Annotated in this window: 47 protein-coding genes, 1 tRNA gene and 1 pseudogene (1 of these 49 running past the window's edge); 24 read left to right on the plus strand and 25 right to left on the minus strand. The window is 59.4% G+C overall.

What is annotated here, in order from left to right:
• Positions 1–60: 60 nt before the first annotated feature.
• The 5 genes from dut to WM40_RS16425 all read right to left on the minus strand — a co-directional run bounded on the left by dut (position 61) and on the right by WM40_RS16425 (position 6,728).
• Positions 61–507, minus strand: coding sequence for a dUTP diphosphatase (dut, locus tag WM40_RS16405; protein WP_024901718.1), 447 nt, complete (start codon positions 505–507; stop codon positions 61–63).
• A complete protein-coding gene (coaBC, locus tag WM40_RS16410) occupies positions 504–1,856 on the minus strand; it encodes a bifunctional phosphopantothenoylcysteine decarboxylase/phosphopantothenate--cysteine ligase CoaBC (protein WP_236693556.1) in 1,353 nt (450 codons plus the stop codon). Before coaBC ends, dut begins: the two co-directional genes overlap by 4 nt.
• On the minus strand, positions 1,857–2,375 hold the full coding sequence (gene lspA / locus WM40_RS16415; protein WP_046153429.1) for a signal peptidase II: 519 nt from the start codon (positions 2,373–2,375) through the stop codon (positions 1,857–1,859).
• Between the two features lie 60 nt (positions 2,376–2,435).
• Entirely contained in the window at positions 2,436–5,267 is a 2,832-nt protein-coding gene (gene ileS, locus WM40_RS16420) for an isoleucine--tRNA ligase (RefSeq protein ID WP_236693562.1), read from the minus strand.
• Between the two features lie 474 nt (positions 5,268–5,741).
• A complete protein-coding gene (locus WM40_RS16425) occupies positions 5,742–6,728 on the minus strand; it encodes a bifunctional riboflavin kinase/FAD synthetase (RefSeq protein WP_046153409.1) in 987 nt (328 codons plus the stop codon).
• Between the two features lie 158 nt (positions 6,729–6,886).
• Between WM40_RS16425 and purN the strand changes: the two genes are divergently transcribed.
• The 3 genes from purN to WM40_RS16440 all read left to right on the plus strand — a co-directional run bounded on the left by purN (position 6,887) and on the right by WM40_RS16440 (position 10,448).
• Positions 6,887–7,534 (plus strand): phosphoribosylglycinamide formyltransferase, encoded by a 648-nt coding sequence (purN, locus tag WM40_RS16430; protein WP_046153431.1) that lies wholly within the window; start codon positions 6,887–6,889, stop codon positions 7,532–7,534.
• Positions 7,531–8,838 carry an RsmB/NOP family class I SAM-dependent RNA methyltransferase gene (locus WM40_RS16435; RefSeq protein WP_046153410.1) on the plus strand — a complete coding sequence of 436 codons (1,308 nt, stop codon included), beginning with the start codon at positions 7,531–7,533 and terminating at the stop codon, positions 8,836–8,838. The genes purN and WM40_RS16435 overlap by 4 nt, the downstream gene beginning before the upstream one ends.
• Before the next feature lie 413 nt (positions 8,839–9,251).
• Positions 9,252–10,448 carry a DesA family fatty acid desaturase gene (locus WM40_RS16440; protein ID WP_024901711.1) on the plus strand — a complete coding sequence of 399 codons (1,197 nt, stop codon included), beginning with the start codon at positions 9,252–9,254 and terminating at the stop codon, positions 10,446–10,448.
• 358 nt (positions 10,449–10,806) lie between these two features.
• Here the strand turns inward: WM40_RS16440 and rpmG are convergent, their stop codons facing one another.
• From rpmG to radC, 3 genes are all read right to left on the minus strand, one after another.
• Positions 10,807–10,974, minus strand: a complete 168-nt coding sequence (gene rpmG, locus WM40_RS16445) for a 50S ribosomal protein L33 (RefSeq protein ID WP_024901710.1) — start codon at positions 10,972–10,974, stop codon at positions 10,807–10,809.
• An 11-nt stretch (positions 10,975–10,985) separates the two neighbouring features.
• Positions 10,986–11,219, minus strand: coding sequence for a 50S ribosomal protein L28 (gene rpmB / locus WM40_RS16450; RefSeq protein ID WP_024901709.1), 234 nt, complete (start codon positions 11,217–11,219; stop codon positions 10,986–10,988).
• A gap of 291 nt (positions 11,220–11,510) precedes the next feature.
• Complete coding sequence (gene radC / locus WM40_RS16455) at positions 11,511–12,359, minus strand: RadC family protein (protein WP_024901708.1); 849 nt, start codon at positions 12,357–12,359, stop codon at positions 11,511–11,513.
• A gap of 207 nt (positions 12,360–12,566) precedes the next feature.
• On the opposite strand from radC, the gene WM40_RS16460 reads away from it, so the two are divergent.
• The 6 genes from WM40_RS16460 to WM40_RS16485 all read left to right on the plus strand — a co-directional run bounded on the left by WM40_RS16460 (position 12,567) and on the right by WM40_RS16485 (position 18,771).
• Positions 12,567–13,022: an FKBP-type peptidyl-prolyl cis-trans isomerase gene (locus tag WM40_RS16460; RefSeq protein ID WP_024901707.1), complete on the plus strand. Its 456-nt coding sequence runs from the start codon at positions 12,567–12,569 to the stop codon at positions 13,020–13,022.
• A 37-nt stretch (positions 13,023–13,059) separates the two neighbouring features.
• The gene (gene ispH / locus WM40_RS16465; protein ID WP_407691527.1) at positions 13,060–14,040 is read left to right on the plus strand and encodes a 4-hydroxy-3-methylbut-2-enyl diphosphate reductase; all 981 of its coding nucleotides are present in this window, start codon (positions 13,060–13,062) and stop codon (positions 14,038–14,040) included.
• 1,057 nt (positions 14,041–15,097) lie between these two features.
• Positions 15,098–16,048 carry a branched-chain amino acid ABC transporter permease gene (locus tag WM40_RS16470; protein WP_024901706.1) on the plus strand — a complete coding sequence of 317 codons (951 nt, stop codon included), beginning with the start codon at positions 15,098–15,100 and terminating at the stop codon, positions 16,046–16,048.
• Between the two features lie 33 nt (positions 16,049–16,081).
• Positions 16,082–17,248, plus strand: coding sequence for an ABC transporter permease subunit (locus tag WM40_RS16475; RefSeq protein WP_024901705.1), 1,167 nt, complete (start codon positions 16,082–16,084; stop codon positions 17,246–17,248).
• A gap of 30 nt (positions 17,249–17,278) precedes the next feature.
• Entirely contained in the window at positions 17,279–18,055 is a 777-nt protein-coding gene (locus WM40_RS16480; RefSeq protein WP_024901704.1) for an ABC transporter ATP-binding protein, read from the plus strand.
• Positions 18,055–18,771 (plus strand): ABC transporter ATP-binding protein, encoded by a 717-nt coding sequence (locus WM40_RS16485; protein WP_024901703.1) that lies wholly within the window; start codon positions 18,055–18,057, stop codon positions 18,769–18,771. The genes WM40_RS16480 and WM40_RS16485 overlap by 1 nt, the downstream gene beginning before the upstream one ends.
• Positions 18,772–19,045: 274 nt before the next feature.
• On the opposite strand, the gene WM40_RS16490 is transcribed toward WM40_RS16485, so the two are convergent.
• Both WM40_RS16490 and WM40_RS16495 read right to left on the minus strand, forming a co-directional pair.
• Complete coding sequence (locus tag WM40_RS16490) at positions 19,046–20,239, minus strand: acetylornithine transaminase (RefSeq protein ID WP_046153411.1); 1,194 nt, start codon at positions 20,237–20,239, stop codon at positions 19,046–19,048.
• Between the two features lie 266 nt (positions 20,240–20,505).
• Positions 20,506–21,537: a CDP-6-deoxy-delta-3,4-glucoseen reductase gene (locus tag WM40_RS16495; protein ID WP_024901701.1), complete on the minus strand. Its 1,032-nt coding sequence runs from the start codon at positions 21,535–21,537 to the stop codon at positions 20,506–20,508.
• 99 nt (positions 21,538–21,636) lie between these two features.
• Here WM40_RS16495 and WM40_RS16500 point away from each other — a divergent pair, with 99 nt between their 5' ends.
• Positions 21,637–22,758: a Rossmann-fold NAD(P)-binding domain-containing protein gene (locus WM40_RS16500; RefSeq protein WP_046153412.1), complete on the plus strand. Its 1,122-nt coding sequence runs from the start codon at positions 21,637–21,639 to the stop codon at positions 22,756–22,758.
• Between the two features lie 24 nt (positions 22,759–22,782).
• Here the strand turns inward: WM40_RS16500 and WM40_RS16505 are convergent, their stop codons facing one another.
• From WM40_RS16505 to WM40_RS16520, 4 genes and pseudogenes are all read right to left on the minus strand, one after another.
• Complete coding sequence (locus tag WM40_RS16505) at positions 22,783–23,505, minus strand: 16S rRNA pseudouridine(516) synthase (RefSeq protein ID WP_046153433.1); 723 nt, start codon at positions 23,503–23,505, stop codon at positions 22,783–22,785.
• A gap of 106 nt (positions 23,506–23,611) precedes the next feature.
• Positions 23,612–23,926 (minus strand): annotated as a pseudogene (locus WM40_RS16510) (DUF2288 domain-containing protein); the annotation flags it as partial.
• Positions 23,927–23,981: 55 nt separating this feature from the next.
• The gene (gene copD / locus WM40_RS16515; protein WP_052738365.1) at positions 23,982–24,941 is read right to left on the minus strand and encodes a copper homeostasis membrane protein CopD; all 960 of its coding nucleotides are present in this window, start codon (positions 24,939–24,941) and stop codon (positions 23,982–23,984) included.
• 195 nt (positions 24,942–25,136) lie between these two features.
• The gene (locus WM40_RS16520; RefSeq protein ID WP_052738366.1) at positions 25,137–27,173 is read right to left on the minus strand and encodes a response regulator; all 2,037 of its coding nucleotides are present in this window, start codon (positions 27,171–27,173) and stop codon (positions 25,137–25,139) included.
• Positions 27,174–27,670: 497 nt separating this feature from the next.
• On the opposite strand from WM40_RS16520, the gene WM40_RS16525 reads away from it, so the two are divergent.
• Positions 27,671–29,110 (plus strand): GntT/GntP/DsdX family permease, encoded by a 1,440-nt coding sequence (locus WM40_RS16525; RefSeq protein WP_082102872.1) that lies wholly within the window; start codon positions 27,671–27,673, stop codon positions 29,108–29,110.
• Positions 29,111–29,245: 135 nt separating this feature from the next.
• Complete coding sequence (locus WM40_RS16530; protein WP_024901694.1) at positions 29,246–29,974, plus strand: LysE family transporter; 729 nt, start codon at positions 29,246–29,248, stop codon at positions 29,972–29,974.
• A gap of 42 nt (positions 29,975–30,016) precedes the next feature.
• On the opposite strand, the gene WM40_RS16535 is transcribed toward WM40_RS16530, so the two are convergent.
• The 5 genes from WM40_RS16535 to WM40_RS16555 all read right to left on the minus strand — a co-directional run bounded on the left by WM40_RS16535 (position 30,017) and on the right by WM40_RS16555 (position 35,903).
• A complete protein-coding gene (locus tag WM40_RS16535) occupies positions 30,017–30,556 on the minus strand; it encodes a GNAT family N-acetyltransferase (RefSeq protein ID WP_201779143.1) in 540 nt (179 codons plus the stop codon).
• 162 nt (positions 30,557–30,718) lie between these two features.
• Entirely contained in the window at positions 30,719–31,846 is a 1,128-nt protein-coding gene (locus WM40_RS16540; RefSeq protein ID WP_052738367.1) for an ATP-grasp domain-containing protein, read from the minus strand.
• Positions 31,847–31,923: 77 nt separating this feature from the next.
• The gene (locus WM40_RS16545) at positions 31,924–33,189 is read right to left on the minus strand and encodes an ATP-grasp domain-containing protein (protein ID WP_024901692.1); all 1,266 of its coding nucleotides are present in this window, start codon (positions 33,187–33,189) and stop codon (positions 31,924–31,926) included.
• A 103-nt stretch (positions 33,190–33,292) separates the two neighbouring features.
• Positions 33,293–34,663 carry an MFS transporter gene (locus tag WM40_RS16550; protein ID WP_046153413.1) on the minus strand — a complete coding sequence of 457 codons (1,371 nt, stop codon included), beginning with the start codon at positions 34,661–34,663 and terminating at the stop codon, positions 33,293–33,295.
• A gap of 166 nt (positions 34,664–34,829) precedes the next feature.
• Entirely contained in the window at positions 34,830–35,903 is a 1,074-nt protein-coding gene (locus WM40_RS16555) for a TauD/TfdA family dioxygenase (RefSeq protein ID WP_024901690.1), read from the minus strand.
• A 248-nt stretch (positions 35,904–36,151) separates the two neighbouring features.
• On the opposite strand from WM40_RS16555, the gene WM40_RS16560 reads away from it, so the two are divergent.
• Positions 36,152–36,331, plus strand: coding sequence for a Tox-REase-5 domain-containing protein (locus WM40_RS16560; protein ID WP_024901689.1), 180 nt, complete (start codon positions 36,152–36,154; stop codon positions 36,329–36,331).
• Between the two features lie 6 nt (positions 36,332–36,337).
• Positions 36,338–36,733, plus strand: a complete 396-nt coding sequence (locus tag WM40_RS16565; protein ID WP_052738368.1) for a hypothetical protein — start codon at positions 36,338–36,340, stop codon at positions 36,731–36,733.
• A 578-nt stretch (positions 36,734–37,311) separates the two neighbouring features.
• On the opposite strand, the gene WM40_RS16570 is transcribed toward WM40_RS16565, so the two are convergent.
• The 4 genes from WM40_RS16570 to WM40_RS16585 all read right to left on the minus strand — a co-directional run bounded on the left by WM40_RS16570 (position 37,312) and on the right by WM40_RS16585 (position 42,039).
• Positions 37,312–37,388: transfer RNA gene (locus WM40_RS16570), tRNA-Met, on the minus strand.
• 107 nt (positions 37,389–37,495) lie between these two features.
• The gene (locus WM40_RS16575) at positions 37,496–39,118 is read right to left on the minus strand and encodes an MFS transporter (protein WP_162199085.1); all 1,623 of its coding nucleotides are present in this window, start codon (positions 39,116–39,118) and stop codon (positions 37,496–37,498) included.
• A 345-nt stretch (positions 39,119–39,463) separates the two neighbouring features.
• Entirely contained in the window at positions 39,464–41,293 is a 1,830-nt protein-coding gene (locus tag WM40_RS16580) for a sensor histidine kinase (RefSeq protein ID WP_082102868.1), read from the minus strand.
• A complete protein-coding gene (locus tag WM40_RS16585; RefSeq protein ID WP_046153414.1) occupies positions 41,293–42,039 on the minus strand; it encodes a response regulator in 747 nt (248 codons plus the stop codon). Before WM40_RS16585 ends, WM40_RS16580 begins: the two co-directional genes overlap by 1 nt.
• Before the next feature lie 243 nt (positions 42,040–42,282).
• On the opposite strand from WM40_RS16585, the gene recA reads away from it, so the two are divergent.
• The 6 genes from recA to WM40_RS16630 all read left to right on the plus strand — a co-directional run bounded on the left by recA (position 42,283) and on the right by WM40_RS16630 (position 48,742).
• Positions 42,283–43,365, plus strand: coding sequence for a recombinase RecA (gene recA / locus WM40_RS16595; protein ID WP_024901684.1), 1,083 nt, complete (start codon positions 42,283–42,285; stop codon positions 43,363–43,365).
• Between the two features lie 72 nt (positions 43,366–43,437).
• Positions 43,438–43,998 carry a recombination regulator RecX gene (gene recX / locus WM40_RS16600; RefSeq protein WP_413783812.1) on the plus strand — a complete coding sequence of 187 codons (561 nt, stop codon included), beginning with the start codon at positions 43,438–43,440 and terminating at the stop codon, positions 43,996–43,998.
• A 741-nt stretch (positions 43,999–44,739) separates the two neighbouring features.
• On the plus strand, positions 44,740–45,903 hold the full coding sequence (gene sucC / locus WM40_RS16610) for an ADP-forming succinate--CoA ligase subunit beta (protein ID WP_024901682.1): 1,164 nt from the start codon (positions 44,740–44,742) through the stop codon (positions 45,901–45,903).
• Between the two features lie 217 nt (positions 45,904–46,120).
• Positions 46,121–47,002, plus strand: coding sequence for a succinate--CoA ligase subunit alpha (sucD, locus tag WM40_RS16620; RefSeq protein ID WP_024901680.1), 882 nt, complete (start codon positions 46,121–46,123; stop codon positions 47,000–47,002).
• Positions 47,003–47,226: 224 nt separating this feature from the next.
• The gene (locus WM40_RS16625; RefSeq protein WP_024901679.1) at positions 47,227–47,934 is read left to right on the plus strand and encodes a TerC family protein; all 708 of its coding nucleotides are present in this window, start codon (positions 47,227–47,229) and stop codon (positions 47,932–47,934) included.
• 214 nt (positions 47,935–48,148) lie between these two features.
• A complete protein-coding gene (locus WM40_RS16630) occupies positions 48,149–48,742 on the plus strand; it encodes a pilin (RefSeq protein WP_024901678.1) in 594 nt (197 codons plus the stop codon).
• 43 nt (positions 48,743–48,785) lie between these two features.
• Here the strand turns inward: WM40_RS16630 and WM40_RS16635 are convergent, their stop codons facing one another.
• On the minus strand, positions 48,786–52,199 hold the full coding sequence (locus WM40_RS16635) for a hypothetical protein (protein WP_046153417.1): 3,414 nt from the start codon (positions 52,197–52,199) through the stop codon (positions 48,786–48,788).
• Between the two features lie 121 nt (positions 52,200–52,320).
• On the minus strand, positions 52,321–53,253 hold the full coding sequence (locus WM40_RS16640; RefSeq protein ID WP_046153441.1) for a LysR family transcriptional regulator: 933 nt from the start codon (positions 53,251–53,253) through the stop codon (positions 52,321–52,323).
• A 386-nt stretch (positions 53,254–53,639) separates the two neighbouring features.
• Between WM40_RS16640 and WM40_RS16645 the strand changes: the two genes are divergently transcribed.
• The 4 genes from WM40_RS16645 to WM40_RS16660 form a co-directional block, all read left to right on the plus strand.
• Positions 53,640–54,413 carry a putative hydro-lyase gene (locus WM40_RS16645; protein WP_024901675.1) on the plus strand — a complete coding sequence of 258 codons (774 nt, stop codon included), beginning with the start codon at positions 53,640–53,642 and terminating at the stop codon, positions 54,411–54,413.
• Between the two features lie 67 nt (positions 54,414–54,480).
• The gene (locus tag WM40_RS16650) at positions 54,481–55,881 is read left to right on the plus strand and encodes an MFS transporter (RefSeq protein ID WP_024901674.1); all 1,401 of its coding nucleotides are present in this window, start codon (positions 54,481–54,483) and stop codon (positions 55,879–55,881) included.
• 322 nt (positions 55,882–56,203) lie between these two features.
• Positions 56,204–56,968 (plus strand): DUF969 domain-containing protein, encoded by a 765-nt coding sequence (locus WM40_RS16655; RefSeq protein WP_024901673.1) that lies wholly within the window; start codon positions 56,204–56,206, stop codon positions 56,966–56,968.
• Positions 56,965–57,671, plus strand: the 5' portion of a protein-coding gene (locus tag WM40_RS16660) for a DUF979 domain-containing protein (RefSeq protein WP_024901672.1). Its footprint extends 232 nt past the window's final position; the window shows 707 of its 939 coding nt (coding positions 1–707); its start codon is at positions 56,965–56,967; the stop codon falls past the right edge of the window. Before WM40_RS16655 ends, WM40_RS16660 begins: the two co-directional genes overlap by 4 nt.

The raw sequence follows: 57,671 nt of genomic DNA on the forward strand, positions 1-57,671 counted from the left end.
ATGGAAAGCTTATTCTTTGTTGTGAGCGCTGCTGCAGGATACGTAACGGCAGCCGGTCGTCTAGCGTGTACCGGTGCTGCCGAAGCCGCCCGTGCCGCGTTCACTGGCGGTGAATTCGTCGACGACATGAAATGTCGCTTGCACGACAGGGACGATCACCAATTGGGCGATCCGTTCCAGCGGTTCGATCGTAAAGGCAGTTTGACCACGGTTCCACGTCGACACCATCAATTGCCCTTGGTAGTCGGAATCGATCAGCCCGACCAGGTTACCGAGCACGATGCCGTGTTTATGGCCCAGTCCCGAGCGTGGCAGGATCATCGCTGCATAGCCCGGATCTTCGAGATGTATCGCAAGGCCGGTTGGAATCAGGGCCGTCTGTCCGGGTTCCAGCGTCACCGACGCATCCAGGCAGGCGCGCAGGTCAAGGCCGGCGCTTCCTGTGGTCGCGTAGGCAGGCAGGTGATCGCGCATGCGCGCATCGACTATCTTCAGTTGCAAGTTCATGGCTGAGGCACGGAAGGGGAGTGGGACCGGGTGACCCGCCGCGCGATCTCTTCGATCAAGCGTCGCGCGAGGGAGGCCTTGTCGCCGGGAGGAAGAGGGTGACGTCCTTCGTCGTCAAACAGCACGATCTCGTTGTCGTCTTTGCCGAAAGTCAGGTGACCCAGGTTGCCGACAAGTAGCGGCACACGCTTGCGTGCACGCTTCTCGGTCGCATGTGTGTCAAGGTCATTGGTTTCCGCGGCGAACCCGACGCAGTATGGCGGATTCGGGCCGTGCGCCACCTCGCGGAGAATGTCCGGATTTTCGACAAATGCCAGCGTCGGCGCCGGATCGTTGGAGCGTTTGATTTTTTCGGTCGCCGCGGCGGCGGGACGCCAGTCCGCCACCGCCGCCACCGCAATGAAAATGGGCCGACGGCCGACGTTCGACTGGTCCAGGCCACGGCGGTCGATATCGGACGGTCCTGCGTTCGTGTCCGGGGTATGCGTGAGCGCCGGGTGCTCCTCGTTGTCTTGCGACAGCAGTACAGCGTGCACCGCCGCGCGCATTTGCTGCGCAGTCTCCACATCGAGGCGACGCACGCCCCACGGCAGCGGCAACGCGGTCGGCCCGCTGATCAGCGTCACATCGGCCCCCGCATCAGCTGCGGCGCGTGCGATCGCGTAACCCATCTTGCCGCTCGATCGATTTGTGATGCCGCGTACGGGGTCAATTGGTTCGAACGTCGGACCCGCCGTGATCACCAAGCGGTGGCCCTGGAGGCGCTTTGGCGTAAACCACGCGACAATCGCATCGCGAATCGCGTCGGCCTCAAGCATCCGGCCATCCCCCACTTCTCCGCAGGCTTGGTCGCCGGCGTCGGGACCCCAGATCGCAATGCCGTCGTGGCGCAACTGATGGGCGTTTCGCTGGGTCGCCGGATTGCTCCACATTTGCCGGTTCATCGCCGGGACGATCGCGAGTGGGCAATCTCGAGCAAGACACAGCGTCGACAACAAGTCGTTGGCCATGCCGTGCGCGAGCCGCGCCATGAAGTCCGCCGATGCCGGCGCGACCACAATGCCGTCTGCTCGGCGCGACAGATCGATATGCGCCATCCCATTGCCATCCTGGGATGTCCATTCGTCGAGGAATACGGGGTGGCCGGTCAGGGCCTGCATCGTCAACGGTGTGATAAAACGCGTGGCGGCTTCGGTCATCGCGACCTGCACCGTGGCGCCGGCCTTGATCAACAGGCGCGCCAATTCGGCCACCTTGTAGCAGGCAATGCCGCCTGTCAGACCAAGCACCAGATGCCTGCCCGCCAGCGGCCCGTTGGGATGCGCCGTCGCCATGCCGGTGCCGCGCATTCAACGGCTCCCGCGCACACGGCGCAGTTCATCCCACACCAGCAAGATCGCGCCGATGCAGATGCCGCTATCGGCCACGTTGAACGCCGGCCAATGCCATGCATTCACGTGAACGTCCAGAAAATCGATCACGTGACCATGAATCAGTCGATCAATGACATTGCCCAGTGCGCCGCCCATGATCAGCGACAGGGCAGTACAGAAAAGCCGCTGCCCGCTGTGCCGGCGCAAGAGATAGCAAATCACGAGCGCTGCAACCACGCCCAGCGCCGTGAATCCCCAGCGTTGCCAGCCGCCGGCCCCTGCCAGGAAGCTGAAGGCGGCGCCGGGGTTATACACCAGCACCAGGTTAAAGAAGCGCGTTACCGCACGACCTTCGCCATAGGCGAAGGTCTGCAGAATGGCGACCTTCGACAACTGGTCGAGCAGGATCACGATGACGGCCAGTCCAAGCCAGGGCAGTAGCGAGCCCCCCGCGCGGCTGCCCACGGCCATCGTTCGTCCTACGGATTTGCTCATTGCGTTGCTCCTGCCGGCCATTGCCGCGTTGTGGCGTGAAACATCGTCGTTATGTGTTGATCAGGCCGCGTGACGATCTTCGCCGGCACCGAACAGGTTGCTGAAGCAGCGGCCGCACAAGGTGGGATGCGCGGCGTCGATCCCGACATCTCCACGATGATGCCAGCATCGCTCGCACTTCTGTGCCGCCGACGGCGTGACGGTGACCGATTGTTCCGCTTCGTCGGAGACACGGGTAACCACGGCTTCCGACGTGATCATTACGAATTTCAGATCCTCGCCCAGGCTCGTCAACGCATCGAAACGCGTGCCCGCCGCATGCAAGACGATGTCCGCTTGCAACGACGAACCGATCTGGCCCGCGGTGCGTGCTTCTTCCAGTGCCTTCGTGACCTCGCCGCGTACCGTGCGCAACACCTGCCATTTCGCGATCAGCGCCGCGGCGTCGTCGATCTCCGGGTACTGATGATACAGGCCCGTGAAAATCGTATCGCTGCCCGGATACAGGACTTGCCACGCTTCCTCCGCGGTGAAGGACGCAAACGGCGACATCAAGCGCAGCAAGCCGTTCGCCACGTGCCACAACGCAGTCTGCGCGGCACGGCGGGCACGCGAATCCGGCGCGGACGTGTAGAGGCGGTCCTTGAGCACGTCCAGATAGAAGCCGCCAAGGTCCTCGGAGCAGAATGTCTGGATCGCGGCCACCACCGGGTGAAATTCGTAGCGCTCGTAATGGTCGAGCAGCTGCGCCTGCCACGCTGCCGTATGCGCCACCGCGTAACGATCAATTTCCAGCCAGTCGGTGACCGGTACCGCATTCTTGGCGAAATCGAAGTCGGACAGGTTGGCCAACAAGAAACGCAAGGTATTGCGGATACGGCGATAGCCTTCCACCACGCGCTTCAGGATTTCATCGGAGATCGACAGTTCGCCGGAATAGTCCGTCGATGCCACCCACAATCGAATGATCTCGGCGCCCAGCTTGCTGGAGACCTGTTGCGGCACGATAACGTTGCCGACGGACTTCGACATCTTCCGGCCTTCACCGTCGACGGTGAAACCGTGCGTCAGCAGTGCCTTATAGGGGGCCCGGCCGTCCAGCATCGCGCCGCTCAACAGAGAGGAATGGAACCAGCCACGATGCTGGTCCGACCCTTCCAGATAGAGATCCGCCGGGAATGCCGATACTGCTTTGTGCGATCCACGCAGTACATGCCAGTGGGTCGTGCCCGAATCGAACCATACGTCCAGCGTGTCGCGGTTCTTTTCGTAGTGCACCGCTTCGTCGCCCAGCAGGTCTGCCGGTTCCAGCGATTGCCATGCTTCGATGCCCTGTTCCTCGACACGTTGTGCGATCAGTTCGAGTAGCGCGATCGTGCGCGGATGCAGCTCGCCGGTTTCCTTATGGACAAAGAACGCCATTGGCACACCCCATTGACGCTGGCGTGACAAAGTCCAGTCCGGACGGTTGGCAATCATGTTGAACAGGCGTTGCTTGCCCCATGCCGGGAAAAAGCGCGTCTGCTCGACGGCGGCCAGCGCGGACTCGCGCAACGTGGCGCCGCCGTCCGCGGGCGTCAAGTCCATGCCGGCAAACCACTGCGACGTGGCGCGATAGATGATCGGCGTCTTGTGGCGCCAGCAGTGCATGTAGCTGTGCTCGTGCATCTCGTCGTGCCACAACGTGCCGGCTTCGCGCAGTGTCTCGACGATCTTCGGGTTTGCTTCCCAGATTGTCAGGCCGCCGAATAGTGGCAGCGTGGATGCGAAGCGGCCGTCGCCCATTACCGGATTGATAAAATCCTCGTCCGTCATGCCGTGCGACTTGCACGAGTTGAAGTCCTCGATGCCGTAGGCCGGCGCCGAGTGCACCACGCCGGTGCCGGTATCCAGTGTTACATAGTCGCCGAGGAAAATCGGCGCGGTACGCGCGAAGCCGGCATCCATTTCGGCCAACGGATGATGAAAACGGATACCCGCGAGCTTTTCACCCGGTGTCGTTGCGACGATCCTGCTATGCGGCATGTCATCCATGCTGGTATCGCCATCGGTGGCAAGCGGCGCCAGGCCGTATTGCGCCAGCGCCGATGCCACACGGTCGGTTGCCAGTAGCAGGAGACCGGCCGCCGTGGCCACCAGGGCATATTCGATTTCCGGATGCAGGTTCAACGCCTGGTTGGACGGGATCGTCCACGGCGTCGTCGTCCAGATAACGATCTGGCCGGTCTGATCCGGGCGGCCGCCGGTGTTCGGCGGCAGCGCGTCGAGACCGAAGGCAGCGGCCAGTTTATCCGGCTCGGCGAACGGAAAGCCCACATCCACCGCAGGGTCCTTGCGATCCTTGTACTCGACTTCCGCCTCGGCCAAGGCCGAACCGCAGTCGAAACACCAGTTCACCGGCTTCAGTCCGCGATAGATGTAGCCTTTGTCCAGGATCTTGGCCAGCGCGCGCAGTTCGCCGGCCTCGTTCTGGAAATTCATTGTCTTGTACGGATCGTCCCAATCACCCAGCACGCCCAGGCGCTTGAAGTCGACCATCTGGCGGGTGATCTGCTCGCTGGCGTAGGCGCGCGCGCGGCGCTGCACCTCCGCCGCCGGCAGGTTTTTGCCGAATTGCTTTTCGATCTGGATCTCGATCGGCATGCCGTGGCAATCCCAGCCAGGCACGTAGGCTGCATCGAAGCCTGCCAACGTCCTGGCCTTGACGATCATGTCCTTCAGGATCTTGTTGACCGCATGCCCCAGGTGGATGTCGCCATTCGCATAGGGGGGACCGTCGTGCAACGTGAATTTCGGCCGGCCGGCACTGGCTTCGCGAATCTTTTGGTAGACACCGCGGTCTTCCCATTCCTGCACCCACATTGGTTCGCGCTTCGGCAGGTCGCCCCGCATCGGGAATGGCGTATCCAGCAGATTGACCGGATAACGCGACGGCGTGCTGTCCTTGCCACCCGGCTTTCCTGCCTTGCCCGCGTCGCGCTTGGCAGCTTTGTCGTTGCCGGCGTTCTGTTCGGGTGAAGTGTTATTGCTCATTGCAATCCTTGTGCTCTGACTTTGTACTTTTCTACGCGTCCGGAATTCGGCGCGTGGGCGACTCGGCGTCCAGACCGCGGCGGCCATCGACGCTATTGTCGTCGGTCTACCGGGTCGTTGCGCCGAACGCGTACTGAAAACGAATAGCGTCCATTGACGGGCTCGCCGGTCGTGGTGCGGGGTGATTACGGTGGCGTGTCAATGCTGCTGAAGTGCATTTGCCGATGCGGTACGGTAAAAAAACCGTGCACGAAGCAGGCATGCGCGTCGGCAGCTGTCATGCCGGGCATCGTTGGCGTCTTTCGGCGGGCCCGTGGTTCGGGAAAGCGCCGATCAGCTAATTCGGTCTGTCACGCCGGTCGCGGTCCCCCGTGACGCCGGTCCGGTGGGCGGCAGGCCGAAATAGGAACGCGCCTGGGCCACGTCGCGTGCGATGGCCGCGGTCAACGCAGGCAAGTCCACATACCGCGCTTCATTGCGCAGTTTCTTCATGAATTCGACGCGCACGATCTTTCCGTACGCGTCACCACGCCAATCGAAGAGATGCACTTCCAGCAAGATGCGGCCGGAATCATCTACCGTCGGTCGCAATCCCAGGCTTGCGACCCCCATCAACGGTTCATCGGCAAGACCATGCACCCGCACGACCATGATGCCCGCAAGCGCCAGGCGCTTGTGGGATATCCGGATATTCAACGTTGGAAATCCCAGGTCGCGTCCCAGCTTCTGGCCGTGTATGACGTGTCCGGAAATCATATACGGCCGTCCGAGCAACCGCGAGGCACCGTCGAGATCGCCCGCCATCAATGCCGCCCGAACAGCGGAGCTCGACACGCGCGCGCCTTCCGGGTCCGCCAGCGTCGTCATCTGCTCGACTTCGAAACCGAATTCGCAGCCCGCGGCCTGCAGCGCATCGAAATTGCCCGCGCGCTTCGCGCCGTATCGGAAGTCGTCACCGACCAATACCCAGCGCGCATGAAGGCCGTTCACAAGCGTGTCACGGACAAAGCACTCGGCCGGCTGGGACGAGAAGGTGTGATTGAAATGCTCGACGACGACCCGGTCGACACCGGCGGCGCGTAGCGCTTCCAGCTTATCGCGTAGTAACGCGATACGGGGCGGGGCACCGGCCGGATTGAAGAATTCACGAGGATGTGGTTCGAACGTCATGACACACAGCGGCAGGCCGCGCGCGTCGGCAGCCGCGCGCGCTAACGCAAGCAGCGCTTGATGGCCGCGATGGACGCCGTCGAAATTGCCAATCGTCAGCGCGCAGGGCGCTTTGCTCTCGGCATTGGGGAGACCCCTGAAAACTCTCACGATACCTGTCGGTCGATTTCCAGAAAAGCGTTTGATTATAGACGAAAATGACGGGCTTCGGCGGCATTGGGCATCGCATCGGGCGAGAGGGTCGATCCAATGCAAATGCGACTGCGCGGAGCGGCCCGCAGGCGAGGGGCAATGTTAGAATCCGCCGGATGAAAAATATTGTCATCCTGCTGTCCGGTCGTGGCAGCAATATGCAGGCGATTGCCGATGCGTGCGCGACGCAAGGCTGGCCGGCGCGCATCGCGGCCGTCGTATCGAATCGCGCGGATGCGTCCGCACTGGCGTTTGCACGCGCACGGGGCATTCCGGTCGTGGTGCAGACCGCTGCCGACTTTGCCTCGCGGGACGCGTATGACGCGGCATTGCGGCAGCAGATCGACGCCTTTGCGCCTGACTTGCTCGTTTTGGCGGGATTCATGCGCGTGCTGAGCGCTGCTTTCACCGGGCATTACGCGGGACGGTTGTTGAATGTCCATCCGTCGCTGCTGCCAAGTTTCCCGGGCTTGCATACGCACCAGCGCGTGCTTGACGCAGGGCTGCCGTTGCATGGCGCCACCGTGCACTTTGTCACGGCCGAGCTGGATGCCGGTCCGGTGGTGGCGCAAGCGGTGGTACCGGTGCGCGCCGATGACGATGCCGAGACACTTGCCGCTCGCGTGCTCCGCGCCGAGCATGTCATTTATCCGAACGCAGTACGTTGGTTTGTCGAGGGCCGGTTGACGGTCGACGGTGCCCGGGTGCGTGCACGGCTTGATTATCCTGATACACAGTGGCTTTTCGCCACGGAGTTCGCATGAAATTGCATGGTTTCCTTATCGGTCAGACCGAAACATTGCTGGCCGAAGTGCTGCAGTTCAGCGGGCCCGCCGACGCGGCTGTCAGTCGTTTCTTCCGTACGCATTCCAAATTGGGGCACGCGGAGCGCGGCGTGATTGCCGAAGCGATCTATGCCGTGCTGCGCCGCAAGATGGAATTCGCCCATCTGGCCGAGGGCGGCAGCGGCTCACCTACCCGGCGGCTCACCTTGCTGGGCCTGATGCAGACCGTGGGTCGCGCGGCGTTGAAGCATGTGGTGGCGCCGCAGGAACGTGAATGGCTCGAACATGTGGCAACCATCGATCCGACGAGCTTGCCGCTCCGTATTCGAACGAACCTGCCGGACTGGATCTATCAAGCGCTGGCCACGCGCTTCAGCAACGAAGAGCTGGCGGCGCTGGCAGCGGCGCTGAACTATCCCGCACCGCTGGACCTGCGCGTGAATACACTGAAGGTCAATCGCGATAAGGCGGGCGAGGCGATGGTCGAATTGGGCCAGGAACTCGAGGACACGCCGTACTCCCCGCTGGGGCTGCGTCTGGCTGGAAAGCCCGCGTTGACAAAGATGCAACCCTTTCAGGACGGATGGGTGGAAGTGCAGGACGAGGGCAGCCAATTGCTGTGTCAACTCGTCGCACCGAAGCGTGGCGAAATGGTGGTGGATTTTTGCGCGGGCGCAGGGGGGAAGACGCTGGCGCTAGGCGCGATGATGCGCTCGTCCGGACGCTTGTATGCCTTTGATATCGCGGAGCGCCGCCTGGCGAAGATGAAGCCACGGATGGCGCGCAGTGGCCTGTCGAACGTCCATCCGATCGTGATCGATAGCGAAAACGATGTAAAGATCCGCCGCCTGGCCGGGAAGATCGATCGTGTGCTGGTGGATGCGCCATGTAGTGGCCTGGGAACTTTACGGCGAAATCCGGATCTGAAGTGGCGTCAATCGCCTTCGACGATTACCGAGCTTCAGCCGAAGCAACTGTCGATTCTCACGGCGGCGGCGCGACTCCTGAAGCCGGGCGGCAGACTCGTGTATGCCACCTGCAGCCTGCTGCACGAGGAAAATGAGGCAATTGTCGAGCGCTTCCTCGCGACACATCCTGACTTTGTCCTGGTGCCGGCAAATACCGTGTTGGCTGAGCAAAAAGTACCGTTGGACACAGGGTCATACCTGTCATTGTTGCCGCATCGCCACGCTACTGATGGTTTTTTCGCAGCGGTACTGACGCGCGTAAAAACCGTGGCGGCGGTTGCCAATGTTCCCCTGGAAGATGCCTCTGAAGTCTGACGCATTTGCCCCGCCCTGCGCTTCGAAGAGCGATCAAATGCAGGTCTATGGCTCGGGAAGGCCGTGTAATGGCCCCCTGAGGCCAGCGTGAATTCTTGCGGTGATTCCACCGCTTGCAACGTAACGCCAGCAGGGCGGTTTTTACGCTTTCTGGAGCGCGGTGGAATGGTCTGATTTTTGGAAGAACCGCACAGATAATGCGGTCATTTTGATGCGGCGCAATGTGATTTCTGCGTTGGAGGTTACAATTTCCTCTCAAGTTGGCGGGAACCGATGGGGTAGAATTGGCTCTCACCAGTGTAGGTTTGCCGTCAAGCACTTTCGTTGCTGCGGCATGGCGCGGCGGCCCTTGAGGGGCTTGTCGCGACGTCAATTGTTGTTGTTGTTCTATCCTCGTCTTCGAGATATATACCTTGGTTGATTCCCTGCTTCAATTCCTCGCGCACGGCATGCTTGATTGGCAATGGTGGCAGATCGTGCTTTACACCCTGGGCGTCACGCACGTGACGATTCTGGCGGTTACGATTTATCTGCATCGTTGCCAGGCGCACCGTGCGCTGGATTTGCACCCGTCCGTGAGTCACTTCTTTCGGGCATGGCTCTGGTTCACTACTGGCATGGTGACCAAGGAGTGGGCGGCCATTCATCGCAAGCATCATGCGAAGTGTGAAACCGAAGAGGATCCACACAGCCCGCAGACGCGCGGTCTGAAGAAGGTCTTATGGGAAGGTGCCGAGTTATATCGCGCAGAATCGCGTAATGAAGAAACGATGAAGAAGTTCGGTCACGGTACGCCGGATGACTGGATTGAACGCAACGTCTATTCACGCTATTCGATCATGGGCGTGGCGCTGCTGATGGTGCTGAACGTAGCAATGTTCGGGCTGGTGGGTCTGTCCGTCTGGGCAGTACAGATGGTCTGGATTCCGTTCTGGGCCGCTGGCGTGGTGAATGGCGTTGGCCATTACTTCGGTTATCGCAATTTCAATTGCGAAGATGCGAGCACGAATCTTCTGCCGATCGGCATTCTGATCGGTGGCGAGGAAATGCATAACAATCACCACACCTTCGCGACATCCGCGCGCTTCTCGAACAAGTGGTACGAGTTCGATATCGGCTGGATGTGGATTTGCGTGCTGTCGACGTTCAAGCTCGCCAAGGTGAAGAAGCTCGCACCAACGCCCAAGCTTCAACGGGGCAAGACCACGATCGACTTCGAGACGCTGCAGGCGGTTTTGTCCAACCGTTATGAGGTAATGGAGCGTTATGCCACGACGTTGCGCCGTGCTTACCGCCAGGAACTGCTTCATATCAAGTCGCTTGGTGCCAGCGACAAGTACCAGGTCTTCAAGAGTGGCCGGAAGTGGTTCCACAAGGATGAAGCGGTACTCGGTGAACACCAGAAACGGCAAGTACCGCAGATTATCGAAAACAGTACCGCGTTGCGTACCTATTACGAGTTGCGCACGGAACTGACGAAGATCTGGGAGCGCTCGAATGTGTCTCGCGAGCAGTTGTTGACGCAGTTGCAGGAGTGGTGCCATCGTGCGGAGCAGAGCGGCATTCAATCATTGCAAGAATTTTCAACGCGCCTGCGTCGCTATGCCTGATGTGATGAAGCGCTGCGTGGCATAGGGAAAGGGCGTCGGCTTGGTAAGCGGCGCCCTTTTTTATGGGTTGGGTGTAGGCGGCAGCGACCGACGTCCGCAGGGGATGGCGGACGACGAGCGATAGCGCTAAAAAGGCAACCATGTCGAGGTTGACCGGACGTGACGGCGATAACCGCCTATCGTCTGCGGCTGTCACAATACCCGACACGACAGTACTGTGCTGTCATCCATCCCGGGTTCCCATTGGCGCAAAAATAAAAAGCCCGGCACGGAAGTGCCAGGCTTTTTGGTATCGCGCGAGAATCGCGACGACAACGAAGCAAGCGAGGAGGACTGGCATTAACGCCAGTGCGGCACCTTACTTGATCTTCGTTTCCTTGTATTCGACGTGCTTACGAGCAACCGGGTCGAACTTGGAGATTGCCATCTTTTCCGGCATCGTCCGCTTGTTCTTGGTCGTCGTGTAGAAGTGACCCGTACCTGCGGTCGATTCCAGTTTGATCTTGTCGCGTGCGCCCTTGGCCATGAGAAATCTCCTTAAGCTTCGCCACGTGCGCGCAGGTCTGCGAGCACGGAGTCGATGCCGTTCTTATCGATCAAGCGCAGTGCTGCCGTCGAAATGCGCAGGCGCACAAAGCGATTTTCGCTTTCGACCCACATACGGCGGCTCTGCAGATTCGGCAGGAAACGACGCTTGGTCTTGTTGTTTGCGTGGGAAACGTTATTGCCGACCTGCGGCCCTTTCCCCGTCACGATGCATTTGCGTGCCATGAAGCACTCCTAGTACGCTAATTTTGCTGAATAGCCGGTCGATCACTCTACCGGACCCTGTCCGCGGGGCGCGTGCCGATCAACGTTCGGGAACATTCCGCCGTTGCCTAACGTCTCGTTGCGCCGCCTACCGCCCTTCGCGGGCCGAATCCGTACAACGGTCGAGGTGATTCCTCCTCGCCGCCGAGCAACCGTTTTACCAGCCGTGAACTCGGGTATCCGGGCTAGGCCGGAACACAAAGACGGAGATTTTAGCAGGCTTTCGGCAACGGAATCAAATACATTTGCGATTCAGGGCAGCATGCCCTGGTCGACAAATGAAAAATAGCCTTGCTTGCTGACGATCAGGTGGTCCACCAATGCGATATCCAGCAAGCCGAGCGCCTGTTGTAGTTGCCGGGTCAGTGCGCGGTCCGCGGCGCTGGGCAGCAGTACGCCGGACGGGTGGTTGTGCGCCACGATCAGTGACGTGGCATTCAGATCCAACGCGCGCCGTGCGATTTCACGGGGATACACGGCGCTCCTATCCACCGTGCCGTGCGCCATTTCCTCCGCGCGCAGTAGGCGGCAGTGGACATCAAGGAACAGCACGATGAACACCTCTCGCGATCGATCGCCAATCGTCAGCCGAAGATAATCCGCTACCGCCGCGGCATTCCGCAGCGTGGTGCTTTTGCCGCTGAGGGTTTCGCTGAGCGTGCGCCGTACGGTTTCCTGAATGGCGCGCAACTGGGTACGTTTTGCCAGACCGATCCCGGAAATCGACTGCAATGTCTTGTCGTCCGCCTGCAACACGCCGGCCAGCGAGCCGCAGCATATCAGCAGGGCGCGAGCGATGTCGATGGCGCTCCGGCCTCGGACGCCCGTGCGAAGAAACAGCGCCAGCAGTTCGGCGTCGCCCAGCGCCTGCGCGCCCAGTTTTTCGAGCCGCTCGCGGGGGCGGTCCTGTGCCGGCCAGTCACAAATCGCAAGGTGCGAATGTGGTGTGTCGACGACGGTGAGGGTATTCGTGCGCCGCCGCGGACGCGCGCGCCGGTCCGCATCCGTCGCGCGTCGGCCCGGCGCGACGTCGGTGACGATGGGTGCGGGCGCGCCAAGTGCGGGAGGAGGGGAAAGAAGGCTTAGTGTGGGGCATGGCATGGAGCAGCTCCGGATAAGGGCGGTCTACGAGCGGGAAGCGTTGGTGTAAAACGGGGGTGAAACAGTGTGTATGAGCGGACATGCGAGCGTTCGCGCGACCGGCGTGCCACAGTGGCTTACAATGGCGGTCTGTCACCCGGTGCGATTTCGCCGCGCATCTCGCCGGCCCACCGGACCGACCACGGTCGGACTGTTTCGGACATTCTCATGACGTTGATCGACCTCGCCCGCATCGAAGCGGGTTCCCATGTCACATTGCACTATCGTCTGTCGCTCGCGGACGGGACGGATATCGTCAATACCTTCGCCGACAAGCCAGCGACGTTGCTGCTGGGGGCGGGGCAGATGGCGCCGCCGCTTGAAGCTATATTGCTGGGGATGAAGACGGGTGACCACTCGACCATTCAGCTAAAGCCGGATGAGGCGTTCGGGCCACGCAATCCGGAATTGCTACAGTGGGTTTCGATGGCCACGTTGCGCGCCAACAGCATGGTCGGCGAGGATTTTTCACCGGGCGACCTGATCGAATTCAACGCACCAAGCGGTGGGCGGTACGCGGGCATATTGAAGCAGATCGGGGAGACGGCGGCCTTGTTCGATTTCAACCACCCGCTTGCTGGCCAGGCAGTGACCTTTGAAGTTCAGGTCATCGGCATTCTTTGATTTTCATACCCATTCTCGATATGGGAGTACCTACACGATGAACGCGGACACGAATGTAATGGAAGGCGCTGCACCCCAAGTGGCGCCCGTCGTCGATGGTGAGATCCTTTTGGCGCAACCGCGTGGGTTCTGCGCGGGCGTGGATCGCGCCATTGATATCGTCGAACGCGCCATCGCGCTGTTCGGCGCACCGATCTATGTGCGGCATGAGATCGTTCACAATGCCTATGTGGTCCAGGACCTGCGCCAAAAAGGCGCGATCTTCATCGAATCGCTTGATGACGTGCCTACCGGCAGTACCCTGGTGTTCAGCGCCCATGGTGTTTCGAAGGCCGTGCGCGCGGAGGCGGAATCCCGTGGCCTGCGTATTTACGATGCGACATGCCCGTTGGTGACCAAGGTGCATGTGGAAGTGGCCAAGATGCGTGCCGAGGAATACGAGATCGTGATGATCGGCCATAAGGGCCATCCGGAGGTGGAGGGCACGATGGGCCAGACGCCGGAAGGCATGTACCTGATTGAAAGTACGGACGATGTCGCGACGTTGACCGTTCGCGATCCGGAGCGGCTGGCACTGGTGACCCAGACCACATTATCGATCGATGATGCCGCGGAGATCATCACGGCATTGAAGGGGCGTTTCCCGAATATCCGCGAGCCGAAGAAGCAAGACATTTGCTACGCGACCCAAAACCGTCAGGATGCCGTCAAGTTCATGGCGCCACGGTGCGATCTCGTGATCGTCGTGGGCAGCCCCAATAGTTCAAACTCGAACCGGCTGCGTGAACTGGCCGAAAAGCTGGGTGTGCCGTCCTATATGGTCGATTCGCCCGACCAATTGCAGGAAGCGTGGTTCGACGGCAAGAAGCGCGTCGGCGTGACGGCTGGCGCGTCCGCTCCCGAGGTGTTGGCACAGTCGGTGATTGCCCGCATCCACGAATTCGGCAAGCGGGATGTTCGTGCGCTGGAAGGCATCGAGGAAAACATCTCATTCCCGCTCCCACGCGGTTTGACCTGAATCAGGCCGCGCGTCCCGAGTCGAGGCAATGTGTCGGCCAGGGACGGCGGGAATGCGGTACCGGGCAGCATCCTGGCTTTTCATCCGCCATTTCGCGATGTACGCCAACTCCAGACGCATTGTGATAGCCGGAGGCCGCGGTCAGCGCGATCACCCGCAGCGAATGCGCACTTCCCCTTTTCCCTGATATGTCAGCCCAATTCCCGCACGATCGCGGAAATGGGCTAGACGGTTCCCTCTAAATGAGGCGGCGAAAATTACATCAACGTACGCCGTTCATTGGTTAATCGATGCACCTTGACGGGGCGTGGCAAGGCTGGCGCGCCATCCGAAGAGCGGAATGCTTACATGCCTCGTTGTTTTTTGATTTCACAACAACCACCGGCAAAGCCACTTCAGCACTTGCTGAAAGTATTTGTTCGCACCATGATTGTGCGTCGTCAGAAAGGCGGTGATGCACCGCGTTGGCGAAAACAGGTGCAACTATAGAACGCTATTGTCGCAACCTGGACCATTCGGGGTTGCAACGCATATTGCGCATCGAATAAATAACGGTACAATTCGCCCGACTTTGCAGCCCGACTGTTATGAAAGGCTGCCGTGGCGGGGATGTGGAGTAAGTCGATGACGTTGTGCAAGACCACACCGCGTAGTGATGTCACATGGGCATTCGCGTGGGTCGCGAATCAGCGATCGACTCCCCAACATGTGGGCAGTGGCCCGGGCCGGCAGGATAGCGCTCGCGCATGCCTTTGCAGGCCCGGTGCCCGCTGGCTGAACATACAGGTGGGCGTTGGACGTCGCTCCCGGAGACGCGCTGCGTGATTGCTGCGCGGTGCGGCGGGTGGACAAGCCTCGCGCCTCCTCACCGTTTCACAGTGTTTTAGATGCGACCCCGGTATGTGTGAGGGCAAGTTGCTCGCGCACCTACTGAATGTAGTGACATACCAAGCCAGGCGCACCGAGGGTGTGACTGGATCGTGCTGCAAGCAACCCCGCCGGGTCACCGGCACGACAGGCGCCGCCGTCCGCGGCGGTAACAAGGAAGGAGTAGCGAATGGATACCTTCATCCAGCAGATCATCAACGGGCTGGTGCTGGGAAGCATCTACGCGATCATCGCGCTGGGTTATACGATGGTGTACGGAATCCTGGGCATCATCAATTTCGCGCATGGCGACGTGCTGATGGTGGGGGCGATGGTGGCGCTGTCGGCCATCAATGTCCTGCAGGCGCACTTTCCGAACATGCCGGGCTGGCTGATGCTGGTCATCGCGCTCGTGATCGCGGCGGTCGTCTGTTCGATCGTCGGCTACCTGATCGAAAAGGGTGCCTATCGACCCCTGCGTCGTGCGCCACGGTTGGCGCCGCTTATCACCGCGATCGGCGTCTCCATCCTGCTGGAAACGGTGGCGATGATGATTTGGGGCCGCAACCCGTTGATGTTCCCGCAGTTGCTGCCGACGGACCCGCTGAACGTGATCGCGCCGACCGACACGACGCCTGGCGCGGTGATCTCGGGTACGGAAATCATTATCATCGCCACGGCATTCCTCGTGATGGGCGGCTTGTTGCTGCTGGTCAACAAGACGCGGCTGGGCCGTGCGATGCGGGCAACCTCGGAAAACCGGAATGTTGCCGGCTTGATGGGCGTGAACCCGAACTTCGTTATTTCCGCGACGTTCATGATCGGTTCGGCGCTGGCCGCGCTGGCAGGGGTGATGATTGCGTCCGAATACGGCAATGTCCATTTCTATATGGGTTTCTTGCCGGGGATGAAGGCTTTCACCGCCGCGGTGCTGGGTGGGATCGGCAATCTGGGTGGTGCGATGGTCGGCGGCATCGTCCTAGGACTGATCGAGCAACTGGGCGCCGGCTATATCGGTGGTCTCACGGGCGGGGTGTTCGGCAGTAACTACCAGGATGTCTTCGCGTTCATCGTGCTGATTGTCGTGCTGGTGTTCCGTCCATCCGGATTGCTGGGCGAACGAGTCGCGGATCGGGCCTGATCCAGGCATAAACGAGTTTAGGGAAGACACGAAATGGGCTCCATTCCTCCGATTCAAACAACCAACGAGCTGACGCCGTCGGCGCCAACGCCGACGCGTATCGGTACCTGGATCGTTGGCGCTGTTCTGGTGCTTGCATTGCCGATGCTGGTGGGTACCGCCGGTGGCGACTATTGGGTGCGCGTGCTGGACTTCGCGATGCTCTATGTCATGCTCGCGCTGGGGTTGAACGTGGTGGTCGGCTTTGCCGGGCTGCTGGACCTCGGGTATATCGCGTTCTACGCGGTAGGCGCGTACGTGGCGGCGTTCCTGTCATCGCCGCAGTTGTCGCAAAACTTCGCATGGATCGCGGCAATCTGGCCGCACGGCCCGCATTTCTCGATCTGGGTGATCGTGCCGGTTGCGATGGCGGTGGCTGCCATCTGCGGGTGCATCCTGGGCGCACCCACGTTGCGTCTGCGGGGCGACTACCTTGCGATCGTCACACTGGGCTTCGGTGAAATCGTGCGGATTTTCATGAACAACATGGACCGCCCGATCAACATCACCAATGGTCCGAAAGGCATTACCGATGTGGCGCCGGTTCACCTTTTCGGGATCGATTTCTCGAAAGGGCACGATATCTTCGGCTACCATTTTTCCGCGGTCTATCCTTACTACTACCTGTTCGTCCTCTTTTCGGTCTTCGTGATTTTCGTCTGCGTGCGGTTGCAGCATTCACGCATCGGCCGTGCATGGGCGGCAATTCGCGAAGATGAAATCGCCGCCAAGGCGATGGGCATCAACACCCGTAACGTGAAACTGCTGGCATTTGCAATGGGCGCGTCGTTTGGCGGCGTGTCCGGAGCGATGTTCGGTGCATTCCAGGGCTTCGTGTCGCCGGAATCGTTCACGTATTGGGAATCGGTCGTCGTTCTGGCTTGCGTGGTGTTGGGCGGCATGGGGCATATTCCGGGCGTGATCCTGGGTGCCGTGCTGCTGTCTCTGCTGCCCGAGGTCTTGCGATCGACGATGGGGCCACTGCAACATTTCCTGTTCGGTCACACCATCGTTGACGTGGAAGTGATTCGTCAGTTGATTTATGGCCTCGCCATGGTGCTGATCATGTTGTATCGCTCGGAAGGCCTGTGGCCGGCGCCGAAGCACGAGGACCGCGTGGCGAAGATCGCCAAGCGGGGCAATAAGACGATCCGCGCATGAGCTGGCGCAATCTGACGGAGCGGCTAGGAAATGACTGATAACAATGTGCGCCTGTTCATCAAGGGCGTGAATAAGCGGTTCGGGGGCCTGCAGGCATTGTCCGATGTCGGCATGACGATCATGGAGGGCCAGATCTATGGCCTGATCGGTCCGAACGGGGCGGGCAAGACCACGTTCTTCAACGTGGTCACCGGGCTCTACGAGCCGGATTCCGGCGAATTCGTACTGGACGGCAAGACGTACAAGCCGACCACGGTGCATGAAGTGGCCAAGGCGGGCATTGCGCGGACGTTCCAGAATATCCGCTTGTTCGGCGGCATGACAGCGCTCGAAAACGTCATGACGGGCCGTCATGTTCGGACCAAGCAAGGCTTGATTGGCGCGGTGTTCCGTACACCCGGCGAGCGGCGCGAGGAACGTGAAGTCAAGGAACGGGCGCTTGAACTGCTCGAATACGTCGGCGTGTTGAAGTACGCGGACTACACGGCACGCAACCTGTCTTACGGGCATCAGCGTCGTCTGGAAATCGCGCGTGCATTGGCGACCGATCCGAAGCTGCTGGCTCTGGATGAACCGGCGGCCGGGATGAACGCAACCGAAAAAGTCGAGCTGCGCGCGCTGCTGGACAAGATCCGTTCCGATGGCCGTACGATTCTGCTGATCGAACACGACGTGAAACTGATGATGGGCCTGTGCGACCGGATCACCGTGTTGGACTACGGCAAGGTGATTGCGGAAGGCGTGCCGCAAGACATTCAGAAGGATCCAAAAGTGATTGAAGCCTATCTGGGCTCCGGGGGCCATTGATGAGCGAAGCGATGTTGAGTATCAAGGGCCTGGAAGTGAAGTACGGCGGCATCCAGGCGGTGAAGGGAGTGGATCTTGACGTGCACCAGGGCGAACTGGTTACGCTGATCGGCGCGAACGGCGCCGGCAAGACCACAACGATGAAGGCCATCACCGGCCTGCAGGCAATCAGTGGCGGCGACATCCAGTACCTTGGCAAGTCGATCAAGGGCGTGCCGCCCTACGAACTGCTGAAGCGTGGCTTGGCGATGGTCCCGGAAGGTCGCGGTATCTTCGCGCGGATGTCCATTCTCGAGAACATGCAGATGGGCGCTTACCTGCGCCGTGACACTGCAGCGATCAAAAGCGACACCGAGCGGATGTTCAACTTCTTCCCGCGTCTGCGCGAGCGTCAGGCGCAATACGCAGGTACCTTGTCGGGCGGTGAGCAGCAGATGCTGGCAATGGCGCGCGCGTTGTTGAGCCGGCCGAAGCTGTTGTTGCTGGATGAGCCATCGATGGGGTTGTCACCGATCATGGTCGAGAAGATTTTCGAGGTGGTGCGCGAGATCTCGTCGGAAGGGTTGACCGTGTTGCTGGTCGAGCAAAACGCGCGTCTGGCGCTGCAGGCCGCCAATCGTGGCTATGTGATGGACTCGGGTATCGTTACGATAACGGGCGCCGCGAAGGACATGCTGAACGATCCAAAGGTACGGGCTGCGTATCTGGGCGAGTAGTAATTATTGCTTGTTTTGTGGGTCGTCCGGACGACCATGCCGGAGCCGCTACGGCCGCCAGCAGGGCGCGTAACAAAAACGCGGCGTGATGAAAAACACCTCAGAAGTCGGGCATCTGTCCGACCTCTGGGGTGTTTTTCTTGGCGGGGTATCGCCATGCCACTTTTTTGTTTTTCCGGCGGGCCAGCAGGTCACCGTACCGTCCGTGACGCGCGCCGTGCGCTTTGCGCCGCGGATGCGTCGTGGGACGGCGGGCCGGTACCGGTACCGCGAGTTACTTCTTGACGACTTTATCGATCGCCAGACGCAGCAGCGCGATCATCTGGTCGATCTCGTCGGTCGTGATGTTCAGCGCCGGCATGAAACGCAGCAGATTCGGTCGCGCGGCGTTGATCAACAGTCCGGTGGGCGTGAGCAGGCGCGCCTCTTCCACGATCTGCGGGCCGATATCGCTGCCCAGCAGCAACGCACGCAACAGGCCTTCGCCACGCTCACCCTGGAAACCGTATTCGTCGGACAGCTTCAGCAGTTGGTTCCGGAGGTAGTCTGCGCAGGCGCGGACGTTTTCGAGGAAACCTGGCGCGACCATCCGGCTGATGACTTCATAGCCTACCGCTGTCATCGGTGGGTTGCCGTTGTATGTTCCGCCCTGGTCGCCAGCAACGAATACCGAGACCGACTCCTTTGCGAGCAACGCTGCCAGCGGGAAGCCGCCACCGATGCCTTTGCCCAGCGTCATGATGTCCGGCTCGATACCCGACAATTGATAGGCGAACAGCTCCCCGGTACGGCCACAGCCGGTTTGCACTTCATCGACGATCAGCAGCAGGTTGTGCTTCGTCGTCAACGCGCGCAGTTGCTGCATGAATTCACGCGATGCCGGGATCACGCCCCCTTCGCCTTGCACCGGCTCCAGCATGACCGCCACGGTCTTGTCCGTGATCTGCTTTTCGACCGATGCGAGGTCGTTCAGATCCGCTTTTGGAAAGCCCGGGACCTGGGGTGCGAAGATCGTGTCCCAGCCGGGTTTGCCGCTAGCGGACATCGTTGCCAGCGTGCGGCCGTGGAAGCTATGGTCAAACGTAATGATCTCGTAGGCGCCATTCTTGTTCTTCTGCCCCCACTTGCGCGCCAGCTTGATCGCGCCTTCGTTCGCTTCGGCACCGCTATTGGCGAAGAATACCTTGTCGAATGCGCTGTGTTGCGTGAGCAGGCCCGCAAGGCGTGCCATGGGTGCGTTGTAATACGCAGGGCTCGGGTTGATCAGCTTGCGTGACTGTTCCGTCAGGGCGTTGACCATGCCCTCGTCGCTATGCCCAAGTGAGTTGACTGCCCAACCCTGGATGAAGTCCAGATATCGCTTGTCGTTGTTGTCATATATCCAATTGCCTCGGCCGTGCGTGAACACGATCTCGGGGCGGTTCGTGATGTACATCAGCGAGCTGGTTGGATATTCCTGGAAATTCATCTAAGGCTCCACGGGAAAAAACGGTGACTACTGAATGATGAGCCGTCATTGCGGCATTGCCATGACCGCGTGGAGGCGCAATGCCGTTTCGATCGAGACAATGGTGCAACAGGCCACTGCGATTTCCACCGCACTGGCCCGTTGCCGGACGCACCGCGCGAGGCGGTACGCGTTGAAGCAATGACGGGACAATCGGACAGATGCGCTGTCCGAAACCGCTGCATGCAGCCGTCGCTGCCGGCAAGCTGGCTGCAACTTTCGCCGCGTTACACCGCGTTGGCGAGGTCCGCTTCGCTGGTGAAGGCGTCCGCGTAGAATTCCTCGGCCGGCAATCCGTGGTGTGCGGTGAAGTCACGCACCGCGGACTCCACCATGACCGGCGCCCCGCAGGCATATACCTGATGGCCCGACAGGTCGGCAATATCGGCGATCACTGCATGATGCACGAAGCCGGTTCGTCCCGTCCAGCCATCCGTATCGAGCGGGTCCGACAATACCGGCACAAAGGAGAAGCCGGGTAGCGCGGTGACCCATTCCGCGGCCAATTTTTCGAGATACAGGTCAGCGCGTTTGCGTGCGCCCCAGTACAACGTAATCGGACGGGTGATCTGTTTGTGGATCGCGTGTTCGACAATCGCCTTGATCGGCGCAAATCCGGTCCCCGACGCCAGCAGCACGATCGGCTTGTCGCTGTCTTCGCGCAGGAAGAATGACCCGAGCGGTCCTTCGAAGCGCAAGATGTCGCGCGCTTTCATCGCGGAAAACACATGGTCCGTGAACTGGCCGCCGGGCAGATGCCGAATGTGCAGTTCGATCGGGCCCTCATGGTGCGGTGCGGTCGCGATTGAATATGCGCGCCGCTTGCCGTCCTTCAGGATAAATTCGAGGAACTGGCCAGCCATGTATTGCAGTCGTTCGTTGGCCGGCAGTTGCAACTTGACGATCATTACGTCGTCGGCCGCCTTTTCCAATTCCGCCACGCGGCAAGGGAGTTTCTTCGCCGGCATGTCGCCCGCGCCGGCAATCTCGCGGATCTGGATGTTCAGATCCGAGGTGGCTTGGGCGCAGCAAACCAGCACGTGACCGCGCGTCTTCTCGTCGTTACTCAGCGCCGACGACGAGTGCGGACCTTGCTCCACGGTCCCCTCCACCAGCAGACCCTTGCACGATCCGCATGCCCCGTTCTTGCAACCATAGGGTAGCCCGATACCCTGACGCAGCGCCGCGGCAAGGATGCTTTCGTCGGTATCGACTTGAAATTGGCGGCCGCTGGGCCGAAGCGTAACGTTAAAGCTCATGGATCAATAAAAATCGATATCGAAGGAAAAGGGGGGGCGCGCACGGGACCGGCTACGGGCGGATGCAAGCGTTCGCCACGCGCGCGCTACAATGACGGCATGATTGCCACGCGTCTACTCCGCCGCCCCCGCGTCGTCATCGTCGGCTTCGGCGATGTCGCCACGCGCACTACTCCGCTGCTCACTCCCCGTTACCGGATTGTGGCAATGCGGCGTCACGCGGCCCCTATCGCACCGGTCGCCAGGCGCGGCACGGGGCCGGGCGATGCCGCAACGCCATCTGAAGGCGCATCGCCTCGGCACATGCCGTTACCAGCACTTGCATCATCGACTGCGCACGATGCGTTGACGCGGGTCTCGTACGTGGCCGGCGATCTGGACGCCAGACGGTCGCTGCGGCGCGCCGCAGCGTTGGCCGCGTCCGCCTTCGGTGTCCTGTACTTCGCCCCTCCTGCACCAGACGGCGAGGCGGATGCGCGTACGGCACGCTGGATCACCGCCGTTGCGTCCGTGGTCGCGGCGAGGCGTGCGCAGGGCCCGCACCGACGTCGTTTCGGAGGTATTGTACCCGACACTCCTGCCCCGGCGGCTTACCGCCGCGGCGACCGGACATTACGCGCTGTCTACGCGAGTACCAGTGGCGTCTACGGGGATTGTGGTGGTGCGCTAGTGCCCGAAACGCGCGTTGTGTCGCCCAGCAACGCCCGCGCGGTGCGGCGCGTCGATGCCGAACGAAAATGGCGCGAAACGTCCGGTTTGCGGAGGATAAGCAACGGTGCCAGCTTGCGCCACCGGGTAGCGATCCTGCGTATCCCTGGGATCTATGCGGCGGATCGGCTGCCTGAAGGGCGGCTGCGGGACCGGATGCCGGCGTTGCGCGAAAGCGACGACGTCTACACCAATCATATTCACGCCGATGATCTGGCCACCATCGCGGTTCGGGCGTTGACCCACGGTCGTCCGCAGCGTCTTTACCACGCGAGCGACGATAGCCGTCTGCGCATGGGAGACTACTTCGACAAGGTGGCCGATGCGCTGCGTTTGCCGCGCGCGCCACGACTGCCACGTGACGAGGCCGTGAAGGCATTGTCGCCGACGATGTGGTCGTTCATGCGCGAGTCGCGGCAATTGGATAATCGGCGTCTCCATCGCGAACTGGGTGTCCGACTGCGTTACCCGGATGTCGACGCTTTATTGGTCACGCTGGCGGCCAGCACTTGAGTCGCCCACGTAAGAGTTACTTGTTCAGAGGGGCGAGGCAGGCAAGGGTGTCTGTAACGCCGCGAGATCGTCCGACGTGAGCCAGCGCCATTCCCCGGGCGGCAGGTCTTCGGGCAAGGATAGCGTGCCGATCGCCGCGCGGTGTAGCGCCTCGACGCGATTACCGACGGCGGCGACCATCCGTTTCACTTGGTGATACTTGCCTTCGGCGATGGTGAGCATCAACCTGTGGGAGGATAGCGCCGCCGTGTCGAGTGCCCGGCTCGGCGCGGTCTCTCCGTGCAGCAGGACACCATCGTGTAACGTGCGCAACTGAACGTCGTCGAGTGGGTGTTTCACGGTGGCGTGATAGCGTTTTGGCACATGCCGTCGCGGCGACGCCATCGCATGCACGAACGCGCCGTCGTCCGATAGCAGAAGCAGACCGGTGGTGTCCTGGTCCAGCCGGCCGACGCATTGCACCCCCCGTACCGTCAGTGGCGTTGGCAGCAGGGAAAACACGCTGGCATGATGCTGCGGATCGCGTGAACATTCCACGCCTGCCGGTTTGTGCAGCATCAGATAGGCTTTATCGCAAAAGGGCCAGACCTGGCCGTCGACCTCGAGGGTCAGACCAGCGGTCTCCCATTCTCCATCCGGGTCCGATTGCGCGATGCCGTCGATGACGATGGCGCCCCGTTCGACCAGGGCACGGCACGCTCGCCGCGCACCAAAGCCTTGCGAGAACAGGATCGATTCGAGATCCAGGATACCGGCTGCCCGCCGGCGCGTATTACGTTTTGTCATTCCCGCCCGTCGGCTTTGCCTGGTCACCGTCTTGCCGCGCCGTGAACGCCGCGTTGTCTCCTGCATGCCGTTTCTGTACCAGCACCCAGGGCGCGACAACCACGGCCCAAAGCGATGCATCGCTGGCTTCGTAGGTGGCGGCCATGGCCGCGGGCATCCGTTCGAGTAGGCCGCTCGACGCCCATGCCGCCACTTGACGCGCGTCGTCGCCCGCGACCGCTTCGGCCACGCTGACCAGGTCGAGGTCACCGGCAATGTGCAGCAGGGCGCCGCGCAGGTGCAACGGCGCGAGTTCGGACCACTTGACCTGCGCGGTTTCCCCCAGCAGTTTCAGGTAGCGCTCGGACGGTTCGGTGGAATGCGGCAATGTAGACGGCACGATGACGTTGAAAGAATAGAGGAAGCAGGGACGATGCTGGGGGAAATCGCGGAGCCGGTCAATGGGGATCGAGTGTCGCGAAGTGGCTGACCAACGCGATGACCACCAGGGCGATGCCGATCTCGATCCATGTCAGCAGGGCGAATGCACGCTGCAATCGTTGAAGTCTGTCCGGGCGCGTAGTCGACGCAACGCGGTCTACGTCGACATGCCGCATGGCCGGGACGATACCATAGCGATTCACCAGCGCAATCGCGATCATCGCCGCGACAAGCACGCACTTTTCCATCAATCCATCGCGATAAGGCGCATTGGACATGGTGCCGGTCCAGGGAAGCGTGCCTAGAATCCAGGCAATATTCGCGATGCCGGTTGCCACTGCCAACGCGACCGCGATGTGGCCCGCAATGGAAAAACGCTGTAATGTGCGCTGCGCCTCGGCACGGTTATAGGGTTGTAACCGGGGCAACGCAGATGATGGCGTATGCGAGAGTTGCGACAGAATCGGTAACAGGAGGGGGAGCATGCCGGCCCATGCCGCGGTGGCGAGCAGATGCAAGGCGTGGTTCGTGCGTTGCAAGGCACCACCCCAGCCGCTCAGCATGGCCGCATGGCCTTCGAGGCCCAGCGTCATCAGCAGCGCGGCAGTGCCGGCCAAGGTGATAAGCGTGAGAGCGCGGGATCGCGCGAGCGCAAGAGGGGTCGTCGCCAGTACAAGTACCAGATGCAATCGCCAGACCGCACCGAACGGCGTGTCCAGCACGGCAAGCCACATCGATGGCTGCCAGGCGTCGTCCCACCCACCAGTCATCTGCGCCGTTTCAATCGGAACCAGGGCGTAGGCACTGAGTAGTGTCAGCACAGCCATCCACCATGTGGTGCGGCGCGTGACGCATATGAGGTGGCGTGCGGCGCCGGGCATGGCGATGATCCCGACAAACAGCGTTCGCCCAAACCACGCGAACAGCGCGGCGAAATGGAGGAACCGGCAAACGACGAGCGCGCTTTCTACAGACATCGGCAGGAACGGGAACAATAGGCAGATAACCGCGTGATGTTACTGCACCTGCCTTTCAACCGGCATCCGATCGCACCGGCGCCGCCGTGTCGGTGCGCATGGGCGCTGTATTCCTGCGGGTGTTTTCGTTCGGATAAGTCTTGCGTGCGCCTTTAGTGGCAGGTCACCCATGAGGTGAGCGCTGGCGGCATTGCACTATCCGACGGCTTGCATGCCGGATGACGCTATAGGCGGCTCGGCAGGCCCGACGACGTTCGCATTGTCCGAACGTTGATAGCGGGTGAAGCGTTCCGCATTCGGCAGCGCTTGCAGCGCGGCATCGATGCGCGTAATCAGCGCGTCGATGACAATGGGCTTGCGCAGCAGGATGGCTTCGGCGGGAAGATCCGCCCGGACCAGATCCAGGTTGATGTGGCCGGTCATGAAGAGGATGGGCAATCGGGGATGCATCGCCCCAAGGACCCGCCCTAAAAGCGCGCCGTTGAACCCGTGCATCGCACAGTCGCTGATGACAATATCCGGTATCGAGAGATCGATTTGCTGAAGCGCCGCCAACCCGCTTTCCACTTGCTCCACGACGAACCCGGCTTCCTCCAGCAAGGCCGCAAGCGCCGTGCGCAGATCACGCTGGTCGTCAACCAGCAAGACCCGGGGCGGTTGCGGCGGCGGGTCCGCGGATGGCGGGATGCCCACCACTATCGCGGGCGGCACGCCGTCCAACATCGCCTGGCTGGTTTCCGTCGATGCGACGAGGGCGGACATTTCGTCCGCCGTACTGATGCGCAACCACAAAGTGACCGTCGTGCCGGTGTGTGGCGAGGCATCGATGCGGGCTGTGCCGCCTGCTTTCAGCGCCGCCGCCTGGACCTGAGCCAAACCCAGTCCGGTCCCCTTGTTTGCCGGTTTTGTCGTGAAGAAAGGCTCGAATGCCCGGGCCGCGACATCCTCCGGCATTCCCGGTCCGGAATCCGAAACTTGCAACATGACGTAATCACCCTCGGCAAGCGGCGGGGTCATGGCGTCGCCCTGGGAAGGTGTTACATCACCCACCGCGCCGCCAGACACTGCCGTGCCGGCAATCGATGCGGATGCACCGTCGTGCGGGACCGCATCGACCCGTGTACGCATGGTCGTGATGCGGATGCTGCCAACGTTGCGCATTGCGTCGCGGGCGTTGATGACCATATTCATCATAGCGGCTTCGATCTGCGTCGCGGCGCAGTCGATACACGCCGTGCCCGCGTTCAATGCAAATGTCAGGCGGATTTCCGGACCCAGGACGCGGGCGAGGAGGTCTTCGATGCGCTCGATGGTGGCATCGACACAGCACACCGGCTGCGCGGCCTCGTGGTCCTCGCCGTCAGTCCGGTTACGCGAAAATGCCAGAAGCTGGGATACCAGGCTGGCACCGTGCTCGACCGCGAGCATGCCACTGTTTGCCCAACGTCGCACGTGCTCCGCCTGTTCAGCCTTGCGTTGCACCAGCTGCAGGCTTGTACTGATGGTCTGCAACAAGTTGTTGAAATCATGCGCGATACCACTGGCCAATTGTCCGACGGCGTTGACGCGTTGCTCATGCCGCAGTCGTGCGTAGAGGCCTTCGTCGGCGTCCGAAGTGTCAGCCAACGCCATTGTGATTTTCTGTCGCAAGGCATGGTTTTGTCGCGCGCGCGCAAGGCCGAGTTCGCGCAACTGGATAAGCGCCGTCGCTTGTCGCGCCAATGCTAGTAATCCTTGTTGCTGGGCGGCAGTGAACGGCGCCAGGCCGCTCTTATCGTCCAGCGAGCGAGGCTTGGTGTCGATGACGCAAAGGGTGCCGAGCGCATGGCCGTCAGGGGAGCGTAGCGGCGCACCCGCGTAGAAACGGATCCCGGGTTCATCGGTCACCAGAGGATTGCCGCTGAATCGCGCGTCCGCGGTGGCATCCAAGACAATTGTCAGCGCTTCGGGCTGCAGAATCGCGTGAGCGCAAAATGCCAGGTCCCGATGCGTCTGCGTGGCATCCAGGCCAATCCGGGCCTTGAACCATTGGCGGTCCCGGTCAATGAGCGACACCAATGCAATAGGCGTATCGCACACCGTAGCGGCTAATTGGACAATGTCGTTGAACGCTATCTCGGGCTCGGTATCGAGTAGTGCAAGCCGCTCCAGTGCCGCGATGCGCGCAGCTTCGTTCGCGGGCAACGCGGCAGCTACGGCTTCTGGCGTGGTGACAGGGAAACGATCTCGCATGGGCGGTGCCGCGCAATGGTGCGTAAAAACGTGAAAAAGACCGATCTGTCGCGAATAGTTTGCAGTAGCGCCCGTGGGTATCGAATGATTGTGACACGTCCCTTCATAACGCTTGCCAGGCCTTGCAATCGAGCCAAGCGCACCGATAATGCGGGGAAAATTGTCTTGTCACTCACGCCACACGGGGTACATCACGGTACGTGCATCAAAGCTAAGCACGTCTCGTGCCTGGTGAGCATTTCAAAATTTTCATATGCTTGAGACGATGATGGAAAATCTTCATAGTCATTTGTAAGTTTAAATGTCTAGGTGTAAACCCGGAAATTGGGTCGAGATCGGCGTTGTCCGATGATCTGTTCGATAAATTGGTGCTTTAATACGCGCCGTTTGCCACTTTAAAGTTGTATTGGCAATTGTTATAACCACATATCACGGTCATACGGACCAGTCTTTCGTTATCCTTTCATTTGAGCGATGACGGGTTCTCGGGGAATGCTTTGGATACGACGCATGCGATTGCCGCCAGCGCTTGGCTGCAGCACGATTCACAACTGATACTTGCCTGCGTGTTGGCACTGGCGACTGTCGTCACGCTAATTGCGGTGTTACGGATCGCGCCGTTTTTCGCGATCCTGCTTGGCACCTTCGTTGCCGGTGCCGTGGCGGGCCTGCCTATGGAGAAAGTCGCAAAAGCTTTCAGTCAGGGGGCAGGCGGCTTGCTTGGCGATGTCGGCGTCATCATCGCTTTGGGTGCAATGCTGGGCGCGCTGATGGCGGAATCAGGCGCGGCGGATCGCCTTGTCGACGCGATGTTGCGTCGCTCGACGCCACGTACGCTGCCTTGGTTGATGGCAGGTGTCGCGGTGATCATCGGCTTGCCGTTGTTTTTCGAAGTTGGCCTGGTCGTCATGGTGCCGATCATTTTCGTGATGGCACGACGCGCGAACCAGCCGGTGCTGCGAATCGCGATCCCGGCATTGGCCGGCATGACGACATTGCACGCGTTGCTGCCGCCGCATCCGGGTCCGCTGATTGCCGTCAGTGCGCTGCACGCGGACCTGGGCATGACGATTCTGCTGGGTTTTATCGCCGCAATCCCGGCCATCATCATCGCAGGCCCGCTTTACGGGATGTGGCTGGGTCCGCGGATCGCCGCGCAACGCGCACGCGATGGAGAGTCCGACGCGGCGGCGGTGGCGATTGGGGCAACCTTTGATGGTGAGCATGCCGCGGTGCCGGTTGCTGACGCGGATGCATCGCGGTATCGTCGCCCGAGTTTCGGTATGTCGTTGATCACGATCCTGCTGCCGGTGATCTTGATGCTGGGGCGGACCATCGCCCGGTTGTTGCTGCCTGCCGCGTCACCACTCACGCAGGCACTTGAATTCCTCGGCGAACCGATCATCACCTTGAGCCTCACGGTTATCGTGGCGATCGTTGGTTTCGGTTGGGCCACGGGGCGTGGGAAGAACGAAGTGGGCAACATCCTGCGTCGCAGCCTTCCGCCGATTTGCATCTTGCTGCTGACTATCGGCGCGGGCGGCGGCTTGAAGCAGACATTGGTATTGGCCGGGATCAGCGACACGGTTAGCAAGGTTGCCACCGGTACGCATCTGCCACTAGTACTACTGGCCTATCTGATTGCAATCTGTCTGCGTCAGGCGACCGGCTCGGCAACGGTCGCCACCACGACCACGGCAGGCATTGTCGCGCCGTTGGCGATGGGAATGCCGGCAACGCATGGTGCTTTGTTGACACTGTCGATTGGTGCGGGTTCGGTCTTCTTCTGTCATGTGAACGATGCTGGTTTCTGGATGGTCCGGGAATTCTTCGGCCTGAAACTCAAGGAAACGATTTGGGTATGGTCGCTACTGCAGACCTTGGTTTCCGTAGTCGGCATTACGATGGTGCTTGTGATGTGGAAAATATTGACCTGAAAACAGGACCATGTCCTGTGTTGCGTCCGGCGCGCCATTCCTTCGTTTCTTCAATGACGCGATGATCAGGCCGAGCTAGTGTTTGAAGCTTCAGTTTGCTTCGATTAACCGCTTTACTTCGGTGGAAAGTCGGAAATGTCTATCCAAGTCGTCTTACTGGCCATGGGTCTGTTTGCGGTAACCTTCATGAGTCCAGGCCCTAATCTGCTGGTTGTCGTGCAGGCGAGTGTCACACAGGGGCGAACCGCCGGCTTTATCACGGGACTGGGCGTAGCCGCCGGTGATGCGCTTTACGCGGCGCTGGGCCTGTTGGGTATGGCGACGATGATCGCGAAAGGCGGGACGTTGTTTTCGGTTATCAAGCTTGCCGGCGGCATGTACTTGATGTGGTTCGGCTTGCGTATGTTCCTGGCCGGACAACGTGCGGCACGCAAGCGGGCAGGTGCCAATAGTGTTGCAGGGCGGGGCGCGGTAACGGCATCGGGATCTGCGCTGGCGCCGCGACATGTGCTCGACGCAGGAACGTCGGGCGATCCCGTGGATGGCGCACCTGCTGCCACACCAGTTTCGTTGTTCCGGCGCGGCTTGCTGACGGATCTCGGCAATCCGCAAACAGCATTGTTCTTCGCCAGCGTTTTTTCCGTCGTGCTGACGCCTGCGACGAATTGGGAAACGAAGGTGGGGACGTGGGTTGGTATCGTCATCACCTCGCTGGCTTGGCGTTGCGTGGTGAGTCAGGCATTTTCCCTGCCGGTTGTACGCCGGGCGTATCAACGCGCCAGGCTGTTGCTGGAGCGCATTACCGGGCTGGCGCTGGCGGGCTTTGGTGTACGGCTGTTCTATCAGGGTTGGCAGCGGACTTGAACCTGTACGCCGGGTTGTTTGCAGCTGTGTCGATCGTCGCTTTTATAACTGCTTTGCCATGAAGCAAGTGTTTTCCACCGGCGTTTCATAATAGGCCGGAATGTCGATGAAGCCCGCTTCACGATAAAGCCTTTGTGCCGCGACCATCGTTGTCAGCGTATCGAGCCGCATCTCCCGATAGCCAAGTTTGCGTGCGTGGTCGACAACCGTGGCTACCATCGCCCGTCCGACCCCCATCCCGCGCGCATGTTCGGATACAAAGAGGCGCTTTACTTCGCACAGCCCTTGCGTTGCGGTGTCCGGCAGTGGGCGTAAGCCGATGCAGGCTAGCGGCGTGCCGTGTACCGTATGGCGCGCGAGCCAGAGCTCGCCATTGGGTGGCGCATACTTCCCCGGCATCGTCGCCATTTCCTCCTCAAACGACTGGTACGACAGATCGATACCGAGCCAGGCAACGTACTCGCGGATCAATGCAATGGTGGCCTCCAGGTCGCGTTGCGTGCGTACCGGTACGATGGTGAACATGGGGGCAGAAGTGTCGGTTGGATCGCGGGGCAGGGACATGGAATCTTGCTTGGCCATCTCGAATATCGTACGGGCAAAGCGGTATTTTTACACGTTTTGTCTGCGGGCTGCTCAGGAGGGGCAGGTCACATCGATCAGATCGTCCGCTCGAAGTCTTCAGAATACCAGACCCAATTATTGCGACAGAACCGACGCGGTTCCGTATATCGGTCACGGTACCTATCGTGTGCCATGAACATATACGAAGGCGCGTCTTTCGCGGCTAGGAATCCGTAATGGTCCATACCGCATCGTCAACGGACCAGTGCACACATTTCCGCCCTCTGCAAGATCCCAAGACGGCGAATCCTCATCCAAGAAGAAATCTACACGAGCATATCGTTTTGGCTTAAACGCATTTGGGAGACGAATTTCCTGGCCCTGTAGCTTATCGAGCAACGCTTCGACGGGATCGAAGTGATAAGCATCTCGCACGATATCGCATATGAAGCTCCCCGCAATACGGGGATTCAGTTCTACAATGTGGGGCACGTCATGTGAGACGATGCAATCCAGGTGGACAGGTCCCCACGTTAGCCCTGCAGCTGCCACGGCTGCGCCACATACGGCAATCATGCGCTCAAGGGTAATATCCTGAAGATCCAGCTCAGCCGTGTATCCACGCTCTACAAATCTTAAACCGCTCGACTTCAGCTTCCGCATCGACCCTACATAGACGCCGTCAAAGAATTCGACGCAATACTCATGGCCGGAGAGGAACGACTCGACCACCACTTGCCCCTCTTGCAGTCCGCCATCGCTCTCGAACAGTAGCGCTACGTGTTCCACTGCATCCTTAATTGAATGGCATAGTCGAACGCCATTGCTAGCTGATCCTTCGGACGGCTTCACTACAACCGGGATCGCTAAGGCGGAAACCAAACTGCTAGTCTGATCACGGTTTTGATAGTCAATTACGGCATAAGGTGATGTTGGAATGCTAGCTTCCTCAAGTATACGTTTTTGTGCAGATTTCGAAATCGACAGCGTAACGCATTCCGCATCTGGGCCTAGACAGCCAAGCGAGGCGGCCACATTCGCAGCCAGTTTCGCATATAAGTCGTGGGCGGTAGTGACATACAATTTCGCTGCTTGATGAGAGAATCGTTCCTGAATCCAAGATATCACGGCCGATTCTCTGGTATCGACATTGAAAATCTCTGTTTGCTTTGGAAAAACATTCCTATCTAGCTCAACGCCAGACTCAAGCAAGATGGTAACCCCCATCCCTCTACGCATGGCCGCTTCAACGAGTGCGATGCTCGTTCCGGTCGCCCGGGCGCCAACGATAACGAGTTCTTCCGACATACTGGCCACGATAACGTCCTTTTGGGAAAGCGCAGTGCACGCCGGCGAACATGTAATGACCGGCGCTGCGCGTTGTATTACGCGAATGAAGGTTCCTGGCTTGCAAAGAAATCAGCTTCGATTTTTCGTATAGCTTGCCAATCTTGCGTCAATTGATCGAATTCAGCATCGAATACGCCAACCATGCCAAGTGCGGTTTGCAAGTCGGTCGTGACGTGAAGTGCATCGCCGGGTTTAACCCATCGTTTAACGCTGACAAAGGAAGGTAAAGCCTCTAAAGCGTGCCAAGGAAAATCGCCGCTGAGGGTGCCAGCTTTTGGCGAGACAAGGAGGATATGCCCACAAAAACCGTCAAAGCGTGGTGCATCCTCAAGCGTCTGCAAGAATCGGGAGGGGTTTACGAAGGCCTCAACGGTTGCAGAGATCTGATTTTCGCCAGTGACAGCCGTCGTGAGTCGGGGGTCGAGACTACCGTGCAAGCGGGAGTTCAATTCAACGATGGTCGGGCCGTCTGCGGTCACGATAAGCTCCATGTGCGACGGGCCGTAGTGTAATCCCACTGCGTCCAGCACTTGCTTCGCATACGCAATAATCGACTCATATTGCCGCTGTGTATGGTCGACGACTAACATTTTTTCGAGGCGGGGTGAGTGCCGGCGATCTCGTTCGACCTCCCATACACTGACGATTTTATGTTTGCCATCGTATGACACGGCGTCCACGATGTATTCTTGCCCCTCGCTGTAGGACTGGACGAGAATTTCGTCCTGCACCTCGTCGTAATAGGAAATTGAGTCGAGTACGTTTTGTGCAGCCTCGGCGACTTGCTCAAGGGATCGACAGATTTTGACGCCCTTCACGCCTGCGCCACGGGTCGGTTTCACTACCACCGGTAATGAAGCGCTGCTCAATACCCAATCAACAATTTCAGCGGGGGTTTTTGCTTGATATTGGCTTGGCGTATGAATGTTGGCACGTTTCAAGGCCTCGATTTGCTCGTACTTATGCCGGCGTGCCACAGCGAGTTCTCCAGGATTTTTCAATGGGACATCCAGCGCGTCAGCCAACCATGATGCAAGCTCAATTCCGCTACCTCCACCTGGCAAGACGACACTAATACCCAAATCGCGAATTGCATCGGCTGTTTGCTGAACGTTACCGCGGTGTACGATTGATCGAACGTAGTCGGACGGGTTGATCTGCGCTTGCAATCGCGATGGCAGTGACTCACTGCTAAGGATATGTACGCACTTTACGCCGTAAGAACGGAATGCCGGTGCGAGATAAGCGCTAGTAGATGCCCCATCGACGATGGCGACAGTATCAATCAGTTGCTTTGCCATGGATCTTTCCTTGATTATCGTGAAATTGTAGGCGAGCGCAGTCCGCCAAGATGGCCTAAACGTTTGCCATCAAGTCACTGACTGCTGGTGAGATTTGGAACAGTTAGAGATACAGTGCGGCGAGAAAAGCGCTAGCAACGCGGAGCACGGTGGATACGTCGAACGATGATGCGGCACCTGCTGCCATCTGCGCTGCAGACCCGACCATCTGCGCACCAAATAGCGCAACGCCGATCGCGCTACCCACTTGTCGCGCAGCATTGAAGATCGCGGATGCAGTAGCAGAGCGGGATTTGTCCACACTACCGATGATCGTGGATGTTAGCGCTGGTGTGCTTACGCCCGATCCGATAGCGAGTAGTAGCAAACTTGGCAAAATCTGGATGTAGGTTGTCTGTTCGCTTATGCCATGTAAAAGTGCGAAGCTGAGGGCGCATAGGAGACTACCTGCCACTGCCGGAACACGCGGAGAATACCGCTTCGCCAATTTCCCGCTCGCCACGTTCGCTAGCATGATCACCGTGAACGGCGACAAAGCGAAGCCGGTTTGGGTTGGGGTATAGCCTTTTACGTGCTGAAAATAAATGCTCAATACAAAAATCAACGCGTAGAAAGACAGATTCGAGACCAATCCCAATATCACCGAGATCGATAAGGTACGATTTTTGAACAAGGATAAGGGAATCATGGGATTCCCCACCCTTGCTTCATTGAACAGGAACGCTGCGACCGAACTCAGGGCGAATGCGAAGCCCCATAGCACTGCCGGATTTGCCCAACCGTTCGAACCGGCATCTATAACCGAGTGAGTGATGAAGAATAGCGCGCAAACCGCCAGTACCTGCCCAGCAACATCCAGTCGCTTCTCCGCTAGACGATTGGTTTCGACAACATACCGTTGGCACGCCCACCACCCGAATAGGCAGATAGGCAGATTTACGAAGAAAATTGAACGCCACCCGAACCCGCTGGTGAGTACACCACCAGCAACCGGGCCCAAGGCACTTACAGCCCCTCCAATCGCACTCCACCAACCGATCGCGTGCGCACGCTTAGCATGGTCACCGGCACACGCGTGCGACAGTAAGGACAGGGACGTCGGAAGAATCAACGCCGCGCCAACACCTTGAATTGCGCGTGCACTAATCAGCAATCCAATGGACGGAGCAACCGCACAAGCGAGCGACGCCAGTCCGAACAGTATCAGACCCATACTGAAAACGCGCTTGCTACCGTAACGATCAGCCAGTGAGCCCGCCGTTAGCAGCAACGCCGCAAACGCCAACGTATAGGCGTCGACGATCCATTGGAGGCCCGCAACGCTGGATCCAAGACTGCTACCGATTTGCGGCATCGCGACGTTCACGATTGTCACATCGAGTTGCACGACGACGAAGCCGAAGCTAGTTGCTGCGAGGGTCCATCCTATGCCGGAGACCGGTTTCGAGAGAGGCGAGTTACTGGCAGTGTTCACTGAAAACCTAAAATCGAATTCGTGGTTGTTACGAAGCCCAATAGGGCTTCAGTTCGCGGCAAGCAGCAGTGTCAGAAGTGAAAATCAGTCGGTCGATCGCTATCGTCCCTATCCCATGTCGACAATAGGGCGCGTTGCCACCTACCGCGATGCTGGTCAGCACGTATTACTGTGTGGTCAAGTCGAGAACACGCGGCTGGCGAACGCGGGCGATCGGATTTGCCTTCGGATCGAAAACACGGGCTTGTATTGCCGTAAAAGCACGGAAATTCCATAGATTTCGCGCTACAAATACACGTTGCACCCATCGCTGCGCTCGTCCATTCTCGTCAAATTGCGCTTCAAAACGGTCTCGGGAATGAAGTGCGAAGTGATTGTTGATCGCCAACAGTCGGCCCGGACTGACTCGTGCGCCGAAAGAGACTTCGCGTATTGCTTTGTATAAGTTGTCCAAGGCAGCCTTCGCCCGTGCATTGGCTGGCAGTACCATGTCTGGGTAGAACGCTACTGTCACACGCGGCGCAGAGTGAGGGCCAGATAAAATCGGACTGAGGTCCGTATTATCACGTTGCGTTTCCGTGGCACCACGCCATCTGTATGGCACACGGATGATGTAATGCTTACCGTAAAGGTAGTCGATATCCTCGTCGGAGAGCATTGCAAGCGCGCGCCGACAATCGGCCACGCGTGTGTATGGTCCGCCGCCGACTTCATCTCTGACACCAAGCAAGAGCAGCGCAAAAGGTGAGGTGTCGCCTTCGGGCATATGCGCTTGTGCCGCGTTCTCGATGTGGAAGTCCAGCTCGACCTCGGAGCCGAGTCCCGTAAATTCCTTTGCGGTCTCTTTGTGAGGGGTTAGGTTGTTAACAAGCTCACGGCCCTCATGCGCGATCGAGTAGGGCTCTCCCAACACACTGCCAAAGCCGACGAGTACATTTTCGCTGAGCACGCCATCTTTGAATAGATGGCCTGTTTCTGTAAAACGAGGACTACCGTGAACGCCATAATCTATTGGCAGATTGTCGATCTGCAAGGAGCCTAATGCCTCCGCGGTGGGCCGCTGGATTTCTTCGATCGCGGACAGCACCCTGTCCGGGAAGTTCATATAGGCGCATTTTCTGACCGCGCTCAGGTACGCGGGCGACCCTGTTGGATCATAGTCGAGCATGCTGAAAGCTCGACGAATTTCGGATGACTCTGATTCTGTCAGAACAATATGCTTGTCTGCACCTACTACCATTGTGATTCCCCTCTGATTGGATTGAGAGACTTCCACTTGCCAATAATTTTCAGATGTCAAAAAAATAATAAAACAGAAACGTATCCTTGAATCTAATTTATATTTGTTCGGGCCATTAATTTTATTTATATGTAATTCCTATGAAAATAACCAGATTAAATTGAATAAGATATTTAGTGGCATACGAAAACTTTGTGGTAAAGGAATGTTCTCGATTTTAGGGGGCGCCTCAGCTGGACTTCCCCGGTATGGCGGACAAGTGGTTTTCAGGCTTTGACTCTATGGAACAACAGATTATTGAGCAGGGCTCGGTGGTCCGAGCCAATCCTCCGTCCCGTCTGATTTGGTATTTCCAGGCGTTGCTTGCTCAAAAAAAAATGGCCCCTGTGCTTGCAAGCATGGGCATCCAATCCATCTTGCAGCTCTGAACAGAGATGGAAATTAGTGCGATGTTTCGGGGGGCGACCTTGTCGTCTCTTGATTTCGAGGCCATGCTGGCTAAAGAGGCTCGCGTTGTTGCAGCGTTGTCGGAAAAAGAGCGGTCGATGACTGCCGCGAATTGGCGACTCAAGGGCAAAACAGCCGACGAGGCGAATCTTTATCGTGCGTTTGACGAAAACAGTCAACCTAGCACGGCGGCCCTTGCTGTATTGGGGGAGAAAGCACGGCGGAAAAAGTCGAGTTCGACGTTCGTTGCGATTTGGAATGAAGGCGCGAGCGAGGACGGCGGCGCTGCTTTTTTGACCTTTTTGACCCTACCCCAATTAATAGTCCGGACTAAACAGGGGGTACGGTCACGACCGCAAATGGGCCATAGGGTTCCGAGATAACGACTTGATCGCCCGGAGAGCACGAGGTGAGATCACAGGTCTGCCGAAGTGTTACGTCGGCCGTTACATGCTCCGGAGCATACATAAGCATCAAGACAACGAAAAGGCGTGGGAGCGCGCCCTTCGACGATACAAAAGATCTCATGGCCGATTCAGCTTAACTGGCGATTCTATTTACATGCGCAACTTCAGATGAGTTCCGCCTTAGATATCCAGGCCGGCACAACACACCCTCGAAAATCAGTGCCAAAACGTAGACACGTCCTTGCCTTGAGACGCTGTGGATGCTTTCTCCAGCATTTAAGCCATTCTCTTCAGCTCCAACAGCAAGAACCGCCAATTCTCCCGTATGGAGTTCCTTGGGACTGACGCCATCCCGGTGATTGTAGAGTCGGGTTCGATCGTAAAAGACTTCGATGTAGTCGAAGACGTTGTCCATCCCATCGGATCCCCGAGCCCGTTTTTGTACGAGCTAAGGTTTATCGGCGGAACGGCTAAACATTTGAATCTTAATAATAATAAAAAATTCAATAACTTATGGACGAAAAAAAGCCCGCCGAAGCGGGCTTTTTTAATTTTGGTGGCGAATCAGGGATTCGAACCCCGGACCTGCGGATTATGATTCCGTCGCTCTAACCGGCTGAGCTAATTCGCCGAGAGACCGAATATTAGACAGTATCTTCCTGGTGGTCAAGCATTTTGTGCAAAAAGGAGACGATTGATGCGGATGGCGGCGCCAGCTTCAGCGCCGCCGCATTCCCATTACTCAATCGCATCGATATCGCGGTCTTTGGTCTCTTTGACGAAGATCAGGCCGATAAAGAACGTCGCGACGGCGACGATGACCGGATACCACAGGCCCGCATAGATATTGCCGTTCGCCGCCACCACCGCGAACGAGGTGGCGGGCAGGAAGCCCCCCAACCAGCCGTTACCGATGTGATAAGGCAACGACATCGACGTATACCGGATCCGGGTCGGGAACATTTCCACCAGCATGGCTGCAATCGGTCCGTACACCATGGCAACGTAGATCACCATGATCGCCAGGATGATGACGGTCATCGGTTTGTTGATCTGCGCGGAATCCGCCTTTGCCGGATAGCCGTCCCCTCGTAACGTAGCGCTTAGTTTCGCTTCGAAGGCGGCGTTCGCAGCCTTCGCGTCGCCGGTGCGTGCGTCAAACGACGGAATCACTTGATCGCCCACCTTGATCGATGCGATCGTGCCTGGCGCCGCAGCGGCATTCTCGTAGTTCAAGCCCGCCCGCGACAGATAGCTTTTTGCAATATCGCACGACGTCGTGAACTTCGAGGTACCCACCGGATTGAACTGGAACGAGCATTCGGCCGGGTCCGCGCTGACGACAATCGGCGCGCGCGATTGCGCCGCTTCCAGGGCCGGGTTAGCGTAATGCGTCAGGGCCTTGAACATCGGGAAGTACGTCAGCGCGGCAATCGCGCAGCCGGCCAGGATGATGGGCTTGCGACCGATCCGATCCGACAACGTGCCGAATATCACGAAGAACGGCGTGCCGATGATCAGCGCTACCGCCATCAGGATATTCGCGGTACTGCCGTCCACCTTTAGTGTCTGTGTGAGGAAGAACAGCGAATAAAACTGGCTCGTGTAGAACACCACGGCTTGTCCTGCCGCCAAGCCAAACAAGGCGATCAGCACGATCTTCAGGTTCTTCCATTGCCCGAACGACTCCGTCAGCGGCGCCTTGGACGTCTTGCCTTCCGCCTTCATTTTTTGGAACGTCGGCGATTCGCTCAACTGCAGACGAATCCAGACCGAGATGGCCAGCAGGACGATGGACAGCAGGAACGGCACACGCCAGCCCCATGCACCGAACGACTCTTCGCCCACCGCGGTACGAACGCCCAGGATCACCAGCAAGGACAGAATCAGACCTGCGGTGGCCGTGGTTTGAATCCACGACGTGTAGGCCCCGCGCTTGCCATGCGGGGCGTGCTCCGCTACATACGTCGCCGCGCCGCCATACTCGCCACCGAGCGCCAACCCTTGCAACATCCGCATGACGATGAAAAAGACCGGCGCAGTCATGCCCAGCGTCGCGTAGCCGGGTAACAGGCCGACCAGGAACGTCGCGCCGCCCATGATCAGGATCGTGATCAGGAACGTGTACTTCCGTCCGACCAGATCGCCGAGCCGACCAAAGACGATGGCGCCAAACGGCCGCATCGCGAACCCCGCCGCAAAACTCAACAAAGTGAAAATAAACGCGGCGGTCGGATTGACGCCGGAGAAAAACGTCCTGCTGATGTAGAGGGCGAGCGAGCCCGCCAGGTAAAAGTCATACCATTCGAAAATGGTTCCCAGCGACGCTGCAAATATTACGCGGCGCTCCGCATGCGTCATTGCGTGGGGCGTTTGCGCGGGGCCCCCGGTTCCAATCGCTGCCATGCTTGTCTCCAGCTCGTTCAAATAATGTGGCGGTCCCGGCAGCACGCCGCCTGAGATCGTGCGGCATTATTGAAACGCTAACCTTACCTGGTGCTGACGCCAAACTGACGTGAAACTGACACGCGACGCCGTGTTTTGAATGGGGGGCGAAAAATAGCGGGCGATGGTCCGAAGCATTAGCGCGAAAGCCGCGTATTTACGATGTTTCAGTTGATTTGCGATCCTTAATAAAGACGAGTTGCCATAGGCTGATGGCGTGTCGCCAATATCACAGACAAGGGTAAATCGGGAGGCGATGTGTCAGTAAAAGGTAGCGGCGTCCTGAGGCAGATCGGTGTCCTCTGTTGCAGAAGCGGTTCGGGGAAGCGTGACATGTATCAAGGTGCCGGCGCGATGCGGTACGGTCTGGTAGACATGGTCGCCGATGGTTAGCGTGCCGTCGTGCATCGCAACAATCTCTTGCACGATGGCCAGACCCAGGCCGCTGCCATCGCCATCTCGTCCCAGGATGCGGTAGAAGCGCTCGACGACATGCGGGCGTTCCGCTGCCGGAATGCCCGGACCATTGTCTTCGACCTCGATCAATATCGGATCCTGATCATGTAGGCGGACCGTGACGCGGCCCCCGGTTTGCGTATAGCGGACCGCGTTGTCGATCAGGTTCGCCACCATCTCGCGTAGTAAAAGCGGTTGCCCGACAATCGATACGCCGCTGCTTGGCCCCTCGTAGCCGAGGTCGATGCTTTTGTCGATTGCCGCTTGTGCCCAGTCGCGTACAACCTCTCGACAAAGCGTTGCCGCGTCCAGCGTGACGGCGGTGCGCAAGGGGGCCGCCTCCTCCGCGCGGGCAAGCGCCAAGAGTTGCGTCACCAATCGGGCAGCCTGGCGAGAGCTGGTCGCAATCTGCTCCAATGAACGTCGCACATCCGGCGGCACCGGATGGCGCAACGCAATTTCGGCTTGCATGCGCAACCCCGCCAGCGGCGTTTTCATCTGATGTGCCGCCTGCGCGATGAAACGCTTCTGCGCGGTCGTGTTGGCGTCGAGCCTGCCCAGTAATTCATTGAATGAGGATAAAAGCGGCGCAAGTTCGGTTGGCGCGTCGCCGGGCATCAACGGCGATCGATCATCGGGATCGCGCTTCCTGATGCGAGTTTGCAACACGTGAAGCGGAGCCAAACCGCGCGTCAGGCCAAACCAGACCAGCAGGATCACGATTGGCAGAATGATCAACTGCGGCAGGATGACCCCTTTGATCACATCATTTGCCAGCGCGTTGCGCTTATTGAGCGTTTCAGCGACCTGGATCACCAGTATCCGTGTGCGAGCATGGGAGGCTACGCCAGCCACGTCGGGTGGGGCCACCAATCTCTCGGGCGTGCCGGTGGCGGCCGATGTGCGGGGCAAGGTAAGAACATCGTCCGCAGCCAGAGCCCGCGCGACCGCATGTCCCGACGGGGGGGCCGTAGCGGTAGCGGTATCGGGCGCGATGGCGCTCGTCCAGGCAAGCCGCATCGCGCGCCCACCCGCGACCACGTCTCGCATCCTTACAACACCGGGCATCGCACCAGTGCCGGTTGCATTCGCATCAACGAGTGCCTCATCGTCGGCATTGGCCATACCTTCCATGGAGCCACCTACCGGGCTACCCGCGGGGGCGGGGCGCGATAGCTGAGGGTCAGGTAATTGTGGTGAACCGGCAAGCACCCGGCCTTCGGTATCACGGACCTGGAATAGCACTGTGTCGTCGGGGTCGTCGAGCAACCAATCCGCGTCGATGGCGGGCAGTGGTGCCAACGCGACGGGGCCGGCCTGGTGTACTTGCCGCGCGAGTACCGCAAGCCGCCGTTCCAGCGCATGATCGAACGGCGCGCCGGCAATGGATTTGGCGATCAACCAAGTGACGGCGATGCTCAGCGGCCAGAGCATCAAAAGTGGCGCCAGCATCCAGTCCAGGATTTCCGCAAGCAGGGAGCGCGCATTACGCGCAGCGGCGGGCGGGGTTGAGGGGAACGGGTCCTGCTCCGACGGAGCAGGCGCGTTGGTCCATGCCGGCGTCGGCGCGGTTTCCGCCGGGGTTGCCCCCGTATCCGCAGCATGGCGCATCGTCCCAGGTCCTTGGTGGGACATTAGCGGTATGCGTCGTTACGGGCAGGCGTGGCGGGCGTCGGTGCGGGCGACGACGATGCGGCGTCCGCTTGCGGCGGTCGATCCAGGCAGTAACCGATGCCGCGAACGGTGTTGATACGCACGCCACCCGGTTCGATTTTTTTGCGCAGCCTGTGCATATAGACTTCGATCGCATTCGTACTGACTTCATCACCCCATTCGCACAGGTGATCGACCAATTGCTCTTTCGATACCAATCGGCCGACGCGTTGCAGCAACACTTCAAGCAAGCCGATTTCACGTGCGGACAATTCGATCATGTTGCCGTTCAGCGTCGCGGTCCTTCCCACCTGGTCGAAAGCAAGGGGGCCGTGCCGCATGATGGCGGCACCGCCACCGGCACCGCGCCGGGTTAACGCGCGAATGCGTGCTTCCAGCTCGGATAAGGCAAAGGGCTTGGCCATATAGTCGTCCGCGCCCAGATCGAGCCCGCTCACGCGATCCTCGACGCTGTCCGCGGCGGTCAGGATCAAGACGGGCAAGGTGGCATTGGCACCTTGGCGGGCGCGCAAGCGGCGCAAGACCTCCTGCCCGGACAATTTTGGCAAGCCCAAATCCAGGATTAGCAGGTCGTAGGCTTGGAGTGCCAGGGCACGATCGACGTCACCGCCGTTATCGAAATGATCCACGGCATAGCCCGCCTGGCGGAGGGTCCGCGTCAGGCCATCGGCGAGTATGCTGTCATCCTCGGCTATTAGAATGCGCATCGGTCTCCTGGCGGCACGCGGTATTACGGATCAAGCGTACGAGACGGGCGCGGCGGACGGGTCGACACGCATTCATTGCGCTTTCGACTTGCCAGACGCACTGTTTTTTTATACAGTATCATTCATATCGACGCTTGCGGGCGGCGACACGTTGTACCCTCGCGGTTTTGCCCCGGTTTTATCCGGGCAGCGCGGATCGACGTGGCGTCGTCGCTGACGTCCCATCATAGCAAAGGACGATTCATGGAAGATAGCAAGAAAGGCTCGAACAGCATGACTGCCGATAAAAGCAAGGCGCTGGCCGCGGCGCTGGCCCAAATCGAAAAGCAGTTCGGCAAAGGGTCGATCATGCAGATGGGCGTGAACGATAAGCCTGCCGACATCCAGGTGGTGTCAACGGGTTCGCTCGGGCTCGATATCGCGTTGGGTGTCGGCGGTCTGCCGCGCGGCCGGGTGATCGAGATCTACGGGCCGGAATCGTCGGGTAAGACCACGTTGACGCTGCAAGTGGTTGCGGAAATGCAAAAGCTTGGTGGAACGTGCGCGTTCGTTGATGCGGAACATGCGCTGGATTCAATCTATGCGCAAAAGCTGGGCGTGCGCCTGGACGAATTGTTGATCTCGCAGCCGGACACCGGCGAACAGGCGCTGGAAATCACTGATTCGCTGGTGCGTTCCGGTGCGGTTGATCTGATTGTCATCGACTCGGTGGCCGCGTTGGTGCCGAAGGCTGAAATCGAAGGCGAAATGGGCGATTCGCTGCCGGGTCTGCAGGCACGGCTGATGTCCCAGGCGCTGCGTAAGCTGACGGGTACGATCCAGAAGACCAATTGCATGGTGATCTTCATCAACCAGATTCGGATGAAGATCGGCGTAATGTTCGGTAGCCCGGAAACAACCACGGGTGGTAACGCGTTGAAGTTCTATGCGTCGGTGCGCCTGGATATTCGTCGTATCGGCTCGATCAAGAAGAACGATGAAGTGATCGGCAACGAAACGCGGGTAAAGGTCGTCAAGAACAAAGTCTCGCCGCCGTTCCGTGAAGCGATTTTCGACATTTTGTACGGCGAAGGTACGTCGCGCGAAGGCGAAGTCATTGATCTGGGCGTCGCGAACAAGATCGTCGAGAAAGCCGGTGCGTGGTACAGCTATAACGGCGATCGCGTTGGACAGGGCAAGGACAATGCGCGAGAGTTCCTGCGCGAGAACCCGGCCATTGCTTTCGAAATCGAGAACCGCGTGCGTGAGAAGCTGGGCATCAAGTTATTGCCGGGTTCGGCGCCGGCTAAGACGGCCGCCAAGGCCGACGTGCTTGACGAAGAATAAATGCGCAGCGGGTTTTCACGTGGTCGACGCACTGCCTCGACCACGACGTCTGGCGGATCGGAGCCATCGGGCATGTCGGCGGGAGAACCGCTCTCTGGCAACGTGCCCGATGGCTTTTCCGCATCCGATTTTGACGCTGCGGTGGACCCTTGCAAGTCGAAGCGGCCGCTGCGTAGTCTGAGGGGCCGCGCGCTGGAGTATTTGTCCCGTCGTGAGCACAGTCGCATCGAATTGACACGTAAGCTGGCGCCATTCGCGGCGGAAATGCAAGGGGACAACGAAGACGATCCGTTGCCCGTCCTCCTCGACGCACTGGAGCGAGAAGGATGGCTGTCCGACAGCCGATTCACCGAGAGCGTCGTGCATCGTAAGGCCGCCCGCTTTGGCACCTCAAGGATTGTAGGGGAGCTCAAGCAGCATGCCATCGCGCCGGATCAGTTGGCCAATGTCCGTGATGCATTGCGCGAAACGGAACCCGCCCGCGCCCGCGCCGTGTGGCAACGCAAATTTGGCACATTGCCGGATTCTCCGCAGGCTCGAGCAAAACAGGCCCGATTTCTCGCAGCTCGCGGCTTTTCGATGGACGTTATTCGTTGCCTGCTCAATGCAGATGAAGATGATTTGTTGGAATAAGTTATTGTTGGTAATGCACTGATTTCGCCATCTGGTGACAAGCTTTCAGTGGTGTGACATCGCTACGACGAAATATCGCAAGCGCTTATTCCAGTTCGTTTTTTTTATGGCGTTCACCTTACAGCGGCGCTTTGTCACATGTCGCTGTTCTGGCTGGCATGCAAAAATGGCGCGCTGATCGTATCGTGCGATCGCGGGTCCTGTGTTCTGGCCGGCCTTTGCTCGTCCGGACTCGGGATTGCCCTATGCTAGAATGCGGAATCTTTTGATCCCGTTTTCTGCCTACGCATGGTGCATTCCTGTACCGCTACGCGATGTCGTTCGACCCGAGGGACGGTTGCGGCCGTCCGGGTCGATCGCTGTCTGGCGATAACCGCTGCTGTGTTTTCAGTGCGTCGCGTTTCCAGTCCACATGGCCTGAACGCACCCATCAGCGTGCGGCGGCGTCTTCGGGATCGACAGTCCGCGTCGATGATTTACCCGATTCATTCCGGGCAAGCGGCTCCTGGCGATCGCAATCGCGCGCCATCGTCCCCGGCGTCTGATCGCCAAGGATGGCATGTGCGCCGTAGTCCTTTATCGATTCGTTCCCTTTTTTCCGCCATCGTATCCGTTGCCGATTGGGCAATCGCGTTGAGCCGAGTTCACGTATTACACGTGAAACGGATCAGGGTCGCTATTCGCGCGACGGGTATCGGCGGACCGACTTTACATCCACTCTTAGACGGAAGGTAATCACGCATGAAGATCCACGAGTACCAGGGCAAGGACATTCTGCGCAAGTTCGGCGTCGCCGTGCCGCGCGGTGAGGCCGTGTTCAGCGTTGATGATGCAGTCAAGGCCGCCGAGAAGCTTGGTGGCCCGGTCTGGGTTGTCAAGGCTCAGATCCACGCCGGCGGACGCGGTAAGGGCGGTGGCGTCAAGGTGGCTAAGTCGTTGGATCAGGTGCGTGAGTACGCCGGCCAGATCCTCGGCATGCAACTGGTGACGCACCAGACCAGCGCGGAAGGCCAGAAAGTGCGCCGCCTGCTGATCGAGGAAGGTGCGGACATCAAGAAGGAACTGTATGTCAGCCTGATCGTTGATCGTGTGACGCAACGAGTTGTCTTCATGGCATCGTCGGAAGGCGGCATGGACATCGAAGAAGTCGCGGAAAAGACGCCCGACGCGATCCATAAGCTGGTTGTCGATCCAAAGACCGGTCTGACCGATGCCGACGCTGATGCATTGGCGACGAAAATCGGTGTACCGCAAGGTTCGTTGGCGCAATCGCGCGCGATCCTGCATGGCCTCTATAAAGGCTTCCTGGCGACAGATGCATCGCTGGCGGAAATCAATCCGTTGGTCATCACCGGTAGCGGCGACGTGATCGCCCTGGACGCGAAATTCAACTTCGACTCCAACGCGCTGTTCCGTCACCCGGAAATTGTTGCATATCGCGATCTGGACGAAGAAGATCCGGCCGAAATCGAAGCGTCGAAATTCGACCTCGCCTACATTTCGCTAGACGGCAACATCGGCTGCCTGGTCAATGGTGCGGGATTGGCGATGGCGACGATGGACACGATCAAGTTGTTCGGTGGCGAGCCAGCGAACTTCCTCGATGTCGGCGGCGGGGCAACGACCGAGAAGGTGACGGAAGCCTTCAAGATCATGCTGAAGAACCCGAGCCTGAAGGCCATTCTCGTCAACATCTTCGGTGGCATCATGCGATGCGACGTCATCGCCGAAGGCGTGATCACGGCGTCGAAGGCGGTGTCGCTGAAGGTGCCGCTGGTCGTCCGGATGAAGGGCACGAACGAGCAGCTCGGCAAGCAATTGCTGGCCGATTCGGGGTTGCCGATCATCTCGGCAGACAGCATGGAAGAGGCCGCGCAGAAAGTGGTCGAGGCAGCCAAGGGCTAATCAACGACGCGACCGACCAAGGTGGAACGCATCGCGTGTTTCACCGCGCAGGCCGACGTGCCGCGCGGGATGGTCATGCGGCGTGCGGACGCGGCGACAGGTTGAGCGACATATCGCGTACGCCTGCCATGCCGATGCCCTCGCCAATGCGATGTACCGGAAAACACCGCGTCGTTCCAGCCGATGGCTCGCACGAACAAACAGACAGAGGTCTTAGATGTCGATTCTGATCAACAAAGATACGAAGGTCATCACGCAAGGGATCACCGGCAAGACCGGCCAGTTCCACACGCGTACCTGCCGCGACTACGCCAACGGCCGCGCGGCCTATGTGGCGGGCGTCAATCCAAAGAAGGCCGGCGAGGACTTCGAGGGTATCCCGATTTACGGCAGCGTCGCGGAAGCGGCAAAGCAGACGGGTGCGACCGTCTCGGTGATTTACGTACCCCCCGCAGGTGCGGCCGCTGCGATTTGGGAGGCGGTGGAAGCCGACCTTGACTTGGCAATCTGTATCACGGAGGGCATCCCGGTACTCGACATGATGGAATTGCGCAACCGCATGAAGCGGGAAAACCGCAAGACGCTCTTGCTCGGACCGAACTGCCCGGGCGTCATCACGCCGGACGAACTGAAGATCGGCATCATGCCGGGGCATATTCACATGAAAGGCCGCATCGGCGTGGTGTCCCGCTCGGGCACGTTGACCTATGAGGCCGTCGGGCAATTGACGGCCCTGGGCCTCGGCCAGTCGTCGGCGGTGGGTATTGGCGGTGACCCGATCAATGGCCTGAAGCACATCGATGTGATGAAGCGATTCCAGGACGACCCGGAAACCGATGCCGTGATCATGATCGGCGAGATCGGCGGTCCGGATGAAGCGGAAGCGGCTTACTGGATCAAGGAAAACATGACGAAGCCGGTTGTAGGCTTTATCGCTGGCGTTACGGCGCCTCCCGGAAAGCGGATGGGGCACGCTGGCGCGCTGATCTCCGGTGGTGCGGACACGGCCGAAGCGAAGCTCGAGATCATGGATGCATGCGGCATCAAGGTCACGAAGAATCCGTCGGAAATGGGACGCCTGCTGAAGTCCGTTCTCTAAGCCTGACACGACAGGCGATGTCGTCACACGTTGTGACGCACCGACATTCTCCGATCTGACGCCTTGACGGCGTGGGCTGACCACGCGGGACATTTGCTGCTAAGATGCTGCAATGGTTCCGTAAGGTTCGCGTATAAAAAGCGCTCCTTCGGGAGCGTTTTTTTTATGTTCGATCGCCGCGCATGCGTCGCCGGCTTCGGGCTCAGACGATCGAGGTGCGGTAAGTGGAATGGATTGCGGACATTCACTGGGGAGCGGTTCTTCAGATCGTTATCATCGACATCCTGCTGGGTGGGGATAATGCGGTTGTCATCGCGCTGGCGTGCCGTAATCTGCCGGCACAACAGCGTGCACGCGGCATCTTTTTTGGGACGGCAGGCGCGATCATATTGCGTCTGGTGCTGGTCTCGTTCGCGGTATTCCTGCTGGAGATTCCGTTCCTCAAGCTCGCTGGCGGCCTGTTGCTGTTCTGGATTGGCGCGAAGCTGATGCTGCCCGAAGAAGGGGCGCACAAGGACGTCACTGCGGCAAATCAGTTGTGGGGCGCTGTGAAGACGATCATCATCGCGGACTTCGTGATGAGTCTTGATAACGTCATCGCGATTGCCGGCGCAGCGCAAATGGCGGACGCCTCCCATCAAATCTGGCTCGTTGCATTCGGCCTGATCTTGAGTATTCCGATTATCGTCTGGGGAAGTACGCTGGTCCTGAAATTGATCGACCGGTTTCCCATCGTGATTACCGCCGGTGCGGCGTTGCTAGGCTGGATTGGTGGTGGCCTGATCGTCACCGATCCCGTCACGGATGACTGGACATCGCTTGATACCCCCTGGGCGATGTATGGCGCGCATCTCGCCGGCGCCATTCTGGTGGTAGTAGCCGGATGGTTGTGGAAACGCCGCATGGTATCGCGCCGCGCGGCACACGAATGAACGCGTGGCCCCTACGATGTGCATGGACGCCGGTCGCGCCGCGCGTTGTTGGTTAGCACGAACATAGGGTGGGGGCACCGCTTTCTTTTACGTGCCTCCCTGCCAGCAGCGTCAGGCATACGCCGTTGGGCCGACTCGTTATCTTGCTGCATTTTCCGTACGCTGCATAAAGCGCTGGTCGACATAACCAACGCGTTACCGGCGGGAAGATGTGATGCTCGATACACCCTATTTGCGCAAACGCCAACGTCACACGGTTCTTTTGACGGTTTTCGGCTTTTCTTTGATCGAATTGATGATCGTGCTGGCGATCATCGCCGTTACGGCGGCGTATGCAGTGCCAGCGTATCAGGACTATGTCGCACGTGGTCGCGTTGGGGAAGGATTGTCGCTGGCCGCACCTATTCGCCTGGCGGTCGCCGAAAATGCCGCGTTTGGATTGCCATTCGACAGTGGGCATCAAAAGACTGCTGCCAGTGCAAATGTGGCAAGTATCGATGTCGCGCCGACGAGCGGCGAAATCACGATACGTTATACCGCACGCGTCGCGAGCGAGGATGCAAACGCGCTGGTGCTGATGCCTTCGGTCAATAGCATTACTGGTGCACGCGTCGCGTTGCGCGCGGGTGTACCGGCCGATGGCACCTTGGTCTGGGAGTGTTTCGCCGCCGGAAAAACGGCGGGGCGCCACGGCGCGGCGAGTACGGACGCCGATATGTCTGGCGAGGCAGGCAACGCCCCGGCGGGGCCCGCTCCCCTTGTGCCGGCGACGTTACCCGCGCGCCTGGCGATGGCGGCCTGCCGGTAAGGCAGCGGCGGCACGCCGGGGCGTGCGAGAAGTGCGGCGTGGCTTATATCGCGCCGCGTGGATCACCTGGTGTGGCGTCCGCCCGGTAGGCGTTCAATTGCCGTGCCGTACTGGTCTCGCTGATATCGGTCACTTCCGCCATGTAGGAGAGATCGAAGATGGTCTGGTTCGAATTCGACTCGATCGTATAAAGAAACCGTGGACCTAGCGATCCTGGATCGTGGATCACCGCCTGGATTCCAGCGTTGGCTGATGCCACCCGTTGTTGCCGGGAAACCGCATTGCCTGGCGCATGTTCGGCCATTGTTCGCATGGCCAGCAGGAGATCCAGGCGCTGGCGCGCCGGTGACTGCATGATGACGCGTTCCGCCATCAAGACCTTGCCAGTCTCGGCATTGTCCGCCATGCGGGCCAGCGCGCGGTCAAGGTCGTTACTTGCCTGCGATCCGTGCGAATCGGTCCAGTTCATCCAGGCATCACGGCGACTCGCCATGCTGCTCATGAAGTCGGACGGTTTGGCGAATTCCGTGTCGACGATCGTCGTTGGTGCGATCTTGCCGTTTTCCTGGGCAAATCGCACGGTGCTGCTCGTGGATCGCGGGACGATGACCGCCTGGGTGCTACCGAAGTTAAGCGCCGGAAAAATGAACGAGCCTACCGCGGGAATCGAGGACCCGGCTCCGGCGCTGGTCGTCACGCTGACATTGGCGCTTCGGTTTACTGTCTGCGTCGACAGCACACCGGCATGGTCTTTCGTTCGACGATCGACATATGACTGCACCGTCGTCGTCGCGTTCATCGCCAAGCCGCCGCGAGCGGCGCTCCGCGCTTTCTCGGCCTTGCCACGTAAAGCCGCGCTGGGCGTAATCGCATGGCCTATCGTGGTGGTACGCGTCGACATGGGGCCGAACGACAAATAGGGATCCGCGTGGTGGGCGTTGGCCAGTCGTTGCAGAAGGGCCGTACTATCGGTGGGGCGGGATACCGTGCCTTGATCCGCGCTGACGCCGTACATGGCGTCGAAGGCGCTTAACAGCGTGCGCGACCATAACGTAGGGTCCGTACCGTGTAGCCGGGTCCGCAGCGCCGCACCCTTGCCGGTTGTGTGGTCACCGATTGCCGGGACCAGTGACAGTCCGAGCGTCGGACTGAAGTTGCCTAGCCGCCAGGTCGCGATTGATCCTATTCCCAAGGTTCCCCCCATGCCCCGGGCCGATGTGACTTCGAACGCGCCAGCCAGCGCATTCGATCCGCTATTGACCGCCGCACTGCGCGTATGCACGGCCCGGACGATGGGTCCCAGTGCGACCACCGGTGGACCTTTCGGCAACCCTTTCGTCGTATAGGGATTGAAGTTGATGCCGCGTTGTTTGGTATCGGTAAAGCGAATCGGATAGGTCATGCGCGCCCCCGCGATCTTGTTGCGCAGCATCAGGATGCGATCGTCCCCGGTGTGCATCGTCATGTCGCCATCGCCACGGTTGACCATCCGATTCATGGTGCCGATTTCTTGCTGCATTGCGTCTACCATTCCCGCATCGTTCGCCCAGCGACGGAATGTGCCGGCAGACATCGTGCTGTCGTCCTTGTGGGTGGCAAACGCGGGATGTGTCTTGAGCGTTTCGACAGGCATTCCTAGCGCATCAGCCGCACGCTCGGCAATTCGATCCATCGCACCGTGGCGTAGCGGCAAGGCGTCGGTCAGCGGTCGCATCGGCATGACGTCGCGCCAGCCGTGCTGGCCGATCTGCTCATCCCATTCGGCCAGCGTGGCAGCCCGGAGTACCGTCCTTACCGTGTTGGGCGATGGGTTCGAACTGACAGGGGTGTTTTCCACGTCCAGGCGATATTTGTCGATCAACATCCCGATACCGGCATGGATATGCGCGAAATCCTCTTCTGGCTCGCGCAGCATTTGGCCCGCGGTACCGCGATTCAGCGCATGAAGCGGATTCTTGTGTCGTCCGAGCACGAAATCCAGCACGGACTTGAACGACGACTGCATGGGCGCGGCGGCGCGATCGGCATATTCGAGCACTTTGAAAAGGCGTTCGCCCACTTCGTGCAATTGACTTTCGTCAAAGACGTGATTACGCGCGGCCAGGAACGGTAGCTGAAGGTCTGGATGCCGCGCGAGATTGAACGAAGGATCGTGTTTTATCTGGTAGGCGGCGAGCAGACCTTTCGTGGCAATGGGATCACGGGCGAGCCGACTGTTCAGCAAGGCATCACAGAGGCGTCTGCTTTCGCTGTTTTCAAGCAGGCTGGCCCGGTCGTCGTGACGTTGCGGCGCGAGAAAATGTTCTGGAATATCCCCGGGTAATTGGCTTGCATGAAACGACTGATGGAGCGTGTTACAAACCAACGCCATTTCGTGCAGTGAGGCCGGCCGTTGCACGTCTGCAGGCCATTTTTCCAGCAACCGATGTGCCGCTTCATAAGCCGCGGTTTCCGCCTGGACCTGGAGTTCTTCGTGTGCCGGTGAAGTGGGTGGCACCGATGCGTCCGTCACGGTGTGTTTGCCTTTGATTTGGGATGCTGCAGGCGTGCAGAGGCGGCCCTCGTGCAAGACGTCCAGACCCAGACCGGACGCGGCCAGCAAGCGCTCCGTCGTAAAAAGGTCGTCCTTGGTCCGCGGCTCCAACCGGGGCCGTCGCGGATCCTGCACGGCGGCGCTGCTTGCGGCTGAATGACCGCGTGAGTGCCCGTCGTCGCCACGATCAAAAGCGTTCAGGACGCGCAATGCCCGTTCCGCGTCGCCTTGACAGGCCACCGAGAGCGATGCGCCCAGCAAGGCGCGCATCGGCAGCAGGCGTTCCGCGGCCGGGATCGCGTCTCCCGCGGCGCTTGACCCGGCCACCGCCGCAGCCTGGCCGTGTCGAGGCATTGGCGGGAACAGGGCGTCAATAAGTTGCCGATTGGGCGACGTCGTTTGCGATGCATCGACGTTGCCGAACCACCCGGACAGTTCAATTCGCACGGACTCACGGTCTGACAAATAGTGCTGCCCGCGCGCGATTTCGGCATCCGAGACAAAGTGACTTTTGACGTCGAACGGCTTCGCCATCGCAGCGTCCCGATGGAAGCTTGAAAGCGTATCGATGACTGCGTTGGCTTTTAGCGGGGGTGTGGCCACCGCGTCGGAGGTTGGTCCGTGCGCCGTGGTGACGTTATTGTCGAGTGCACCCGCCACCACGCCAAGCGTTCGACGGTCTGCGCGCGGCTGTAATTGCTGCAAGAGCACGTTCGCCTTTTTACGAGGTACGGATCCGGGTAGCGGTGGGATCGATACGCTTGACGTTGTATTGCCGTTACCCCTTTCGTTCTGGGTTCCCGAGGCGCCGCGTGCGTGAGGGTTATTGCTGTGCGTCCGCGAGTGCGATGGAACGGCGTCATCCGTATGATTCGACGTATATGTGGTCATCGCAACATCGGTCGCGTCAACTTTTGGTGGCATCGTGGTTCTCCAATCGGCGGCGGACCCATCCCGCCTTTGAGCGCCGATTGTCACTGGCCAGATCACGATGCGCGCCGGTGATACGAAGCACGGTGCGAAGGCGCGAAGCGCCCCATTACTGCTACAGCATTTCGATAAAGTCCTTGCGCCAATTTCGCGTGTAGCTGGAGCAGGCGAGCCGCGCTGCGTGCGCCGCGGCGGATACGGTGGGCGACGCTTCCACGGACCGGCACAACGAGACGACGATAGGCGGCAGCGTTGGCTTTAGCGGTAATTCGACAAACTCGCCGCTTTCCAGTTCCTCGGCCACGAACAGCCGAGGAATACCGGCGACGCCATAGCCATCACGTAACATTTGCACAATCGCAGCCACCGACGGTGAACAGGTCACACGGAGTTGATCGAGCGGAAAATGGTGTTCACGGGCGAGCGCCTGCACGATGCTGTCGAGCGCCACTTGTGGCGCAGTGCCGCGACCGAATGTCAAGATCGGCCGCTTTAATACGCGGCTCGCCAGGTCCTTCGCACGGGGCGATATCACGCCGCGCCTTGCAATCCAGCGCACCGGGTAGCTGGCCAGTGCGGTGGATACGATCCGGGTGCTGTCGATGCCTTCCACACGCAGCAGCAAGTCGAGCTCACCCGCAAGCAGACGACGCTGCAATACCGCGCTCGCATCCACGGTGAGGTCGATATCGATATCGGGGTGATGATTATTCAGGTATGCGATGTAATTGGAAAGCCAACTGTGCACGACGGTTTCAATCACGCCCAGCCGCAACCGACCACCGACGACGACTTCCTGGCCTGCCGCCATCCGTAGGGCGCGCGCTGCATCCACGACCGCACGGGCCGGCCCCAGCAGTGCCTGCCCGGCCGCCGTCAAGCGGAATACCGCCTGATCCCGATCAACCAGCACCGTTTTTAATTCGTTTTCCAGTGACTTGATCCGCAGCGACACCGCGGCGGGGGTGGCGTGCAATACCCGAGCCGTTGCGCGGAAGCTTCCGAGTTCCGACAACGTAACAAAAGTTTCCAGAAAACGCGTGTTCATGGCATTGATCCGGGCATCGCTTGGGGGATATTTTTCATTATCGTCAAATACGAGAAAGAAGTCTGACGACATAGGCATATAGCTGAAAAACCGCTACACAGCGAATTTTTTGATATTCCTGTTAAGAAAAACTTAACGGTACCGAGTGAAATAACTTGCTGGTCAACGCATTTTGACATTCTTACGCTGAAAGGAAATGCCGGGGATAAGTCGATCGATCCATGACGTTGTAACGGCCTTGGAAGCAGGGTAGTCGCATCGTCGTCAGCACCCAGTATCGACTTGCCCCGAACATCGCGAGTGCATCTTAAAAATATATTGCCATGTCACATGACCTTGATAAAGCGAGCACCGCTTCCACCGACAGGCGCTTGCGCGCGACCGCCATGTCGCCTCATGCGTTTCGTCAGCAAGTGCGGGACAAGCGGTTCCTTGCCCCTACCGCAGGCTATTGCGGGCCTTATGCACAAGCCAATCTCGCGATCATTCCAAGCGCTTTCGCCAGCGATTTCCTGCGGTTCTGCGTTCGCAATCCGAAACCCTGCCCGCTGCTGGGCGTTGGGGAACCCGGTCAGTGGGCTATTCCTGGGCTTGGCGAGGGCATCGACATTCGCCGCGATGTGCCGGGATTCAATGTGTATCGCGACGGTTTGCTGGTCGAGCAGCCGGATGATCTTACCGAGATATGGCGTGATGACCTCGTGGTGTTTGCATTGGGATGCTCGTTCTCGTTCGAGCAGATGCTGAGTGACGCCGGTATCGGCCTACGGCATGTAGACGAGGGCGTCAACGTGCCGATGTATCGCACCGCCATTCACAATCATCGAAGTGGACCGTTTGGGGGGCGCTTAGTCGTGTCGATGCGCCCAATGAGCGGCGCGGATGCCGTGCGCGCCGTGCAGATCACAAGTCGTTTCCCCGCGATTCACGGCGCGCCAGTTCATCTGGGCTGTCCCGAGGCGTTGGGTATCGCCAACCTCGATCAGCCTGACTATGGCGATGCCGTGACCATCCACCCTCATGAGGTCCCGGTGTTCTGGGCCTGCGGCGTAACGCCCCAATCCGCGATCGAGAGTGCCCGCCTGCCGTTTGCCATCGCACATCGTCCGGGGCACATGTTGATCACCGATATCCCCAATGCATCGTTGGCGGCGTGTTGACGCCGTTGTCCGACCCCGTGACGTCTGGCCCCGTTAATCACGATTTAATTTGGACGGAGATCCTCACATGAAGACCCCGCAAGATCACGCTGCATCGCTGACGCCGTACGCGGCAACCGCTGTATCGCACCGACCATCGGATACGGCGCAGGGTTTTGGTAATCTCGGCTCCGCGGCGGCCGCGGCATCCTCTGCCTCCGCGCACGACAACAACGATCCCGGGGCTGGCGGTTTGTTCGGCTGGTACAAGGAAACCAGCCCCAGCGAACGTCGCGCGTTCTGGAGCTGCAAGGTGGGCTATGCGCTCGACGCGATGGATACGCAATTCCTGAGCTTCGTGATTCCAACCTTGATCGCGACGTTTGGCCTGACGCAGGCCGGGGCCGGGCTGATCGGCACGGTGACGTTGCTGACCTCCGCCCTAGGTGGATGGATCGCCGGTGTCCTGTCTGATCGCGTTGGCCGCGTGCGGACGTTGCAAATCACGATCCTGGTTTTTGCCGTCTTTACCGTGCTGTGCGCTTTCGCGCAAAACTTCACGCAATTACTGATTTTCCGGGGGTTGATGGGCCTGGGCTTTGGTGGAGAATGGACGGCGGGCGCGGTGCTGATTGGCGAGGTCATCCGGCCGAAGGATCGCGGTCGTGCCGTTGGATTGGTGCAGGCCGGCTGGGCGCTCGGCTGGGCGGTCTCCGCCGGCCTTTACGTGCTGGTGTTTTCGTTATTCGAAGCGCACCTGGCATGGCGCGTATTGTTCGCCGTGGGCGTGCTGCCGGTGCCTTTTGTGTTCTTCATCCGGCGCTTGGTCGACGAGCCTGAAGTACATCGCCGGCAGCGCGCCACCGTGCAAGCCTCGCATGACGCACCGAGGTTCTGGGACATTTTCGGCCGTGATATCTGGTGGACCACGCTGCGAACTTCCGTGTTGGCAACGGGCGTGCAGGGTGGCTATTACGCGATCACCACCTGGTTACCGACCTATCTGAAAAAAGAGCAGCATTTGAGCGTGGTCGGTACGGGAAGTTATCTGGCAGTCGTCATTGCCGGATCGTACTGTGGCTATCTCAGCGGCGCTTATATAAGCGACCGCTTCGGTCGGAAGCGGGCCTTTATCGGCTTCGCGGTGATGTCATTGCTGATCGCGCTGATCTACACGCGCATGCCGATGAGCAACACTGTTCTGCTGGTGCTCGGTTTTCCGCTCGGCTTTTTCGCATCGGGCATCTTTGCGGGGATGGGCGCATTCATGACCGAGTTGTATCCCACCCGAATTCGCGGATCAGGCCAAGGTTTTTGCTACAACGTGGGGCGGGCGGTAGGCGCATCGTTTCCTTTTCTGATTGGTTATGTGTCTCAGAAAATGGCATTGGGTGCCGCCATCGGGATGTTTGCGGCCTGTGCATACGGCATCGTCATATTGGCGGCATTGACCCTGCCGGAAACCCGAGGTCGGGCGTTGCAAGCATGACCATGTGACGCGGTGCCTATGCTGAAACCACGCGTGATCGCATGATTACGGGGAGGGCGCATGTCGTAGGCATGCGTTGTTTTGCGCCGCGCGTGGTGAATGGCTTAGGTATATAAAGAAAATTAGTTGCCTTGGCGTGAAAAATGATAAAAATCACGGCTATATGCAACGTTTTGTTGTGTAAAGGGCGCTGATTGCGCATTCGGGTCTTCCCGGGTATAGGAATTATTTATGCCGCGTATTTAAATTTTTGGCTCGACGCCAGGGGTATGACACTCCGACAATCCAGCGATCATTCATTAACCGCGCCTGGAGTGCTCCAATGCAATCGGCAGTCAACCTTTATCCGCTGCTCGGCGTCGCGGTAATCGTGGTGGGGTTCCTGCTGCGATTCAACCCGATGCTCATTGTGATGGTGGCGGCCATCGTCACCGGCTTTACCGCGCATTTCTCGATCAACCAAATCTTGTTCGCGATTGGTTCGGGGGCGTTGAAAACGCGCGTGATTCCGTTGATCATCCTGCTGCCGCTGGCAGTGATTGGTCTGCTGGAAAGACACGGATTGCGGGAGCGCGCGCAAATCTGGATCGCCGGCATTCGTGCCGCTACGCCGGGGCGTTTGTTGATCGTGTATCTATTCGTGCGTCAGGTCACAGCGGCATTGGGCCTGACCGGTCTGGGCGGCCATCCGCAGATGGTGCGTCCATTGGTGGCGCCGATGGCCGAAGGCGCGGCGATTACGAAGTTCGGCGGTATTAGCGAGTCGGTGCGGAATCGCCTGAAGGCGTTTTCCGCCGCTACCGATAACGTGGGTCTGTTCTTCGGTGAGGACATCTTCGTGGCGTTTGGCGCGATTGTGCTGATGGTGACCTTCCTCGAGAAAGCCGGTATCAGCGTACAGCCGATTCATGTCGCCGTCTGGGGTATTCCAACCGCGATCGCGGCCTTCGTGATCCACGCGTTCCGCCTGTACCGGCTCGATCGCTGGCTGGCTGAGAACGCCATGAAGGAAGAGGGGGATAAGACGGACGCGAGTACGGTCGCAGATGTGCCGGCAAACGCCGCGGCACGGGGAGGCAAAGCATGATTTCGTTGAATTGGTTTTTCGATATCGTCGGTATCCTCCTGTTTGTGATTGGTGGCATCATCATCAGTGACAAGGCGCATCCGAAACGATGGTTGGCGGGCGGGTTCTGGATTCTGTATGGCATCGTCTTCGTCGCCGGTGATCATATGCCGGAGATCGCGGTCGGGGTCGTTGTAGTGGTCATGGCACTGATCGCAGGGTTCGGCGGCGTGGTGGGTCGCAAACCGAAGGTTCGCAGCGACGAAGCACGGCACCAGAGTGCGGTGACGCTGGGCAATAAGCTGTTCATCCCCGCGCTTGCGATTCCCGTTGTGACCGTGATTGGCACGCTATTGGCACCGCACTCTTTTGGCCTTATCGAGGCGAAGAGCGCGACGATGGTGTCATTCGGTATTGGCTGTATCATTTCGTTGATTATCGCGTGCGTGATGACCCGCGACTCGGTGGGGCAATCCGTGCAGGAAGCGCGTCGTCTCACCGATGCCTTGTCGTGGGCGGTGGTGTTGCCGCAAATGTTGGGGATGCTGGGTTTTGTTTTTAACGATGCCGGCGTGGGCAAGGCGGTGGCGCATTTGACAACCGCGTACATCGATATGGACTACCGGTTCGTGGCCGTTGCCGTGTACTGCATCGGCATGGCGTTATTTACGATCATCATGGGGAATGGCTTTGCAGCGTTCCCTGTCATGACCGGGGGCGTTGG

Source organism: Robbsia andropogonis (assembly GCF_000970345.1).
Classification (GTDB): Bacteria; Pseudomonadota; Gammaproteobacteria; order Burkholderiales; family Burkholderiaceae; genus Robbsia; species Robbsia andropogonis.

Excerpts from the sequence above, each read along its gene's own strand:
- dut (WP_024901718.1), bottom strand. The coding sequence starts at position 507 with ATGAACTTGCAACTGAAGATAGTCGATGCGCGCATGCGCGATCACCTG.
- coaBC (WP_236693556.1), bottom strand. The coding sequence starts at position 1,856 with ATGCGCGGCACCGGCATGGCGACGGCGCATCCCAACGGGCCGCTGGCG.
- lspA (WP_046153429.1), bottom strand. The coding sequence starts at position 2,375 with ATGAGCAAATCCGTAGGACGAACGATGGCCGTGGGCAGCCGCGCGGGG.
- ileS (WP_236693562.1), bottom strand. The coding sequence starts at position 5,267 with ATGCGGGGCGACCTGCCGAAGCGCGAACCAATGTGGGTGCAGGAATGG.
- purN (WP_046153431.1), top strand. The coding sequence starts at position 6,887 with ATGAAAAATATTGTCATCCTGCTGTCCGGTCGTGGCAGCAATATGCAG.
- WM40_RS16435 (WP_046153410.1), top strand. The coding sequence starts at position 7,531 with ATGAAATTGCATGGTTTCCTTATCGGTCAGACCGAAACATTGCTGGCC.
- rpmG (WP_024901710.1), bottom strand. The coding sequence starts at position 10,974 with ATGGCCAAGGGCGCACGCGACAAGATCAAACTGGAATCGACCGCAGGT.
- rpmB (WP_024901709.1), bottom strand. The coding sequence starts at position 11,219 with ATGGCACGCAAATGCATCGTGACGGGGAAAGGGCCGCAGGTCGGCAAT.
- radC (WP_024901708.1), bottom strand. The coding sequence starts at position 12,359 with ATGCCATGCCCCACACTAAGCCTTCTTTCCCCTCCTCCCGCACTTGGC.
- WM40_RS16460 (WP_024901707.1), top strand. The coding sequence starts at position 12,567 with ATGACGTTGATCGACCTCGCCCGCATCGAAGCGGGTTCCCATGTCACA.
- ispH (WP_407691527.1), top strand. The coding sequence starts at position 13,060 with ATGAACGCGGACACGAATGTAATGGAAGGCGCTGCACCCCAAGTGGCG.
- WM40_RS16470 (WP_024901706.1), top strand. The coding sequence starts at position 15,098 with ATGGATACCTTCATCCAGCAGATCATCAACGGGCTGGTGCTGGGAAGC.
- WM40_RS16475 (WP_024901705.1), top strand. The coding sequence starts at position 16,082 with ATGGGCTCCATTCCTCCGATTCAAACAACCAACGAGCTGACGCCGTCG.
- WM40_RS16480 (WP_024901704.1), top strand. The coding sequence starts at position 17,279 with ATGACTGATAACAATGTGCGCCTGTTCATCAAGGGCGTGAATAAGCGG.
- WM40_RS16485 (WP_024901703.1), top strand. The coding sequence starts at position 18,055 with ATGAGCGAAGCGATGTTGAGTATCAAGGGCCTGGAAGTGAAGTACGGC.
- WM40_RS16490 (WP_046153411.1), bottom strand. The coding sequence starts at position 20,239 with ATGAATTTCCAGGAATATCCAACCAGCTCGCTGATGTACATCACGAAC.
- WM40_RS16495 (WP_024901701.1), bottom strand. The coding sequence starts at position 21,537 with ATGAGCTTTAACGTTACGCTTCGGCCCAGCGGCCGCCAATTTCAAGTC.
- WM40_RS16500 (WP_046153412.1), top strand. The coding sequence starts at position 21,637 with ATGATTGCCACGCGTCTACTCCGCCGCCCCCGCGTCGTCATCGTCGGC.
- copD (WP_052738365.1), bottom strand. The coding sequence starts at position 24,941 with ATGTCTGTAGAAAGCGCGCTCGTCGTTTGCCGGTTCCTCCATTTCGCC.
- WM40_RS16520 (WP_052738366.1), bottom strand. The coding sequence starts at position 27,173 with ATGCGAGATCGTTTCCCTGTCACCACGCCAGAAGCCGTAGCTGCCGCG.
- WM40_RS16530 (WP_024901694.1), top strand. The coding sequence starts at position 29,246 with ATGTCTATCCAAGTCGTCTTACTGGCCATGGGTCTGTTTGCGGTAACC.
- WM40_RS16535 (WP_201779143.1), bottom strand. The coding sequence starts at position 30,556 with ATGGCCAAGCAAGATTCCATGTCCCTGCCCCGCGATCCAACCGACACT.
- WM40_RS16540 (WP_052738367.1), bottom strand. The coding sequence starts at position 31,846 with ATGTCGGAAGAACTCGTTATCGTTGGCGCCCGGGCGACCGGAACGAGC.
- WM40_RS16545 (WP_024901692.1), bottom strand. The coding sequence starts at position 33,189 with ATGGCAAAGCAACTGATTGATACTGTCGCCATCGTCGATGGGGCATCT.
- WM40_RS16555 (WP_024901690.1), bottom strand. The coding sequence starts at position 35,903 with ATGGTAGTAGGTGCAGACAAGCATATTGTTCTGACAGAATCAGAGTCA.
- WM40_RS16560 (WP_024901689.1), top strand. The coding sequence starts at position 36,152 with ATGGCGGACAAGTGGTTTTCAGGCTTTGACTCTATGGAACAACAGATT.
- WM40_RS16565 (WP_052738368.1), top strand. The coding sequence starts at position 36,338 with ATGGAAATTAGTGCGATGTTTCGGGGGGCGACCTTGTCGTCTCTTGAT.
- WM40_RS16575 (WP_162199085.1), bottom strand. The coding sequence starts at position 39,118 with ATGACGCATGCGGAGCGCCGCGTAATATTTGCAGCGTCGCTGGGAACC.
- WM40_RS16580 (WP_082102868.1), bottom strand. The coding sequence starts at position 41,293 with ATGTCCCACCAAGGACCTGGGACGATGCGCCATGCTGCGGATACGGGG.
- WM40_RS16585 (WP_046153414.1), bottom strand. The coding sequence starts at position 42,039 with ATGCGCATTCTAATAGCCGAGGATGACAGCATACTCGCCGATGGCCTG.
- recA (WP_024901684.1), top strand. The coding sequence starts at position 42,283 with ATGGAAGATAGCAAGAAAGGCTCGAACAGCATGACTGCCGATAAAAGC.
- recX (WP_413783812.1), top strand. The coding sequence starts at position 43,438 with ATGTCGGCGGGAGAACCGCTCTCTGGCAACGTGCCCGATGGCTTTTCC.
- sucC (WP_024901682.1), top strand. The coding sequence starts at position 44,740 with ATGAAGATCCACGAGTACCAGGGCAAGGACATTCTGCGCAAGTTCGGC.
- sucD (WP_024901680.1), top strand. The coding sequence starts at position 46,121 with ATGTCGATTCTGATCAACAAAGATACGAAGGTCATCACGCAAGGGATC.
- WM40_RS16630 (WP_024901678.1), top strand. The coding sequence starts at position 48,149 with ATGCTCGATACACCCTATTTGCGCAAACGCCAACGTCACACGGTTCTT.
- WM40_RS16635 (WP_046153417.1), bottom strand. The coding sequence starts at position 52,199 with ATGCCACCAAAAGTTGACGCGACCGATGTTGCGATGACCACATATACG.
- WM40_RS16640 (WP_046153441.1), bottom strand. The coding sequence starts at position 53,253 with ATGAACACGCGTTTTCTGGAAACTTTTGTTACGTTGTCGGAACTCGGA.
- WM40_RS16645 (WP_024901675.1), top strand. The coding sequence starts at position 53,640 with ATGTCGCCTCATGCGTTTCGTCAGCAAGTGCGGGACAAGCGGTTCCTT.
- WM40_RS16650 (WP_024901674.1), top strand. The coding sequence starts at position 54,481 with ATGAAGACCCCGCAAGATCACGCTGCATCGCTGACGCCGTACGCGGCA.
- WM40_RS16655 (WP_024901673.1), top strand. The coding sequence starts at position 56,204 with ATGCAATCGGCAGTCAACCTTTATCCGCTGCTCGGCGTCGCGGTAATC.